This window comes from Blastococcus sp. LR1, from assembly GCF_020166105.1.
Lineage (GTDB): Bacteria > Actinomycetota > Actinomycetes > Mycobacteriales > Geodermatophilaceae > Blastococcus.
Window position 1 is genome coordinate 280,763 of the sequence record NZ_JAIUJY010000004.1, and the last position, 56,157, is coordinate 336,919.

57 protein-coding genes (2 of these 57 only partly in view) are annotated in these 56,157 nt (G+C 73.8%); 30 read left to right on the top strand and 27 right to left on the bottom strand.

The genetic code is table 11. The annotated features are described in order from the left end of the window. The 3 genes from LBW97_RS13260 to LBW97_RS13270 form a co-directional block, all read right to left on the bottom strand. A protein-coding gene (locus LBW97_RS13260) for an acyl-CoA dehydrogenase (RefSeq protein WP_224499838.1) crosses the window boundary here: on the bottom strand, positions 1–1,422 show its 5' portion. Its footprint begins 375 nt before the window's first position; the window shows 1,422 of its 1,797 coding nt (coding positions 1–1,422); it begins with the start codon at positions 1,420–1,422; the stop codon falls past the left edge of the window. A gap of 125 nt (positions 1,423–1,547) precedes the next feature. Then, complete coding sequence (locus LBW97_RS13265) at positions 1,548–3,329, bottom strand: MDR family MFS transporter (RefSeq protein WP_224499839.1); 1,782 nt, start codon at positions 3,327–3,329, stop codon at positions 1,548–1,550. Further along, positions 3,326–3,829, bottom strand: coding sequence for a MarR family winged helix-turn-helix transcriptional regulator (locus LBW97_RS13270; RefSeq protein ID WP_224499840.1), 504 nt, complete (start codon positions 3,827–3,829; stop codon positions 3,326–3,328). Before LBW97_RS13270 ends, LBW97_RS13265 begins: the two co-directional genes overlap by 4 nt. Before the next feature lie 181 nt (positions 3,830–4,010). Between LBW97_RS13270 and hrpA the strand changes: the two genes are divergently transcribed. Continuing rightward, positions 4,011–7,964, top strand: coding sequence for an ATP-dependent RNA helicase HrpA (gene hrpA, locus LBW97_RS13275; protein WP_224499841.1), 3,954 nt, complete (start codon positions 4,011–4,013; stop codon positions 7,962–7,964). A 4-nt stretch (positions 7,965–7,968) separates the two neighbouring features. Here the strand turns inward: hrpA and LBW97_RS13280 are convergent, their stop codons facing one another. Continuing rightward, positions 7,969–8,313 carry a hypothetical protein gene (locus LBW97_RS13280; protein WP_224499842.1) on the bottom strand — a complete coding sequence of 115 codons (345 nt, stop codon included), beginning with the start codon at positions 8,311–8,313 and terminating at the stop codon, positions 7,969–7,971. A 211-nt stretch (positions 8,314–8,524) separates the two neighbouring features. Here LBW97_RS13280 and LBW97_RS13285 point away from each other — a divergent pair, with 211 nt between their 5' ends. The 3 genes from LBW97_RS13285 (at position 8,525) to LBW97_RS13295 (ending at position 10,607) form a co-directional block, all read left to right on the top strand. Next, positions 8,525–8,914 (top strand): ATP-binding protein, encoded by a 390-nt coding sequence (locus LBW97_RS13285; protein ID WP_224499843.1) that lies wholly within the window; start codon positions 8,525–8,527, stop codon positions 8,912–8,914. A gap of 86 nt (positions 8,915–9,000) precedes the next feature. Next, on the top strand, positions 9,001–9,165 hold the full coding sequence (locus tag LBW97_RS13290; RefSeq protein WP_224499844.1) for a hypothetical protein: 165 nt from the start codon (positions 9,001–9,003) through the stop codon (positions 9,163–9,165). A 92-nt stretch (positions 9,166–9,257) separates the two neighbouring features. After that, entirely contained in the window at positions 9,258–10,607 is a 1,350-nt protein-coding gene (locus LBW97_RS13295; protein WP_224499845.1) for a cytochrome P450, read from the top strand. 97 nt (positions 10,608–10,704) lie between these two features. Here the strand turns inward: LBW97_RS13295 and LBW97_RS13300 are convergent, their stop codons facing one another. Beyond that, positions 10,705–12,042, bottom strand: a complete 1,338-nt coding sequence (locus LBW97_RS13300; RefSeq protein WP_224499846.1) for a sulfate adenylyltransferase subunit 1 — start codon at positions 12,040–12,042, stop codon at positions 10,705–10,707. 68 nt (positions 12,043–12,110) lie between these two features. Between LBW97_RS13300 and LBW97_RS13305 the strand changes: the two genes are divergently transcribed. Beyond that, positions 12,111–12,353 carry a hypothetical protein gene (locus LBW97_RS13305; protein ID WP_224499847.1) on the top strand — a complete coding sequence of 81 codons (243 nt, stop codon included), beginning with the start codon at positions 12,111–12,113 and terminating at the stop codon, positions 12,351–12,353. On the opposite strand, the gene cysD is transcribed toward LBW97_RS13305, so the two are convergent. The 6 genes from cysD to LBW97_RS13335 all read right to left on the bottom strand — a co-directional run bounded on the left by cysD (position 12,344) and on the right by LBW97_RS13335 (position 17,982). Beyond that, positions 12,344–13,252 (bottom strand): sulfate adenylyltransferase subunit CysD, encoded by a 909-nt coding sequence (gene cysD, locus LBW97_RS13310; RefSeq protein ID WP_224499848.1) that lies wholly within the window; start codon positions 13,250–13,252, stop codon positions 12,344–12,346. The genes LBW97_RS13305 and cysD overlap by 10 nt on opposite strands. Before the next feature lie 85 nt (positions 13,253–13,337). Continuing rightward, positions 13,338–14,096, bottom strand: coding sequence for an inositol monophosphatase family protein (locus LBW97_RS13315; RefSeq protein WP_224499849.1), 759 nt, complete (start codon positions 14,094–14,096; stop codon positions 13,338–13,340). Further along, complete coding sequence (locus LBW97_RS13320; protein ID WP_224499850.1) at positions 14,087–14,809, bottom strand: PaaI family thioesterase; 723 nt, start codon at positions 14,807–14,809, stop codon at positions 14,087–14,089. The genes LBW97_RS13315 and LBW97_RS13320 overlap by 10 nt, the downstream gene beginning before the upstream one ends. Before the next feature lie 22 nt (positions 14,810–14,831). Then, the gene (locus LBW97_RS13325; protein WP_224499851.1) at positions 14,832–16,340 is read right to left on the bottom strand and encodes a cell wall metabolism sensor histidine kinase WalK; all 1,509 of its coding nucleotides are present in this window, start codon (positions 16,338–16,340) and stop codon (positions 14,832–14,834) included. Next, positions 16,337–17,065 (bottom strand): response regulator transcription factor, encoded by a 729-nt coding sequence (locus LBW97_RS13330; RefSeq protein WP_224499852.1) that lies wholly within the window; start codon positions 17,063–17,065, stop codon positions 16,337–16,339. The genes LBW97_RS13325 and LBW97_RS13330 overlap by 4 nt, the downstream gene beginning before the upstream one ends. 128 nt (positions 17,066–17,193) lie before the next feature. Continuing rightward, positions 17,194–17,982 carry a siderophore-interacting protein gene (locus LBW97_RS13335; protein WP_224499853.1) on the bottom strand — a complete coding sequence of 263 codons (789 nt, stop codon included), beginning with the start codon at positions 17,980–17,982 and terminating at the stop codon, positions 17,194–17,196. Positions 17,983–18,088: 106 nt separating this feature from the next. Here LBW97_RS13335 and LBW97_RS13340 point away from each other — a divergent pair, with 106 nt between their 5' ends. Together LBW97_RS13340 and LBW97_RS20485 are read left to right on the top strand one after the other, a co-directional pair. Beyond that, positions 18,089–18,298, top strand: coding sequence for a DUF2945 domain-containing protein (locus LBW97_RS13340; protein ID WP_224499854.1), 210 nt, complete (start codon positions 18,089–18,091; stop codon positions 18,296–18,298). A gap of 42 nt (positions 18,299–18,340) precedes the next feature. Continuing rightward, positions 18,341–18,799: a DUF2795 domain-containing protein gene (locus LBW97_RS20485; RefSeq protein ID WP_224499855.1), complete on the top strand. Its 459-nt coding sequence runs from the start codon at positions 18,341–18,343 to the stop codon at positions 18,797–18,799. 60 nt (positions 18,800–18,859) lie between these two features. Here the strand turns inward: LBW97_RS20485 and LBW97_RS13350 are convergent, their stop codons facing one another. After that, entirely contained in the window at positions 18,860–19,702 is an 843-nt protein-coding gene (locus LBW97_RS13350) for a hypothetical protein (RefSeq protein ID WP_224499856.1), read from the bottom strand. A 250-nt stretch (positions 19,703–19,952) separates the two neighbouring features. Here LBW97_RS13350 and LBW97_RS13355 point away from each other — a divergent pair, with 250 nt between their 5' ends. Continuing rightward, a complete protein-coding gene (locus LBW97_RS13355; protein WP_224499857.1) occupies positions 19,953–21,896 on the top strand; it encodes an LCP family protein in 1,944 nt (647 codons plus the stop codon). 137 nt (positions 21,897–22,033) lie between these two features. Here the strand turns inward: LBW97_RS13355 and pstB are convergent, their stop codons facing one another. The 6 genes from pstB to LBW97_RS13385 form a co-directional block, all read right to left on the bottom strand. Further along, complete coding sequence (gene pstB, locus LBW97_RS13360) at positions 22,034–22,813, bottom strand: phosphate ABC transporter ATP-binding protein PstB (RefSeq protein WP_224499858.1); 780 nt, start codon at positions 22,811–22,813, stop codon at positions 22,034–22,036. Between the two features lie 25 nt (positions 22,814–22,838). After that, positions 22,839–23,915, bottom strand: a complete 1,077-nt coding sequence (gene pstA / locus LBW97_RS13365) for a phosphate ABC transporter permease PstA (protein ID WP_224499859.1) — start codon at positions 23,913–23,915, stop codon at positions 22,839–22,841. Next, a complete protein-coding gene (gene pstC, locus LBW97_RS13370; protein ID WP_224499860.1) occupies positions 23,915–24,859 on the bottom strand; it encodes a phosphate ABC transporter permease subunit PstC in 945 nt (314 codons plus the stop codon). The genes pstA and pstC overlap by 1 nt, the downstream gene beginning before the upstream one ends. Positions 24,860–24,996: 137 nt before the next feature. Then, positions 24,997–26,124, bottom strand: a complete 1,128-nt coding sequence (pstS, locus tag LBW97_RS13375) for a phosphate ABC transporter substrate-binding protein PstS (RefSeq protein ID WP_224499861.1) — start codon at positions 26,122–26,124, stop codon at positions 24,997–24,999. A 165-nt stretch (positions 26,125–26,289) separates the two neighbouring features. Continuing rightward, positions 26,290–27,198, bottom strand: coding sequence for a mycothiol synthase (mshD, locus tag LBW97_RS13380; protein WP_224499862.1), 909 nt, complete (start codon positions 27,196–27,198; stop codon positions 26,290–26,292). 7 nt (positions 27,199–27,205) lie between these two features. Then, the gene (locus LBW97_RS13385) at positions 27,206–27,952 is read right to left on the bottom strand and encodes a winged helix-turn-helix domain-containing protein (protein WP_224499863.1); all 747 of its coding nucleotides are present in this window, start codon (positions 27,950–27,952) and stop codon (positions 27,206–27,208) included. 221 nt (positions 27,953–28,173) lie between these two features. Here LBW97_RS13385 and LBW97_RS13390 point away from each other — a divergent pair, with 221 nt between their 5' ends. The 5 genes from LBW97_RS13390 to LBW97_RS13410 all read left to right on the top strand — a co-directional run bounded on the left by LBW97_RS13390 (position 28,174) and on the right by LBW97_RS13410 (position 31,443). Further along, positions 28,174–28,998, top strand: coding sequence for a hypothetical protein (locus LBW97_RS13390; protein ID WP_224499864.1), 825 nt, complete (start codon positions 28,174–28,176; stop codon positions 28,996–28,998). Then, positions 28,995–29,684, top strand: coding sequence for a DUF2993 domain-containing protein (locus LBW97_RS13395; RefSeq protein WP_224499865.1), 690 nt, complete (start codon positions 28,995–28,997; stop codon positions 29,682–29,684). The genes LBW97_RS13390 and LBW97_RS13395 overlap by 4 nt, the downstream gene beginning before the upstream one ends. A gap of 29 nt (positions 29,685–29,713) precedes the next feature. Beyond that, positions 29,714–30,082 (top strand): thioredoxin family protein, encoded by a 369-nt coding sequence (locus tag LBW97_RS13400; RefSeq protein WP_224499866.1) that lies wholly within the window; start codon positions 29,714–29,716, stop codon positions 30,080–30,082. Positions 30,083–30,315: 233 nt separating this feature from the next. After that, positions 30,316–31,143 carry a sulfurtransferase gene (locus tag LBW97_RS13405; RefSeq protein WP_224499867.1) on the top strand — a complete coding sequence of 276 codons (828 nt, stop codon included), beginning with the start codon at positions 30,316–30,318 and terminating at the stop codon, positions 31,141–31,143. A gap of 6 nt (positions 31,144–31,149) precedes the next feature. Further along, positions 31,150–31,443 carry a DUF1416 domain-containing protein gene (locus LBW97_RS13410; RefSeq protein WP_224499868.1) on the top strand — a complete coding sequence of 98 codons (294 nt, stop codon included), beginning with the start codon at positions 31,150–31,152 and terminating at the stop codon, positions 31,441–31,443. Between the two features lie 114 nt (positions 31,444–31,557). Here the strand turns inward: LBW97_RS13410 and LBW97_RS13415 are convergent, their stop codons facing one another. Both LBW97_RS13415 and LBW97_RS13420 read right to left on the bottom strand, forming a co-directional pair. Further along, positions 31,558–33,318, bottom strand: coding sequence for a SpoIIE family protein phosphatase (locus LBW97_RS13415; RefSeq protein ID WP_224499869.1), 1,761 nt, complete (start codon positions 33,316–33,318; stop codon positions 31,558–31,560). A 105-nt stretch (positions 33,319–33,423) separates the two neighbouring features. After that, complete coding sequence (locus tag LBW97_RS13420; RefSeq protein ID WP_224499870.1) at positions 33,424–33,702, bottom strand: DUF4184 family protein; 279 nt, start codon at positions 33,700–33,702, stop codon at positions 33,424–33,426. 173 nt (positions 33,703–33,875) lie between these two features. Between LBW97_RS13420 and LBW97_RS13425 the strand changes: the two genes are divergently transcribed. Next, positions 33,876–34,409 carry an FABP family protein gene (locus tag LBW97_RS13425; protein ID WP_224499871.1) on the top strand — a complete coding sequence of 178 codons (534 nt, stop codon included), beginning with the start codon at positions 33,876–33,878 and terminating at the stop codon, positions 34,407–34,409. Further along, positions 34,406–36,103, top strand: a complete 1,698-nt coding sequence (locus LBW97_RS13430) for a DUF885 domain-containing protein (RefSeq protein WP_224499872.1) — start codon at positions 34,406–34,408, stop codon at positions 36,101–36,103. The genes LBW97_RS13425 and LBW97_RS13430 overlap by 4 nt, the downstream gene beginning before the upstream one ends. Here LBW97_RS13430 and LBW97_RS13435 read toward each other — a convergent pair. From LBW97_RS13435 to LBW97_RS13445, 3 genes are all read right to left on the bottom strand, one after another. Continuing rightward, entirely contained in the window at positions 36,100–36,831 is a 732-nt protein-coding gene (locus LBW97_RS13435; protein ID WP_224499873.1) for a hypothetical protein, read from the bottom strand. The genes LBW97_RS13430 and LBW97_RS13435 overlap by 4 nt on opposite strands. 323 nt (positions 36,832–37,154) lie before the next feature. Beyond that, the gene (nhaA, locus tag LBW97_RS13440; RefSeq protein WP_224499874.1) at positions 37,155–38,531 is read right to left on the bottom strand and encodes a Na+/H+ antiporter NhaA; all 1,377 of its coding nucleotides are present in this window, start codon (positions 38,529–38,531) and stop codon (positions 37,155–37,157) included. A 70-nt stretch (positions 38,532–38,601) separates the two neighbouring features. Continuing rightward, entirely contained in the window at positions 38,602–39,450 is an 849-nt protein-coding gene (locus LBW97_RS13445) for an aminotransferase class IV (RefSeq protein WP_224499875.1), read from the bottom strand. Between the two features lie 38 nt (positions 39,451–39,488). Between LBW97_RS13445 and LBW97_RS13450 the strand changes: the two genes are divergently transcribed. From LBW97_RS13450 to LBW97_RS13480, 7 genes are all read left to right on the top strand, one after another. After that, the gene (locus LBW97_RS13450) at positions 39,489–39,944 is read left to right on the top strand and encodes a Fur family transcriptional regulator (protein WP_224499876.1); all 456 of its coding nucleotides are present in this window, start codon (positions 39,489–39,491) and stop codon (positions 39,942–39,944) included. Then, positions 39,941–41,041, top strand: a complete 1,101-nt coding sequence (locus tag LBW97_RS13455) for a folate-binding protein YgfZ (RefSeq protein ID WP_224499877.1) — start codon at positions 39,941–39,943, stop codon at positions 41,039–41,041. The genes LBW97_RS13450 and LBW97_RS13455 overlap by 4 nt, the downstream gene beginning before the upstream one ends. 132 nt (positions 41,042–41,173) lie before the next feature. Continuing rightward, complete coding sequence (locus tag LBW97_RS13460; protein WP_224499878.1) at positions 41,174–41,734, top strand: aerial mycelium formation protein; 561 nt, start codon at positions 41,174–41,176, stop codon at positions 41,732–41,734. Between the two features lie 110 nt (positions 41,735–41,844). Continuing rightward, complete coding sequence (locus LBW97_RS13465; RefSeq protein ID WP_224499879.1) at positions 41,845–42,783, top strand: asparaginase; 939 nt, start codon at positions 41,845–41,847, stop codon at positions 42,781–42,783. Positions 42,784–42,871: 88 nt separating this feature from the next. Next, entirely contained in the window at positions 42,872–43,336 is a 465-nt protein-coding gene (locus LBW97_RS13470) for a helix-turn-helix domain-containing protein (RefSeq protein WP_224499880.1), read from the top strand. A gap of 29 nt (positions 43,337–43,365) precedes the next feature. Then, positions 43,366–44,148 carry a hypothetical protein gene (locus LBW97_RS13475; protein ID WP_224499881.1) on the top strand — a complete coding sequence of 261 codons (783 nt, stop codon included), beginning with the start codon at positions 43,366–43,368 and terminating at the stop codon, positions 44,146–44,148. Between the two features lie 105 nt (positions 44,149–44,253). Beyond that, a complete protein-coding gene (locus LBW97_RS13480) occupies positions 44,254–44,538 on the top strand; it encodes a DUF2516 family protein (protein WP_224499882.1) in 285 nt (94 codons plus the stop codon). A 13-nt stretch (positions 44,539–44,551) separates the two neighbouring features. Here LBW97_RS13480 and LBW97_RS13485 read toward each other — a convergent pair whose 3' ends face one another. Further along, a complete protein-coding gene (locus tag LBW97_RS13485) occupies positions 44,552–44,746 on the bottom strand; it encodes a PspC domain-containing protein (protein ID WP_224499883.1) in 195 nt (64 codons plus the stop codon). Positions 44,747–44,778: 32 nt separating this feature from the next. Beyond that, positions 44,779–45,618, bottom strand: coding sequence for a spermidine synthase (locus LBW97_RS13490; RefSeq protein WP_224499884.1), 840 nt, complete (start codon positions 45,616–45,618; stop codon positions 44,779–44,781). A 127-nt stretch (positions 45,619–45,745) separates the two neighbouring features. On the opposite strand from LBW97_RS13490, the gene LBW97_RS13495 reads away from it, so the two are divergent. After that, positions 45,746–47,332: a gamma-glutamyltransferase family protein gene (locus tag LBW97_RS13495; protein ID WP_224499885.1), complete on the top strand. Its 1,587-nt coding sequence runs from the start codon at positions 45,746–45,748 to the stop codon at positions 47,330–47,332. Between the two features lie 2 nt (positions 47,333–47,334). On the opposite strand, the gene LBW97_RS13500 is transcribed toward LBW97_RS13495, so the two are convergent. Further along, the gene (locus tag LBW97_RS13500) at positions 47,335–48,198 is read right to left on the bottom strand and encodes a class I SAM-dependent methyltransferase (RefSeq protein ID WP_224499886.1); all 864 of its coding nucleotides are present in this window, start codon (positions 48,196–48,198) and stop codon (positions 47,335–47,337) included. 34 nt (positions 48,199–48,232) lie between these two features. On the opposite strand from LBW97_RS13500, the gene LBW97_RS13505 reads away from it, so the two are divergent. After that, on the top strand, positions 48,233–49,240 hold the full coding sequence (locus LBW97_RS13505) for a UDP-N-acetylmuramate dehydrogenase (RefSeq protein WP_308010470.1): 1,008 nt from the start codon (positions 48,233–48,235) through the stop codon (positions 49,238–49,240). Between the two features lies 1 nt (position 49,241). Then, positions 49,242–49,964, top strand: coding sequence for a hypothetical protein (locus LBW97_RS13510; protein WP_224499888.1), 723 nt, complete (start codon positions 49,242–49,244; stop codon positions 49,962–49,964). Positions 49,965–50,259: 295 nt separating this feature from the next. On the opposite strand, the gene LBW97_RS13515 is transcribed toward LBW97_RS13510, so the two are convergent. Further along, positions 50,260–51,045, bottom strand: a complete 786-nt coding sequence (locus tag LBW97_RS13515) for an SDR family oxidoreductase (RefSeq protein WP_224499889.1) — start codon at positions 51,043–51,045, stop codon at positions 50,260–50,262. An 85-nt stretch (positions 51,046–51,130) separates the two neighbouring features. Between LBW97_RS13515 and mshA the strand changes: the two genes are divergently transcribed. From mshA to LBW97_RS13540, 5 genes are all read left to right on the top strand, one after another. Further along, on the top strand, positions 51,131–52,465 hold the full coding sequence (mshA, locus tag LBW97_RS13520) for a D-inositol-3-phosphate glycosyltransferase (RefSeq protein WP_224499890.1): 1,335 nt from the start codon (positions 51,131–51,133) through the stop codon (positions 52,463–52,465). Then, complete coding sequence (locus tag LBW97_RS13525; protein ID WP_224499891.1) at positions 52,462–53,001, top strand: YbjN domain-containing protein; 540 nt, start codon at positions 52,462–52,464, stop codon at positions 52,999–53,001. Before mshA ends, LBW97_RS13525 begins: the two co-directional genes overlap by 4 nt. After that, complete coding sequence (locus tag LBW97_RS13530) at positions 52,998–54,587, top strand: MFS transporter (protein ID WP_224499892.1); 1,590 nt, start codon at positions 52,998–53,000, stop codon at positions 54,585–54,587. Before LBW97_RS13525 ends, LBW97_RS13530 begins: the two co-directional genes overlap by 4 nt. 108 nt (positions 54,588–54,695) lie before the next feature. Beyond that, positions 54,696–55,988: an aminotransferase class I/II-fold pyridoxal phosphate-dependent enzyme gene (locus tag LBW97_RS13535; RefSeq protein ID WP_224499893.1), complete on the top strand. Its 1,293-nt coding sequence runs from the start codon at positions 54,696–54,698 to the stop codon at positions 55,986–55,988. A 35-nt stretch (positions 55,989–56,023) separates the two neighbouring features. Continuing rightward, positions 56,024–56,157: the 5' portion of a phosphoglyceromutase gene (locus LBW97_RS13540; RefSeq protein WP_224499894.1), read on the top strand. It continues 634 nt past the right edge of the window; 134 of the gene's 768 nt are visible here — the first part of the coding sequence; it begins with the start codon at positions 56,024–56,026; its stop codon lies beyond the right edge, outside the window.

Genomic DNA, 56,157 nt, shown 5'->3' on the forward strand with positions numbered 1-56,157 from the left:
CAGCCCGGCGCCGCCCTGCATGACCACCTTGCGGCCGAGCAGGTCGAGGGACTGGATGCCCTGCGTGCCCTCGTGGATCGGGTTCAGCCGGTTGTCCCGGTAGAACTGCTCGACCGGGTAGTCGCGGGTGTAGCCGTAGCCGCCGTGCACCTGGATGGCGAGGTCGTTGGCGACCAGCCCCCACTGCGAGGGCCACGCCTTCGCCACCGGCGTCAGCATGTCCAGCAGCAGGTGGGCGCGCTCGCGGTCCGCCTGGTTCTCCGCGGTCTGCTCCTCGTCGACGAGCCGCGCGCAGTAGAGGCCCAGCGCCATGCCGCCCTCGGCGTAGGACTTCGCGGCCAGCAGCATCCGGCGGACGTCGGTGTGCTCGATGATCGGCACCATCGGCGAGGCAGGGTCCTTGCCCGCGGCCGGACGGCCCTGGGTGCGGGTGCGGGCGTACTCCAGCGCGTGCAGGTAGCCGGTGTAGGCCAGCACCGTCGCGCCCACGCCGACGCCGATCCGCGCCTCGTTCATCATGTGGAACATGTAGGTGAGGCCGCGGTGCGCCTCGCCGACGAGGTAGCCGACCGCGCCGGCCTGCCCGCCCGGCGTGTGCGCGCCCTCGCCGAAGTTGAGCAGGGTGTTCGTCGTGCCGCGGTAGCCCATCTTGTGGTTGAGCCCCGCCAGGACGACGTCGTTGCGCTCGCCCAGCGAGCCGTCGTCGTTCACCAGGAACTTGGGCACGATGAACAGCGAGATGCCCTTCACCCCGGGCGGTCCGCCGGGGATCTTGGCCAGCACCAGGTGCACGATGTTCTCGGTCAGCTCGTGGTCGCCGCCGGAGATCCACATCTTGTTGCCCGACAGCCGGTAGGTGCCGTCGTCCTGCGGCACGGCCTTGGTGGTGATGTCGGCCAGCGAGGACCCGGCCTGCGGCTCCGACAGCGCCATGGTGCCGAACCAGCGGCCCTCGAGCTCGGGCCGCACGAAGGTGTCGATCTGCTCCTTGCTGCCGTGGGCCAGCAGCAGGCGGGCGTTGCCCATGGTGAGGAACGGATAGGCCGACGTCCCGACGTTCGCGGCCTTGAACCAGGCGAACACGGCCTGCCCGACGGTGTGCGGCAGCTGCATGCCGCCGTACTCCTCGTCGAACGATCCGGCCATCAGCCCGGCGTCGGTGAAGACCTTGAGCGCCTTGGCCACCTCGGGGATGAGCACGGCCTTGCCGTCGACCATGTGCGGCTCGTTCTCGTCCGCCGTGCGGTTGTGCGGCGCGAAGTGGTCCGCGGCGATCTGCTCGGCGAGGTCCATGACCGCGTCGAAGGTCTCGCGCGAGTGCTCGGTGAAGCGGCTGCGCTTCGTCAGCGACTCGACGTCCAGCCACTCGTGCAGCAGGAAGTCCAGGTCGCGGCGGGACAGGATCAACGACGACGACGCCATGCCCCCGACTCTATGCCGAGCCCGTCCGGACAGTTGTGGCCCCCGACACAAGGCGCGGTCAGCCGTCCTGGCTCACCTGAGAGCGTCCTGGCTCAGCACCGACGGTGAGCCAGGACCCGGAACGATCAGGAGACCTGATCACCGGGCAGCGGTCGGGCGTCCCCGGGGCGGCCGACGGGCGGCGGGGTGGACGTCGGTGCCGCGGCGCCCACCGCCTCGGTCGCCTGCTCGGCGGGATCGTGGACGTCGTGCGTCGCCGTGGCGCTCTCCTGCCGCGCCTGGATGCCGGACTTGTTGCTCAGGGCCAGCTGCGGCAGGAACAGGAACACGAAGAACCCGACCGCCACCACGCAGGCGGCGATGAGGAACACCAGGTCGATCGAGTCGGAGAACCCGGCCTTGAACGGCTGGGCGAGGAAACCGGGCAGCTCCTGGATGAAGGAGGTGTCCGACAGGTCGGCGCCGGCGTCCAGCTGCCCGCTCTGCAGCGCCTCGGCCACCCGCGGGTCCTGCGCCGCCGCCGTCTCCACCCGGGCGCCGATGTCCTCCGGCAGCCGGGTGAACAGGATCGACAGGAAGGCAGCGGTGCCGATCGTGCCGCCCATCTGGCGGAAGAAGGTGACCGACGACGTCGCGACGCCCATCTCCCGCGGGGAGACGGCGTTCTGCACGGCGAGGATGACCGGCTGGAAGTTCAGGCCCAGGCCGAGGCCGAGCATCACCATGAACGGCACGATCGCCCAGATCGAGGTGTCGGCGCCGACGACGAACGACATCGACACGAGCGCGACGACCATCAGCGCGATGCCGACCAGCGGGAAGATCTTGTACTTGCCGGTCTTCGAGATCGCGATGCCCGAGCCCATCGCGCCGGTCATGATGCCGGCGACCAGCGGGATCATCTGCAGGCCGGCGACGGTGGCGCTGGAGCCGTGCACGATCTGCAGGTACTGCGGGAGCAGCAGCAGACCGCCGAACATGCCGGCGCCCATCACGATCGAGCCGACGCCGCTGACGGCGAAGCTGCGGTTCCGGAAGAGCCGCAGGGGCAGCAGGGCGTCGTCCCGGTAGGCGCGCTCGACGAGCACGAAGAGCACGAAGCCGAGCGCACCGATGGCGTAGCAGGCGATCGCGCGACCGGAGTCCCAGCCCCAGGTGCGGCCCTGCTCGGCGACGACCAGCAGCGGCACGAGGAACGTGATCAGCGCCAGCGCGCCGGGCCAGTCGATCCGGTGGTCGCGGCGCTCGTGGGGCAGGTGCAGCACGCGCCAGACGGCGGCGAACGCCAGCAGGCCCAGGGGCACGTTGATCCAGAAGATCCAGCGCCAGCCGTCGAGGCCGAGGATCGAGTCGTGGCCGGCGAAGAAGCCGCCGATGACCGGGCCCAGCACGCTCGAGGTGCCGAAGACGGCCATGAAGTAGCCCTGGTACTTCGAGCGCTCCCGCGGCGGCACGATGTCGCCGATGATCGCCAGGGCCAGGGACATGAGCCCGCCGGCGCCGATGCCCTGCACCGCGCGGTAGGCGGCCAGCTGGTACATCGTGTCGGCGATGCCGCACAGCGCCGAGCCGACGACGAAGACCGCGATGGCGAACAGGTAGAACGGCCGTCGCCCGTAGATGTCGGAGAGCTTCCCGTACAGCGGCGTGGAGATCGTCGAGGTGATGAGGAACGCCGTCGTCGCCCACGCCTGGAGGTCGTAGCCCTGCAGGTCGTCGGCGATCGTCCGGATCGCGGTCGCGACCACGGTCTGGTCCAGCGCCGCGAGGAACATCGCGACCATCAGGCCGACGAGGATCGTGACGATCTGGCGGTGGGAGAAGGCGCCGTCGGCGCCAGGCGCGGACGCGGCCGTGCGGGCGTCCCGTCGCCGAGCCGACTTCTCGCGGGCGGTGGTCTGGCTCATGCGTCGTCCTTCGGGGAACGGGTGTCCGTGCGGGGTGGGGTGGCGGCGGGCAGGCCGGCCGCGAGGCCGTCCAGGAGCCGGCCGAACAGGGTGGTGAGGGCGGTCAGGTCGGCCTCGGGCCAGTCGGCGGTGATCGAGCCGAGGTGCTTCTCCCGCTCGTGTCGCAGTCCCTCGAGCACCGCGTGCCCGGCGTCGGTGACGACCAGACGGGTGGCGCGGCCGTCGGACTCGTCGGCGGTCCGCCGGACCAGCCCCTGGTCGACGAGCGCGGAGACGTGCCGGCTGACGGTGGACGGGTCGGCGTGCACGAGGTCGGAGAGCGCGCTCTGCCGCAGGGGGCCGAGGCGGCTCAGGGGGAAGAGCAGGACCAGAGCGGCGCGGTCGCGACCATCGGCGCCCAGCTGGCTCTTGAGCCCGTGGAGCACCCGCATCATCCGCGGCAGGAGCTCAGCGAGGGCGGCGACGTCGGCGTCCCGTCCGGGCGAGCTGTTCGCGGACATGCGACCTCGGGACACTCGGGGGACGGGACTCGTGCACCGTACAAGCCGTTGCAGGGTGCATGCAACGAGTTGCAGGGCGCATCGAGTGTGAGCTGGGTGACGGTGCCCCGGGCCGCGAGGTGGGACCCTGGGAGCCTTGTCCCAGCTACCCGTCCCGCCCGAGAGGAACGCGAGTCCGCCGGTGAGTTCTCCGCACGACGACCTCCGCGCGCGGCTGGCGTCCCTCACGCTGGCCGACGAGCACCGGCTGCGCCGCCGGCTCGACGGTCTCCGGCGCACCCGCGACGCTGCCGCGCGCGAGCGGCAGCGGGAGCGGATCGCCGCCGACGTCGCCGTCGCCGAGGAACGGATGGCCCGCCGGCGGGCCGCCGTCCCGGTCATCAGCTATCCGGAGGAGCTGCCGGTCAGCGGCCGCCGGGACGACATCGCCGCGGCGCTGCGGGACGCTCAGGTCGTGGTGGTCGCCGGCGAGACCGGCTCGGGCAAGACCACGCAGCTGCCCAAGATCGCCCTCGAGCTGGGCCGCGGGGTGCGCGGTCGCATCGGGCACACCCAGCCGCGCCGGATCGCCGCGCGCAGCGTCGCCGAGCGGATCGCCGAGGAGCTCGAGACCCCGCTGGGCGAGGCGGTCGGCTACAAGATGCGCTTCAACGACCAGGTGTCGGACTCCACCCTGGTCAAGCTCATGACCGACGGCGTCCTGCTCGCCGAGATCGCGCACGACCGGCTGCTGCGCCAGTACGACACGATCATCCTCGACGAGGCGCACGAGCGGAGCCTCAACATCGACTTCCTGCTGGGCTACCTGGCCCAGCTGCTGCCTCGGCGCCCCGACCTGAAACTGGTCATCACCTCGGCGACGATCGACGTCGAGCGGGTGGCGAAGCACTTCGGCGACGCCCCGGTGATCGAGGTCAGCGGGCGGACCTATCCGGTGGAGGTGCGCTACCGGCCGGTCGTAGACCCGGACGATCCGGAAGCGGACGAGGAGCGGGACCAGGTCACCGCGATCGTGGACGCCGTCGACGAGCTGGTGGCCGAAGGGCCGGGCGACATCCTGGTCTTCCTGGCCGGCGAGCGGGACATCCGCGACACCCAGGACGCGCTGGCCGAGAGTGCGCTCCCGAACACCGAGATCGTGCCGCTCTACAGCCGGCTGTCGGCCGCCGACCAGCACAAGGTCTTCGCTCCGCACAGCGGACGGCGGATCGTGCTGGCCACGAACGTCGCCGAGACGTCTCTGACCGTCCCCGGCATCCGGTACGTCATCGACCCGGGGACGGCGCGGATCTCGCGCTACAGCCATCGCACCAAGGTGCAGCGGCTGCCGATCGAGCCGGTCAGCCAGGCCTCGGCCCGCCAGCGCTCCGGCCGCTGCGGGCGGCTGGGCCCCGGCATCGCGATCCGGCTCTACAGCGAGGACGACTTCGACGCGCGGCCGGAGTTCACCGACCCCGAGATCCTCCGCACCAACCTCGCCTCGGTGCTGCTGCAGATGGCCGCGCTCGACCTCGGCGACGTCGCGGAGTTCCCCTTCGTCGACCCGCCGGACCGGCGCGCGATCGCCGACGGCCTGGCTCTGCTCGAGGAGCTGGGCGCCCTCGATCCCAGCGAGGCGTCGGCCTCCCCGAAGCTGACCGAGACCGGCCGGGCGCTGGCCTCGCTGCCGCTGGACCCGCGGCTGGCCCGGATGGTGGTCGAGGCCGACCGCCGGGGCGTGCTGGAGGAGGTCCTGGTCATCGCGGCGGGACTGACCATCCAGGACCCGCGCGAGCGGCCCGCCGAGCACCAGCAGGCCGCCGACCAGTCGCACGCCCGGTTCGCCGACGACAACTCCGACTTCCTGGCCCTGCTCAACCTCTGGCGGTACCTGGAGGAGCAGGCCGACGCGCTCAGCGGCAACCAGTTCCGCCGCACGGTGAAGCGCGAGTTCCTGCACTACCTGCGCATCCGCGAGTGGCAGGACCTGCACGGCCAGCTGCGCGGGACGGCGCGGCGGCTGGGCATGAACCTGAAGGAGGCCGCGACTGAGCCCGACGAGCGCGGCATCTCCGCGGCCCTGCTGGCCGGCCTGCTGACGAACATCGGCCTCCAGGTGGAGCCGGTGAAGGGGCGCGACGGCAAGCCGGGCCGCCCGGGCCGCGAGTACCTGGGCACGCGGAACACCCGCTTCGTGATCGCCCCCGGCACCCCGCTGGCCAAGAAGCCGCCGCGCTGGGTGGTGGCCGCGGAGCTCGTCGAGACCAGCCGGCTGTTCGCCCGCACCGTCGCGCGGATCGATCCGGAGGACGTCGAGAAGCTCGCCGACCACCTGGTCAAGCGCCAGTACTCCGAGCCGCGGTGGGACGCCAAGCGCGGCAGCGTCGTCGCCACCGAGCGGGTCACCCTGCACGGGCTGCCGCTGGTCGTGGGCCGCCGCGTGCAGTACGGCTCCATCGACCCCGTCGTCTCCCGGGAGCTGTTCATCCGGCACGCGCTGGTGCAGGGGGAGTGGTCGACCCACCATCGGTTCTGGGCCGAGAACCAGCGGGCGGTCGAGCGGGTCGGCGAGCTGGAGGAGCGCGCCCGGCGGCGCGACATCGGCGTCGACGACGAGACGATCTTCGAGCTCTACGACGCCCGGGTCCCGGCCGACGTCGTCTCCACGCGGCACTTCGACAAGTGGTGGAAGGCAGCCCGGCACCGCACGCCGGACCTGCTCACCTTCACCCCGGAGATGCTCACCAACGCGGCGGTCGCCGCCGAGGTGCGGGTCGAGGACTATCCCGACGAGGTGCACCTGACGCAGGGGCTGACCCTGCCGCTGACCTACGCCTTCGAGCCCGGTGCGCCCACCGACGGCGTCACCGTCGACGTCCCGCTCGGCATGCTCGACGCGGTCGCCCAGCGGACGGCGGGGGAGTCGCTCGCCTTCACCGTGCCGGGGCTGCGCGCCGAGCTGGTGACCGAGCTGCTGCGCTCGCTGCCCAAGCAGCTGCGCCGCGCACTGGTCCCCATTCCGGACCGGGTGCGCGAGGTGCTGCCGAAGGTCGACGTCGCCGAGCCCCTGCTCCCGGCGCTGGAGCGAGAGCTGCGGCGCGCGGTCGGCACGGTGATCCCGCCCGACGCCTGGCATCCCGACCAGGTGCCCGGGCACCTGCGCGCGACGTTCCGCGTCCTCGACGACCAGCACCGTCCGCTCGCCACCGGCAAGGACCTGGCCGCGCTCAAGGCGCAGGTGGCGCCCCAGGCGCGGGCCAGCCTGGCCCGCGCGGCCTCTGACTCCGAGCGGACCGGCCAGACGGCGTGGACCTTCGGGGAGCTGCCGGAGACCGTGGAGGTGCAGCGGGGCGGCCACGTCGTCACCGCCTATCCGGCGCTGGTCGACGAGGGTGCCACGGTCGGCGTCCGCGTCGTCCCCACGGCCACCGAGGCGGCCCGGCTCACCCGGCTGGGCGCCCGGCGGCTGTTGGTCCTGGTCGCCGGCTCACCGGTCAAGTCGGTGGTCAAGGGGCTGGGCCCGCGGTCACGGCTGGCGCTCCAGTTCAACCCGGACGGCGAGATCCCGGACCTGGTCGCCGACTGCGTGGACGCCGCCGCGGACGAGCTGATCGCGGCGGCCGGTGGACCGCCGCGGGACGAGGCAGCCTTCGGCGCGCTCGTCGCCACGGCCAAGGGGCAGTTGCACCCGCTCACCACCGACACGGTGAAGCGGGTGGAGGCGGTTCTCACCCAGGCCCGGGAGGTCGCCGTGGCCATCGGCGCGGCGCCCGGACGCCGGGTGCCGGAAGCGGCGGTGGCCGACCTCCGCCGGCAGATGACCGGCCTGCTGCACCGCGGGTTCGTGGCCGCGACCGGCCGCCGTCGGCTGCCCGACCTGGTGCGCTACCTGACCGCGATGGCGCACCGGCTGGAGAAGCTGCCCGCCACCGCCGTGCGCGACCAGCTGGGGATGGCCTCGGTGACGGCGGTGACCGAGGACTACGAGCGCCTGCGGCGCGAGGTCCCCTCGGCCGGGGCGCCCGACGATCCGGTCGTGCGGGTGCGCTGGATGATCGAGGAGCTGCGCGTGGCGCTGTTCGCCCAGGTGGTCGGCACGCCGCGACCGGTCTCCGAGCAGCGCATCTACAAGGCGATCGACGCGATCCAGGGCTGACGCCTCACTCGCGCAGCAGCGCCGAGATCCGCTGCCGGGTGACGCCGAACAGGGCGGCGATCCGGTTGATGCTCACGTCCTCGCGCTGCAGTGCCGCGGCCTCCTCGCGGCGCCACTCGTGGCCCGCCGAGGCCAGAGACGACAGCACCGAGGAGACGCTCTCCACCACCAGCGGGCGGGCCTCGGCCGTGACCAGCTCGAGCCATGGCTCGCCCGCTGCCCGGGCGGCGACGAGCTCCACGGCCCGTTCCCGGGCGCGCTGGAGCTCCTCGACGGACAGGTCGATCTGCTCGATGAGCTGCTCGAGCGCCCGGACGGCGGAATCGCCGGTCGGCTGGGGGGCGCTCATGCGGCTCCTCGGGCTGGGGTGACCAGCACAGACTATCGCAATGCCCATTGCGTGCAACGGCAGTTACATGCAATAGGGGTTGCGTGCCGGGATGGATGCAGGCATGGTTGGGCGCAACCTAGTTACAGATCGGGCTCCGCCCTGCCGATAACGACTACGTCCGGGCAGCCAGGCCGCTTCCCAGCCCACCGGCAGAACGGAACCCACACCGATGTCGACCCACACCGCCAGTATCGATCTGCCGCCCACCGCCGCCAGCGTGCCGGTGGCCCGTCGGCTCGTCCGCGATCTGCTGCAGGCATGGGGGGCCCGCCAGGACCACGACGACGCGATGCTGCTGGTGACCGAGCTGGTGGCCAACGTGGTCGACCACGTGGGCGGCTCGGACTGCCTCACCCTGGAGGCGACGTACTCCGAGGACTGGCTCCGCCTGGGCGTCATCGACTGCTCGCCGACCCGGCCGGCCGTGCAGAACCTCGACCTGGACAGTCCCCGCGGCCGCGGCATGCGCATGGTGGAGGTGCTCGCCGACCGCTGGGGCTGCGAGGACCACCGCGGCGGCAAGCGCGTCTGGTTCGAGCTCCGCCCGCAGCGCCTCTGACCTCGACTGTGGTGCACGGCTGGTTTGCCGTGCTCCCTGAACGGGGAGGCTCCCCTGCAGGAGCGACCCACAGGAAGGGGACTGCGATGAGCGAGCCCAACACCCACGCCGCAGGCGAGGGAGTCTCCGACGAGGAGATGATCGAGACCGTCGCCGGTCAGACCGACAGCGCGTCGGAGAACGCCGACGTCGCCGGCAAGGACTGGGACGGCGATCCGGCCTCCGCGCCCGCGCCGACCGACCAGGCCTGAGCAGTTCGACGAACGCACCGCCCCCGTCCCGCACCGCGGGACGGGGGCGGTGTCACGTCCGGAGGCGATCTCGCTCCTGACAGACTGCGGTGATGAGCGCCACAGTCGAGACCGGGCAGGCACCTGCAGGAGCCGCACTCGAGCCGCTGGCGCGTCCCGCCCGGACCGCCGTGCGCTGGGCCGTCCGCCACGGCCTGCCCGCGCTCTTCCTCGCCCGCAGCGCGCGGAGCGGCGACCCGGTGAGCCGGCTGATGCGCGACCGCACGCTGCGCGAGCAGCCCTACGGGCTGTACGAGCAGATCCGCGCCCGCGGCCCGGTGAGCGGCAGCAGCCTCGGGTGGGTGACGCCCTCGCACGCGATCGCCCAGGACATCCTGCGCTCGGAGCGGTTCGGCGTGGGCTGGGACCGGGCGGACGCGCCGAAGCTCGTCCGGTGGGCCCTGGACTTCAGCGACGACCCGGGGTCGGCGGGGGTGGCCGAACCGCCGTCGATGCTCGTCGTCGACCCGCCGGACCACACCCGCTTCCGCCGGCTGGTCAGCCGGGCGTTCACCCCTCGGGCGACGGCGGCGTTCGAGCCGATGATCCGCCGCACCGCCGACTCGCTGCTGGACGAGCTGGAGCGGCGCAGCGGCACCGTGGACCTGATCGAGGACTACGCAGCCCAGTTGCCGGTGCTGGTGATCGCGGAGCTGCTCGGCGTGCCCACGGAGCGGCGGGAGGACTTCCTGCGCTGGGGCGCCGCGGCCGCCGCGACCCTGGACCCCGGGCTGCCGCTGCGCCGCTACCTCGCCGCGGACCGGGCGCTGCGCGCCATGCACGGTTTCCTCGACGAGCACTTCGCCCGGCTGCGCGTGAACCCCGGCGACGACCTGGTCAGCAGCCTGGTCGGCCTCCCGCCGGAGGAGGCGCTCACCGACCGCGAGCTGCACGCCGTCGTGCTCCTGCTGCTCGGCGCCGGCTTCGAGACGACGGTGAACCTGCTGGGGAACGCCGTCGTCCTGCTCGACGAGCACCGCGACCAGTGGGACGGCCTGCGGGCCGACCCTGCCGGCTGGGACGGAGCCGTGGAGGAGGTGCTGCGGCTGGACAGCCCGGTGCAGCTCACCGGCCGCACGGCGAAGGTCGACGTCGAACTCGGCGGGCGCCCCGTGCGCGCCGGCAACCGCGTGCTGGTGCTGCTCGGCGCGGCCAACCGGGACCCGGAGGTCTTCCCCGACCCGGCGCGCTTCGACGTCACCCGCGCCAACGTCCGCGAGCACCTGGCGTTCTCCGGGGGCATCCACTACTGCGTGGGTGCGGGCCTCGCGCGGCTCGAGGGCGCGATCGGTCTGCGGGCGCTCAGCGAGCGGTTCCCCGACCTGCGGGTCGCCGGTACGCCCGAGCGCCGCGACCTGCAGACCCTGCGCGGCTTCGAGCGCCTCCCGGTCACCCTCCGCTGATCTCCCTGATGATCAGCTGACCTGATCATCAGGCGTCCTGGCTCACGTCCGGTGGTGATCCAGGACGTCGAGTGGTGAGCCAGGACGCGGAGAACCGCTAGCTGCCGGGGACCAGCATCCCGGCGCCGACGGTGGCGTTGGTCGCCTCGTCGATGATGATGAAGCGGCCGGTCACCCGGTTCCGCGAGTAGTCGTCGGCGAACAGCGGCTGCGTGGTGCGGAGCTTGACCCGGCCGATGTCGTTGAGCCCGAGCTCGCCGGCCTCCTGGTCGCGGTGCAGCGTGTTCACGTCGAGCCGGTAGTGCAGCTCCTTGACGACGGCGCGCACCGAGCGGGTGGTGTGCTTGACGGCCAGCCGCTGCCGCGGGCGCAGCGGCTCGTCGGTCATCCAGCACACCAGGGCGTCGAGGTCCTGGGTCACGTGCGGGGCGTTCGCCGGCCGGCAGATCAGGTCGCCGCGGGAGACGTCGAGGTCGTCGGTGAGCCGCACGGTGACAGCCATCGGCGCGAACGCCTCCTCGACCGGGCCCCGCGGGCCGTCGATGCCGGCGATCGTCGTCGTCAGGCCGCTGGGCAGCACCTGGATCTCGTCGCCGGGGCGGAGCACGCCGCTGGCGACGGTGCCGGCGTAACCCCGGTAGTCGTGGTGGGCGTCGGACTGCGGGCGGATCACGTACTGGACCGGGAAGCGGACGTCGACGAGGTTGCGGTCGCTGGCCACGTGCACGTGCTCGAGGTGGTGCAGCAGCGAGGGGCCCTCGTACCAGGGCATGTGCTCCGAGCGGCGGACGACGTTGTCGCCGTTCAGCGCGGAGATGGGGACGACGGTGAGGTCAGGGATGTCCAGCTTGGCGGCGAAGACGCTGAACTCCTCGCGGATCGCCTCGAAGGTCTCCTCCGACCAGTCGACGAGGTCCATCTTGTTCACCGCGACGACCAGGTGCGGCACCCGAAGCAGCGAGGCGAGGAACGCGTGCCGGCGGCTCTGCTCGAGCATGCCCTTGCGTGCGTCGACGAGGACGATCGCCAGGTCCGCGGTCGAGGCGCCGGTGACCATGTTCCGGGTGTACTGCACGTGCCCGGGGGTGTCGGCGAGGATGAAGGTCCGCCGCGGGGTGGCGAAGTAGCGGTAGGCGACGTCGATGGTGATGCCCTGCTCGCGCTCGGCGCGCAGGCCGTCGGTGAGCAGCGCCAGGTCGACGTAATCGCCCTTGCTGGCCCGCTCGACCGCCTCGTACTGGTCCTCGAACACGGCCTTGCTGTCGTAGAGCAGCCGGCCGATGAGGGTGCTCTTGCCGTCGTCGACCGAGCCGGCGGTGGCGATCCGCAGGATGTCCTTGCGCGCGGTGGCGATCTCGGCGGCCTGCTCGGCGGCGCGCGAGTGGACGTCGACCGGCGCCTCGGGGTGGGTGCCGGTCTCGGGCTGGGCGGTCATCGAGAGCTCTCCTGGCAGAGGACGGCGAGACGGCGGACGCTGGGGGCCGACGCCCGGGGAGGCAGCGCATGTTCGTGTTCGCCGCGGCGGTTCCGGTGCTGCTGGTGGTCGTCGTGGGCTACGTCGCCGGCTACGCGGTGGCCGCGTGGATCTGCGGCGTGCTGGGCGTGGAGGGCCAGCGGACGCCGGAGGTGGCCGGCTGGCTGACCGGGCTGGTGCTGCTCGCCGTCGTGGCGCGGATGCTGCTGCAGAAGTGGCGACGTCGTTCCGCGAAGCGCCGCGCCCATGAGGAGTGGGGCCATCAGAAGTAGCCCTCCTTCTTCCGGTCCTCCATGGCCGCGTCGCTGACCTTGTCGTCACCCCGGGTGGCGCCGCGCTCGGTCATCCGCGTCACCGCGATCTCGGCGATGACCTCGGCGACCGTGGTCGCCTCCGAGAGCACGGCGGCGGTCAGGTTGGCGTCACCCACCGTCCGGTAACGGACGCTCTCGCGGCGCACCTGCTCGCCCTCGCGGGGGGTGATGAACTCGTTGACCGCGTAGAGCATCCCCTGGCGCTCCACGACCTCCCGCTCCTCGGCGAGGTACAGCGGCGGGATCGCGATCTGCTCCCGGGCGATGTACTGCCAGATGTCGAGCTCGGTCCAGTTCGACAGCGGGAAGACGCGGATCGACTCGCCCAGGTGAATCCGGCCGTTGTAGAGGTCCCAGATCTCCGGGCGCTGGTTCTTGGGGTCCCACTGCCCGAACTCGTCGCGGAAGGAGAACATCCGCTCCTTGGCTCGGGCCTTGTCCTCGTCGCGGCGGGCGCCACCGAAGAGGGCGGTGAAGCCGTGCTCCTCGACCGCGTCGAGCAGCACCGGCGTCTGGATCCGGTTGCGGGAGCCGTTGGGCTCCTCCTTCACGGTTCCGGCGGCGATCGCGTCCGGCACGGAGGCGACGACGAGCTGGATGCCGAGCTCGGCGACCCGCTTGTCCCGGAACTCCAGGACCTCGGGGAAGTTCAGGCCGGTGTCCACGTGCATGACGGGGAAGGGGATGCGGGCCGGCGCGAACGCCTTGCGGGCGAGCTCCAGCATCACGATCGAGTCCTTGCCGCCGGAGAACAGCAGCACCGGCCGCTCGAGCTCGGCGACGACCTCGCGGATCACGTGGATGGACTCGGCCTCCAGCGTCTCCAACTGGCTGAGCCGGTAGTCGGGCGTGGTCACGAGGTGATGCTCCGGGGGCTAGAGGGCGGGTGCAGCACAGTGCGCCAACCCCATCGGATCGGTGCGGATTCCCGCCCAGTGTCCGCTATCGCCGCGCGCGGGCCGCAGCCAGCACCCGGTCGGCGAGCTCCGGCCGGGCGACGACGAGGTCGGGCAGGGACGGATCGGGGGCGTTGTAGACCAGCGGCGAGCCGTCCAGCCGGCAGGTCACCAGGCCGGTCGCGCGGGCGATGGCGACCGGCGCGGCGGAGTCCCACTGGTACATGCCGCCGGAGTGCACGTAGGCGTCCACCTCGCCGCGCACCACGGCCAGCGTCTTGTAACCGGCCGAGCCCAGCGGCACCAGCTCGCCGTCCAGCGCGGCGGCGACCGCCTCGGCCTCGGCCGGCGGGCGGGTGCGGCTGACCGCGATCCGGACCGGTCCGTCCGGGCGGGCGGGGAGCGCCGGCGCCGGGTCGGTGACGTGCACCTCGCCCAGGGCGGGCAGCGCGACCGCTCCGCTCGCCAGACCCCCGCCCGCCCCCAGCTCGCCCGCGGCCCACAGCGCCACGTGCACGGCCCAGTCGGAGCGCTCCGGATCGGAGTACTCCCGGGTGCCGTCGAGCGGGTCCACGATCCACACCCGGTCGGCGGCCAGGCGGCGCGCGTCGTCCGCGGCCTCCTCGCTGAAGACGACGTCGTCCGGGCGCTCGGCGGTGAGCACGGCCAGGATCGCGCGCTGCGCGGCCGCGTCACCCGCGTCGCCCAGCGGGCGGCCGGTCAGGCCGCTGGTGCGGAGCGGGAGCAGCACCTCGGCCGCCGCCCGGGCGGCCCGGACGGCGACGTCGACGTCGGTCAGCTCCACTGCACCGACGTGGCGTCACCCGGCCGGCGCGGCGGGGTGTGCTTGCCGGCGGCGTCGGTGATCGCGCCGAAGTAGGCCTGGGCCTTCTCCGGGCGCGGCATGACGAAGATGCCCCGGGCCTCCACGAGCGGCTTCTCCGGCGCGGAGGCGAGCGCGATGCTGCCGGCGATCACGGACTTGCGGCCCTCGTTGCTCTCGACCCAGGCCCGCAGCACCAGCGGCGTCTCCAGCGGCAGCGGGCCGCGGTAGTCCAGCTCCAGGTGCGCGGTCATGCCCCACAGGCCCGCGGCGCCGGCCGCGCTGCCGAGCAGCTGGTCCATGAACAGCGCGCTCATCCCGCCGTGCACGTAGCTCGGCGGGCCCTCGTAAGCCACGCCGAGGGTGACCTCGGCGACGACGCCGCGCTCGTCCTGGCGCACGAGCAGCGGCGGGGCCAGGGCGTTGCCGATGCCGACGACGGGGTTGAACACGCGGCGGCCGGTGAAGGGGTCGTCGAGCTCGGGCAGCTGCGCGGCCGTGCGCCGGGACGCGCCGATCCGCGCGGTGGCCCGGCGGACCAGGTCGGCGGCGGCGGCGATCTCGTCCGCCGGCACCGTGCTGACCACCGACGCCTCGATCAGCTCGCGCAGTGCGGCACCGAGATCCGTGGACGCCGTCATGAGCTCGGCGTCGTAGGGGGCCCCGGCCTCGGGGGAGTCGTCGTTCGTCGTCACCGTCAGATGGTCGCAAGCGCGCTCAGGCCGGCGTCGCGGCACCCCCGCCGGGGCCGCCGCGGGGCAGCCGCACGGTGACGGCGAGCCCCGCGCCGGGCGCGGTCTCCAGTGCTGCCGAGCCCCCGTGGGCCGAGGCGAGCGACGCCACGATGGCCAGCCCGAGCCCGGTGCCGCCGGCGGCCCGGGTGCGGGAGGTGTCGGCCCGGTAGAAGCGCTCGAACGCCCGGGCGGCGTCGGCGTCGTCCATGCCGGGCCCCTCGTCTGCGACCCGCAGCAGGAGGACGCCGGGATCGTCGGGGGCCTGGGCCACCGAGACCAGCACGCGGACGTCGACCGGGGTGTGCGTCAGCGCGTTGGTGACCAGGTTGCCGACGACCTGGCGCAGCCGGCTCTCGTCGCCGAGGACCACGGGGACGTCGGTCAGGGACTCGTCCAGGTGCAGGCTGATCGGCCGGTCGGGCTGGACGGCCCGGGCGTCGTGCACCGCGTCACCGGCGACTGCGGCGAGGTCGACGGGGGCCATGGTCAGCGGCCGCTGCTGGTCCATGCGGGCCAGCAGCAGGAGGTCCTCGACCAGCAGGCCCATCCGCCCGCCCTCGGCCTCGATCCGCTGCATCAGCCGGGCCACGTCCTCCTCGGAGCTGACCGCGCCCTGGCGGTACAGCTCGGCGAACCCGCGGATCGACGTCAGCGGCGTGCGCAGCTCGTGGCTGGCGTCGGCGACGAACCGCCGCATCCGCTGCTCGGAGCCACGGGCCTGCTCCTCGGAGGACTGCTGGGCCTGGAAGGCGCTCTCGATGCGGGCGAGCATCCCGTTCAGCGCCGTCGACAGCCGGCCGACCTCGGTCCGCTCGTCGCCGGTGGGCACGCGCCGGGAGAGGTCGCCGGCGGCGATGGCCCGCGCGGTGTCCTCGACCTCGGTCAGCGGCCGGAGGCGGTTGCCCACGAGGACGTAGGCCGCGGCACCCAGGACCGTCAGGACCAGCAGACCGACGACCACCTCGATCGCGACCAGTCGGCCGATCACCTTCTCGTCGGCGCGCAGGTCGCGGGCGAGAAGCGCGGTGTACCCCTCCGGCAGCTCGACGGCGGCCACCCGCCAGGAGGTGGTGCGGTCCTCCGAGGGGACGGTGAACATGCGCGTCGGTCGCAGCCCGCCGCGGTCGTCGTCTCCGATGCGGGCGGCCAGCCGGCCGAGGTCGGGGCGCAGCTCCGCGTCGGCGGTCGGCCCGGCGAGGACGACCAGCTCCTCGCGGCCGGGCGTCAGGCAGGCGAGGTAGTCGCTGGCCGGGAACGCGCGCGCGCCGAGCGTGCACTGCTGCAGGATCACGCCCCGCTGCTCGGACAGGCGGTCGGCGGTGACCTGCAGCTGGGCGTCCTGCTGCTCGGTCAGGTATCCGCGCAGCAACGAGGTGGCGGCGAGGCCGGTGGCGAGGAGGGCGACCGAGACGAGCGCGACGACGAGGGCGACGAGCGTGACCCGCAGCGGGAACCGGGAGCCCCGCCGGCCGGCCGGGAGGCTGCTGCTCACGAGCCCCGCGGCAGCCGGAGGGTGTAGCCCACCCCGCGGATGGTGTGCAGCAGCCGGGGCTCGGTGGTGTCGATCTTGCGGCGCAGGTAGGAGATGTAGGACTCGACGACGTTCGCCTCGCCGTTGAAGTCGTAGTTCCACACGTGGTCCAGGATCTGCGCCTTCGACAGCACCCGGCCGGCGTTGGCCATGAGGTAGCGCAGCAGCTTGAACTCGGTGGGGGAGAGGCCGATGACCTCGCCGGCCTTGATGACCTCGTGCGTCTCCTGGTCCAGCTCGATGTCGGCGAAGGTCAGCCGGGGCGTCTCGACCGCGCGCTGCGTTCCGGTCGTCCGGCGCAGCACGGCACGGATGCGGGCGACGACCTCGTCCAGGCTGAACGGCTTGGTGACGTAGTCGTCCCCGCCCAGGGTGAGGCCGGAGATCTTGTCCTCCGCTGCGTCGCGCGCGGTCAGGAACAGGACCGGGGTGTGCCGGCCGGACTCCCGGAGCCGGCGGACGACGCCGAAGCCGTCCAGGCCCGGCATCATCACGTCGAGCACCAGCAGGTCCGGGCGGAACGACGAGGCCAGGGCCAGCGCCTGCTGCCCGTCGGCGGCCGTGGCCACCTCGAAACCGGCGTAGCGCAGGCTGGCCGACAGCAGCTCGCGGATGTTCGGCTCGTCGTCCACCACGAGCAGGCGGGCCTCGGGGGGCGTGTTCCCGGGAGGTTGGTTACCCGACACGGTTCCTCCGGTCGCGTGCGCCGATGCGGTCGTCATGGGCCGAGCGTGGCCCCCCGGGCTGCGGTCCGTCTGGACGCTACCTGTGAATCCCCTGGAGGCTCGGACCTCAGCCGCCCACGGCCCGGACCTCAGGCGCCCATGGCCCGACCCAGCCGCCAGTAGCCGATCGCGTGGTGCTGCGCGCGGCCCAGCCCCCAGCGCCCGCGCAGGTCGGCCCGGATGGCCCGCACCGTGGCGGACTCCGCACCGACCCAGGCGAAGACGTCGTCGCCGGGCGGGCGCTCGAGCGCGGCGACGGCGTCGACCAGCAGCGTGCTCTCGCCCGGCGCCGTGCCTCCCCGGTGCAGCCAGCGGAGCTCGATCCCCGGAGGCGCGCCCAGCGACTGCTCCTCCTCCGGGCCGGCGACCTCGAGCAGGGCGATCCCGGTCGTCGTGGCGGGCGCCGCGGCGAGCAGCCGGCTGATCGCCGGCAGCGACGTCTCGTCGCCGGCCAGCAGCAGCCAGCCGGCGGGGCGCTCGGCCAGGGAGGCGGCGCCGGCCACGGCGGACAGCGCGCCCGGCCGGGCCGCGGCGGCCCAGGCGGCCGCCGGCCCGTCGCCGTGCAGGACGAAGTCGATGTCCACCTCACCCGCGGCCGGGTCCTGGCGGCGGGCGGTGTAGCTGCGCAGCGCGACGCCGTGGCTGCCCTGCGGCCACACGATCCGCCCGTCCCGCTGGATCTGCGGCCAGATCGGCTCGGGGTCGTCGACGCGGGGGACGAGGAGGTTCACCGTCGGCCCCGCGGCGGCGATCGCGGCCGGCGCTCCGGAGAGGGTCACCCGGCGCACCGAGGGGGTCACGTCGGTGACCGCGACGACGGTGAGGACGTCGACCGGTCGCAGGCCGTCGGTGAAGACGGCGCCATCAGAGGGGGTCACGTCGCTCCAGCCTAGGTGTCCGCCCGGTCGCGGATCGCGGATGTGTGCCTGTCAGCCCTCGCGGGCACGGGATGCGGCAGCACTGTCCGCGAGCGGAGGAGACCCGATGTCCGGTGCGCCGAAGAAGGGCGACCACGTCACCTGGAGCAGCCATGGCCACAAGGTCAAGGGCACCGTCAAACGGAAGATCACCTCCGACACCAAGACCTCGGGTCGCACCGTGCGTGCCAGCAAGGACGAGCCGCAGTACGAGGTCGAGAGCGACAAGACCGGCAAGACCGCCGTGCACAAGCCCGACGCCCTGCACGAGGACTGAACCACCGGCCCGGCGATCCGGGCCAGAGACGAGGGAGACACCGTGAGCGAGTCCGCAGACCAGTTCGCCGGGACGGCGCAGCGCAGCACCAAGCACAACCCCCGCCTCGACGAGGAGCTCGAGCACGAGATCCAGGGCATGCTCAAGTCCGAGCACGCGACCCGCTCGCACGAGTGGCGCGAGGTGGAGCCGATCGCCGAGGGCGATCCGGACATCACGGCCAACCCGGCGGGCACGCTCGTCGGAGGGATGCCGGTCGGAATGACCGAGGACGCCGTCGTCGCCCGGGCCGAGCTGGCCCGCTGGCTCGACCGCGCGGACTTCCCGAGCACCGGCCCGAACCTGGTCGAGGCGGCGCTAGACCACCGCGCACCCGACGCCGTGGTGAACGAGCTGCAGAAGCTGCCCGACGACGGCGCGACCTACGAGCGCATCGGCGACGTCGTCCGCGCTCTGGGCTACCCCACCGAGACGGGCCCCGGCGCAGGCGCCTCGGACTAGAAGGACCCCGTTCTCCTCACCCCTCGCAGCCTCGGGGTGAGCCTCCGAACGGGCCCCTCACTACTCGTCGTCGGCTTCCCGGGCCTCGTCCTGTGCGATCTCCTCCGCTCCACGGCGGCGGAACAGGCGGGAGCCCGGGAAGCCCTTCACGATCTGGCGCATGTCCTGGACGGTGTCGACCAGGTCGTGGACGTCGGTGCCCACGGTCCCGAGCGTCTGCAGCACCGGCAGGATGTCCTCGTCCAGGTGCGTGACCAGCTGGGGCAGCTGGTCGATCAGCTTGATCATCGCGTCGACCTCGGACGGGTCGAGCGACGCCGCCAGGCGGCGGAGCGAGGGCGCGAGGGCCGTGAGCATCGGCTCGTAGTCGCCGATCAGCGGCTCGACCCGGCCGACCATGCCCTCGGCCTGCCCGACCAGTGCGTCGGCGCGTCCGGCCGTGCCGCGGACCCCCTCGATCGCGTCGTCGGCCTTCTGCTGGGTCTCGCCGACCCGTCCGATGGCGTCGTCGGCCTTCTTCTGGGTCTCGCCGACCCGCTCGATGGCGTCGTCGGCCTTCTGCTGGGTCTGGCCGACCCGTCCGATGGCGTCGTCGGCCTTCTGCTGGGTCTGGCCCACCCGCTCGATGGCGTCGTCGGCCTTCGCCTGGATCTCCCCGACACCCGCGATGGCCTCGTCGGCCCGGGCGCGGGTCTCCTCCACGCGGTCGATCGCGCCGTCCGCACGGTCGAGGAGGCTCTCGACGCGGTCGACGACCCCCGACACCCGGCCGAGCAGGACCTCGACGGTGCCGAGGATCCCGGCAGCCCGGGGGACGAGCGCGAGGGCGTCGCTCACTCCGTCACGGACCCCGTCCACGAGGGCGACGACGTCGGAGGGACCTGGCACGAAGGGGAGGCGCACGGGTCGAACGCTACGCATGCGGCACATGGCCCACCATCCGGTTGTCCACGTCCCGTCGGTCGCCGTGCCGCGCGTCGGCCTGGTAATGGCCGCGACGCCCGTATCGTGGGTCGACGGACACGTACGTGCGGACGATGAGAAGGTGTCGACACCTGTGGGGGATCAGCCGACGCGGGACGGTGGGGGCGCGCGCGGCGCCGCCGGCCGGACTCGTCGTGGGCACTCCGTGGAGGCCGGCACCGTCGAACCGGTGACCGTGGAGCAGCTCCTGGCCCGTCAGGGCGACGCGGTCGGACGCCGCCGCGCGACCCGCCGCGCCGCGGAACCCCGGCCCGAGCCGGAGGTGCGCGACCGCCGGGTCCCGGTCGCCTCGGCGCTCGGAGCCACCCGTCGCGACAGCCGCCCCGACGAGGTTCCCGCCGTGCGCGCCGGACTGCCGCCGGTTCCCGGCGCCGCCCGTCCGGCCCCCGAGGTGGGTGCCCGGCCCGGGCCGCCGCCGGTGCCCGCCGCCCAGGCAGGGCTGCCGCCGGTCCCTGCAGCCCCGGCCGCGCCGCCGGTCGCCCAGCCCTCGGTCCAACCCGCCCCGCCCACCGTCCAGCCGGGCCTTCCTCCCGTGCCGGGCAGCGGCGCCTCGCTCTGGGCCCCCGCCGAGCGCCCGACGCGCCGCAGCGGCCCCATCCCGCCGCTCCCGGGTCTGGCGGTTCCGCCGGCCCCGCCGGTCGAGCGTCCCCGGCGGGCGAAGGACCGGCCGCCGCCCAGCCCGGGCCGTCGCCGCGCGATGCGGGTGGCGACCGCGCTGGTCGCCCTGCTGGGCGTCGTCGTCCTCTACCACCTGGCGCTGTACTTCTACGTCGACCAGCGCATCGACCGCGTCGACGCACTGGCGACCGACGGACCCGAGGTGCTGGCGGCCGAGCTCCAGGACGCCGCCGACACTTATCTCGTGGTCGGCAGCGGCGTACCGGGGCAGACCGGTGCGGCATCGGTGGCCACCCTCGTGGCCTCGGTCTCGCCCGACGGCGACCGTGCGGTGCTGATCAGCGTGCCGCCGACGGCCATGGTCGACACCCCCGTGTGCCGCACGCCCGACGGCGACCTGCGCAACCCGGTGACCGAGGCGTTCGCCAGTTCCCTGCTCGACGGCGGACCGGCGTGCATGGTGCGGGCGGTCCAGCAGCTGTCCGGGCTGCGGATCGACCACTACCTCGGCGTGGACCTCGCCGGGCTGCCTCCGATGGTGGACGCGCTGGGCGGCATCCCGGTCTGCATCATCCCGTCGCAGGCCACGGCCGCCGCCGCGGAGCCGCCGCCCGCCGGGCCGTCGGAGCTCTCCGGCGAGGCCGCTGCGGGATTCCTCGCCCCGGGGGACGCCGGAACCGACGTCACCGGCGCAGCGGTCGCCGAGCGGGCGCAGCGGCTGCTCACCTCGACCCTGCGCGGGGCGCTGTCGACCGACACCCTGCTGAACCCCGTCGCGCTCGCCACGTTCCTCAACCGGGCGTCGAACAGCCTGACCGTCGACGAGCAGACCACCCTCGGGGACCTCCGGGTCCTGGCCAGCACGCTGGGTGACCTCTCCGGGGACGCGGTCCAGCGGGCCGGGCTCCCCGTCGCGCAGGTCGGCTACGTCCCGGTCGGCACCGACGAGGCCTACGTCGTGCTGGACCGTCAGGCGACGCGGTCGCTCTTCGACGAGGTCATCGACGGCACCCGGCTGCCCGCCGACGTGGTCGAGGCGCAGCGCGCCGCCCAGGTCGCCGCCTCCCAGGCCGCCGAGGCGCCGGAGCCGGCCGCCGAGGAGGCCGCCGGGCCCGCGCCCCTGGTCACGGCCCCCGGGGAGGTCACCGTCGACGTGCTCAACGGCACCGCGACGACCGGCCTGGCGAGCACTGTCGCCGACGCCCTGCGTGCCCAGGGCTTCGGCGTCGGAACCGTCGGCAACGAGGCGGGCACGGTGAACGAGACGGTGGTCCGCTTCGGCCCGGGCGCCGAGGAGCAGGCGCGCACGCTGGCCGCCGCGGTGCCGAACTCGGTGCTGCGCCCCAGCGACGCGATCGGCGCCGCGGTGCAGCTGGTGATCGGCCCCGGGTACTCGACGGTGGTCCCGGTCCAGGTCGGCGCCCCGGCCGGGGCCGAGGTCGCGCCCGAGCCCGCTGCCGTCGAGCCGGAGCCCGCCGAACCCGTCAGCTGCTGACGCCGTCCTGATCCCTGCGGGACGACGCCGGGCGTCGTCCCGCAGCGCGACGTGGCGCGCCGTCGACAGTCAGGTGCAGGCCCCGTCCAGAGGCACGCCCCGAGCGGAGCGAGGGGTGCGGAGGACGGGGTGGTTCCTCAGCCGAAGCGGCCGGAGATGTAGTCCTCGGTCGCCTTCTCGTCGGGGTTGCTGAAGATCTTCTCGGTCGGGTTGAACTCGATCAGTCGTCCCGGCTGGCCGACGCCGTTGAGGTTGAAGAAGCCGGTGGACTCGCTGACGCGGGCGGCCTGCTGCATGTTGTGCGTGACGATGACGATCGTGAAGCGCTCCTTCAGCTCCGTCATCAGGTCCTCGATCGCCAGGGTCGAGATGGGGTCGAGCGCCGAGCACGGCTCGTCCATGAGGAGCACGTCGGGCTCGACGGCGATGGCGCGGGCGATGCACAGTCGCTGCTGCTGACCACCGGAGAGGCCGGAGCCGGGGCGGTCGAGGCGGTCCTTGACCTCGGTCCACAGGTTCGCGCCGCGCAGCGACTTCTCGACGATGTCGTCGGCCTCGGACTTCTTCATCCGCTTGCTGTTCAGCCGGTTGCCGGCCAGCACGTTCTCGTAGATCGACATCGTCGGGAACGGGTTGGGGCGCTGGAAGACCATGCCGATCTGCCGGCGCACGTCCACCGGGTCGACGTCGGCGCCGTAGAGGTCCTGGCCGTCCATCGCGACCTTGCCCTCCACACGGGCGCCGGGCAGCACCTCGTGCATGCGGTTCAGCGAACGGAGGAAGGTCGACTTCCCGCAGCCCGACGGGCCGATCAGGGCGGTGATGCTGCGCGGCTCGATGGCGACGTTGACGCCCTCCACCGCCAGGAAGCTGCCGTAGTAGATGTCGAGGTCGGAGACCTCGATGCGCTTTGCCACGTGGATGTCCTCCGGATCGGACCGGTCAGCGACCGGTCGAGGGGGCGAAGAAGCGGCTGATCAGGCGGGCGACGATGTTGAGCGCCATGACCAGGATGATGAGGACCAGCGCCGCCGTCCAGGCGCGGTCGAGGAACGCCTGGGTCAGCGTTCCCGGCTGGGTGAGCTGGTAGAAGGCGAACACCGGGAGGGTCGCCATTCGTCCGTCGAACGGATTGAGGTTGGTGCCGGTGATCAGGCCGACGGTCACCAGCAGTGGCGCCGTCTCGCCGACGACGCGGGCCACGGCCAGCGTGATGCCGGTGCCCAGGCCCGCGATGGCGGTGGGCAGGACGACCTTCACGACCGTCCGCCACTTCGGGACGCCCAGGGCGTAGCTGGCCTCGCGCAGCTCGTTCGGCACGAGCTTGAGGACCTCTTCGCAGGACCGGACGACCACCGGGATCATCAGCACCGACAGCGCCACGGCGCCCATGACGCCGAGCCGGACGTCGTTGCCGAACATCAGCGTGAACAGCGCGAAGGCGAAGAGCCCGGCCACGATCGACGGGATGCCGGTCATGACGTCGACGAAGAAGGTGATGGCCTTCTTGAGCCGGCCGGAGCCGTACTCCACCAGGTAGATGGCGGTCATCAGGCCGATCGGCACCGAGATGACCGTGGCCAGCGCCGTGATGATCAGCGTGCCGAGGATGGCGTGGTAGGCGCCGCCGCCCTCACCGACCACCCGGAACATCGAGTTGGTGAAGAACTGGGCGTCGAACCGCGGCAGCCCGTTGTCCAGCACCGTCCAGACCAGCGAGACCAGAGGGATCATCGCGATCCCGAAGGCGGTCGTCACCAGGCAGGTCACCAGCCGGTCGGTGGCCTTGCGCCGGCCCTCGACCGTGCGCGAGGCGACGTACACGGCCAGGGTGCCGAGGAGGACGCCGTAGATCACCGTCGAGGCGACGCTGAACGACGTGAGCGCGGAGAGCCCGGCGCCGACGACGATCCCCGCGAGGTAGAGACCCAGCGGCGCGAACCGGGGGAGCCGGGAGCGGGAGCGGACCGGCGGCTGCGCGTCGGTGCCGGTGGGGGCGGGACGGATCGCGGTGCTCATCAGTTGGCTCCGGAGAAGTCGGCGCGCCGGTTGACCACCCAGCGGGCGAGCATGTTGACGACCAGCGTGATGAGGAAGAGCACCAGGCCGCTGGCGATCAGCGTGCTCACGTCCAGGCCGCTGGCCTCGGGGAACTTCAGCGCGATGTTCGAGGCGATCGTGGAGGGGTTCGAACTGCCGATCAGGTTCAGCGTCGCCCCGGCCCCGCCGGAGAGGACGATCGCCACGGCCATGGTCTCGCCGAGCGCGCGGCCCAGGCCCAGCATCGCGCCGCCGATGACGCCGGACTTGCCGTACGGGAGGACCGCCATCCGGATCATCTCCCAGCGGGTCGCGCCCAGTGCGAGCGCCGCCTCGCGGTGCAGCGCCGGGGCCTGGCTGAACACCTCGCGGGAGATGGCCGAGATGATCGGCAGGATCATGATCCCCAGGACGATGCCGACGGTGAGCATCGTGCGGCCGCTGGCGGAGGCTGGCCCGGCGAACAGCGGGATCCAGCTCAGGTTCTCGGCCGCCCACTCGTGGAACGGGACCAGGGTCGGCGCCAGCACCGCCAGGCCCCAGAAGCCGTAGACGACGCTCGGGATCGCCGCCAGCAGGTCGATCACGTAGCCCATGGCCGCGGCGATCCGCTTGGGGGCGTAGTAGGTGATGTACAGGGCGATCCCCACCGCGAGCGGCGTCGCGATCAGCAGCGCCAGGACGGCGCCGAGCAGGGTGCCGACGATCAGCGGCCAGACGTAGCTGCCCAGGCCCTCGCCGCCCGGGATGTCCTCGGCCGGCGCGGTCAGCGCCGGGACGGCCTCGCTGATCAGGAAGGTGGCGACACCGGCCAGCACGATCAGGATGAGGATGCCGGAGCCCTTGGCGGTCCCGGCGAAGACGCGGTCGCCCGCGCGCCGCTTGGGCCGCGGTGGGGCCGGGGGTGCGCTGATCGTCGTCACCGGGTTCTCTCCATCGGGTTCGTGCGTCGCGTCGTCATCAGGGCTCGGTCCTCGGGGTCGGGGGCCCGGTCACGCGGCTCGGCGGCCCGGGGTGTCCAGGACACCCCGAGCCGCCGCACCGCGCTCGTCGCTCGGAATCAGCCGGCCGACGTGATCGCGTCGACCGCGCTCTGCGCCTGCTCGCGCAGCGAGGCGGAGATCGGGGCGTTGCCGGCGTTGTCCGCCGCCGCCTGCTGACCGTCCTCGCTGATCACGTACTCCATGAAGGCCTTGACGTTGTCGGCGTCGGCCTGGTCCTCGTACTCGATGCAGCCCAGGTGGTAGCTCACCAGGACGACCGGGTACTCGCCCGAGCCCTCGGTCTCCCGGTTGAGCTCGATGGCGAAGTCGTAGTCGCCGCGGCCCTCGACCCGCTCGGAGTTCTCGACGACCGCGGAGGCGGCCTCGGGGGAGGGGGCCACGAACTCCTCGCCGACGCCGACGTTCACGACGCCGAGGTCACCGGCGCGGCTGGCGTCGGCGTAGGTGATGGCGCCGACGGTGCTCTCGACGACGCCCACGACGCCGGAGGTGCCGTTGGCGGCCTCCCCGCCGTCCAGCGGCCAGACGCCGTCGGGCTCGGCGGTCCACACGTCCCCGGCCACCGCGTGCAGGTACTCGAGGAAGTTCTCGGTGGTGCCCGAGTCGTCGGCGCGGTGCACCGGCGTGATCGGCGAGGCGGGCAGCGTGGCGTCCGGGTTGTCCGCGGCGATCGCCGGGTCGTTCCAGGTGGTGATCGCACCGGTGAAGATGCCCGCGATGGTGGCCGGCGCCAGGTTCAGCTCGTCGACGCCCTCGAGGTTGAAGATGACGGCGATCGGCGAGATGTAGTTGGGCAGCTCGAAGATCTCGCCCCCGGCGCAGCGCTCCTGCGCGGCGGCCAGCTCGTCCTCGTCCAGCGCGGCGTCGGAGCCGGCAAACATGGTGGAGCCGTCGATGAACTGCTCGCGGCCGCCGCCCGACCCGACCGGGTCGTAGCTGAACTGGATGTCGGGGTACTCGCCCTGGAAGCCGGCCTGCCACGCCTCCATGGCGGCCTGCTGGCTGCTGGCGCCGGCGCCGACGAGGTCGCCGCTGAGCTGGCCGCCGTCGGTCGAGCCGCCCTCGGGCGAGCCGCCCTCGTTGGACGCGCCGCAGGCGCTGAGGGTCAGGGTGGCGGCGATCGCCACGGACAGGGTGGTGGCGCGGGTCGTGCTGCTGAGCTTCAACTCAGTGCCTCTCGACATGGGCCCGGACGATTTCCGGGCAGCAATGGACCGTCGAGAGGGACGCTAGGGAGCGGAGGTGGCGCGTTCCCCGGCCTTCGGTGAACGGACGGTGAACGACCGCTGAGGTCTTCGGGGAGGAGCGGTGGCGCCGGTCACGCGGGGGCAGAATCCCCTGTCGGACGGTCAGCGGGCGGCCGGATCCCGGTGCCAGGAGACGTCGACGGCGAAGCGGGCGAACCCGCGCCCCTCGTACAGGCCGACGGCCGCCGCGTTGTCCTCCTCCACGTACAGGAGGACCTCCCCGAGCCCGAGCCCCCGCAGGTGCGCCAGTCCCAGGTCGGTCAGCGCGCGGCCCAGTCGCATGCCCTGCGCGGCCGGGTCGACGCCGAGCACGTAGATCTCGCCGACCGGTTCGGGACCGGCGTCGCCGGCGGGGTGCACCTTGGTCCAGTGCGAGCCGAGCAGCTCGCCGCCGTCGGCCGGGTCACCGCGCCACGCCATCAGGAAGCCGGCCGGGTCGAACCACGGCTCGGCCTCGCGCAGCTCCAGGTCCGCCCGGGTCATCCGCCCCTGCTCGGGGTGCCAGGAGAAGGCGCGCGCATTGACCCGCAGCCAGGCCTCCTCGTCGCGGCCGGGGACGAACGGCAGCACCTGCACGCCGGCCGGCAGCTCGGGCCGCGGGTCGGCGTCGACGCCGGCGAGGTCGCGCCGCATCTGCAGCAGCACGCGGGCGCGCTCGAAGCCGGAGGGGGCGAGGAGCTCCGCCGACCCGGGGAGGTCGCCGTGCGCCCAGATGCTCAGCGGTCCGCTGCCGGCCAGCTCCAGGAGCTGCCCCAGCAGTGCGCGGCCGAAGCCCCGACGCCGGAGATCCGGGTGCACGGCCAGCTCCGCGACGCCCTCGTCGACCCGCGCGTAACCGGCCAGCACGCCGTCGTCGGCCCGGACGACGAGGTCGGAGCCGTCAGGAGAGCGGTGCTGGAGTCGCAGCTCGGCGTCCTCGGAGAGGGGGCGCACGCCGTCGGCGGCGGCGGCAGCGCGCAGCAGCGCCAGCACCTCGGGAACGTCGACGCCGGCCTGAGCGGGGGAGGTCACCCGGTCATCAGACCAGTTCGGCGTCCGACCGCTCCGCGGAGGTGGTGGCCCGGGCGGCCTTGGCGGTGGCGTCGGCCACCTGCTGGTCGAGCTTGTAGCCGACGTTGCGCACGGTGCCGATCAGCGCCTCGTGCTCGATGCCCAGCTTGGCCCGCAGCCGGCGCACGTGGACGTCGACGGTGCGGGTGCCACCGAAGTAGTCGTAGCCCCAGATCTCCTGCAGCAGCTGCGCGCGGGAGAACACCCGGCCCGGGTGCTGGGCCAGGTACTTGAGGAGCTCGAACTCCTTGTAGGTGAGGTCCAGCGAGCGCCCGCGCAGCTTGGCCGAGTAGCTGTGCTCGTCGATGACGAGCTCGCCGGCCTGGGTGAGCCCGCCCTCGGCGCCGTCGGCAGGGGTGGCGGCGGCCAGCCGGCGGGCCGTGGCCCACTTGAGGCGGGCGTCGACCTCGGCGGGGCCGGCGGTGTCGAGCAGCACGTCGTCGACCCCCCAGTCGGCCGACAGCGCGACGAGCCCACCCTCGGCGAGGACCGCGACGAGGGCGGCGGCCACCCCGGTCGAGGAGAGGAGGCCGCAGAGGGTCCGGGCCCGGATGAGGTCGTGGCGCGCGTCGACCAGGACGACGTCCCCGGCGTCACCGTCCAGGAGGCTGGACAGCTCGGGCGCGACCACGCGGACCTGGTGGGGGAGCAGACCCAGCGCAGGCAGCACCTCGGTCGTGGCCTGGCGAGCGGCGGTCATGAGCACGAGTCGCATGGCGTCTCCTCAGGGGTCCAGGGCCGGCGCGGGTGCCGATCGGACCTGCGACAACGCTGTCGAGGTGAGAGGGCAGGATAGCGGACGGCGCGCCCGGGTGGGTGGAGGTCGGGTCGGTCGCCGCCGCCGACAGCCCCCTCCGGGTCCCCTGAGGCCGCGAACGGAGTCCCGATCCCGCTCGTCGGAGGGACCGGACGCCGGACGTCTGAGACGATCGGGGGGTGAGCCCCGCCGCCGTCCTCCCTGCGACGCCGGACCGGGCGCACCACCTGCCCGCCGCGGGGCTGGCAGTGGTCGTCACCGCCGCCGCGGCCGGTCTTCCGGCGCTGCTGGACGGGGTCGGCGCGCTGGCCGCGGTGCTGGTGCTCCAGCTCGCGCTGGTGCTGTCCTGGGTCATGGTGGCGCGCATGCGTGGGGCCACCGCCTCGCTGGTGGTCGGCACGGGTGCCGCCGTCGCCGCGGACCTGGTGCTCGTCCTGCCCGAGCGACCGGAGCTGGGCGGTCTGCTCGGGGTGCTGGCCGTGGGCTTCCTGGTCTCGGTGGCCCAGCAGATGCTGCGCACCCCCCGGACCCACCTGGTCGCCTCGCTGGCCGGCGCGGCGCTGCTGCTGACCGCTGTCGCCGCGCTCGCCGCGCTGCTGCTGCTCGGCCGCTCCGACGAGGGGCGGCTCGTGCTCACCGCTCTGGTCGCCGGCTCGGCGCTGGTGGTGGGCCACCTCGTGGACCAGGTGCTGCCGCGGCCGGTCGTCGCGGAGGGCGTGCCGCGCGGGCTGGCCGGCGTCGTCCTGGCGGTCCTGGCCGGCGCGGGGGTGGCCTGGGTGGCGCGGGGAACGGCCGACCTCGGCTCCCTCCGCTCGCTGCTCCTCGGTGCGGTGGTCGCGGGCGTGGTCGCGCTGGGAGCCGTCGCCGTGAGCTTCCTCGTGGTCGAGGCCGCCGACGAGGGGAGTGCCGAGGACACCTCACCCTGGGCCCTGACCGTGGTCCAGGTCGTCCTCCCGCTGGCCGCGGCGGCCCCGGTGGCGCTCGGGCTGCTGACGGTGCTGTGAAGGTCCTCGTCGTCCTGCTGGTCCTGCTGATCGGGCTCGGGCTGCTGCTCGACCGTCTGGCCCTGAACGCGGCCGAGGGCCAGGTCGCTGCGCAGCTCGCCGCCGAGGGCGATCTGGCCGGTCCGCCGGACGTCGACATCCGCGGGTTCCCGTTCCTCACCCAGGCGCTCGGCGGCCGGTACGACGAGGTCCGGATCTCGCTGACCGCCGACCAGCTGGGCCGGCCCGCGGGCACCGAGGCGGACGTCGTCCTGCGCGGGGTGCGCCTCCCGTTGTCCGAGCTGCTCGGCGGAACGGTGCGGTCCCTCCCCGTCGAGCGCATCGACGGCCGGGCCACCCTCTCCTACGACCTGCTGGAACAGGAGCTGGGCGGCGACACGACGCTGCAGCCCGAGGGCGACGGACTGCGGATCACCCGGACGGTCGAGCTCTTCGGCTACACGCTGCCGCTGACGGCTGTCGGCACCGTGGCCCTGGACGGGAACACCGTCGTCGTCGACGTGCAGCAGGCCTCCGGAGCCGGCGTGTCGATCCCCGGGTTCCTGGTCGACCGGGCCACCGACCTGCTGGACCTGCGCTATCCCGTCGAGCTCCCCTTCGGCCTGCAGGTCACGGGGGTCTCGCCCGCCGCCGACGGCGTCCACGTGCGGGTGGAGGCACGCGACGCCGTGCTCCAGGCGGAATAGGTCGCCAGCCGGGGCCGGTTGTGCCCGTCGTGACAGGGACCACGGCGACGCGGGACGACGGGCGGATCTCCGCCGTGTTCGAGCGCCTCGGGGTCCAGGCAGCCGGGGCCGACCTCACCGTCGTCCAGTTCTCCACCGCGTTCTGCGGGCCGTGCCGCGCGACGAAGGCCCGGCTCCGACAGCTGCAGACGACCCGGCCGGGGCTGGCCGCCGTGTTCGTGGACGCGGAGAGCCATCTGGCGGAGGTGCGCGAGCTCGACGTGCGCGTCACGCCGACGCTCTTCTTCCTGGACCGGTCGGGTGCCGTCGTCCGGCGGAGCTCCGGGGCGCCGCGTCCCGACGAGCTGACGGCGGTCGTGGACGCCCACGTCGGGGCCGGGACCGGCGGCGTGTCGTGATCCGTTACCCTCGCGCCGTGGGCATCCTGCTGACCTCGCGCCGCACAGTCGACCTGTGCCGCGTCGGCAGCTGCCTGTGTCCGGCCCTCTGAGGGCGGCACTGCGCCGTCCGGACGCGCTCTCCGCGCCGCCGGGATGCCCCGTTTCCCCGTGAGTCCCGCGCTCGAGCGATCCGCGTCCTTCCGCACCGCCGAACCGACCGACCGCACACCGACATTCGGAGGATCACCCCTATGAGCCGCAATGACGTGCTCGTGAACGTCGACTGGGTCCAGGAGCACCTGGGCCAGCCCGGCATCGTCTTCGTCGAGGTCGACGAGGACGCCAGCGCCTACGACGGCGGCCACATCGAGGGCGCCGTCAAGTTCGACTGGAAGAAGGACCTGCAGGACCCGCTGCGCCGCGACTACCTCGACAAGACCGCCTTCGAGGCGCTCCTCTCGAGCCGGGGCATCGCCAACGACGACACCGTCGTCCTGTACGGCGGCAACAACAACTGGTTCGCCGCCTACGCCTACTGGTACTTCAAGATCTACGGCCACCGCGACGTGAAGCTCATGGACGGCGGCCGCAAGAAGTGGGAGCTCGACGGCCGTCCGCTGTCCACGGACCTGCCCGAGCGTCCGGCCACCCAGTACCAGGCGTCGGAGCCCGACCTGTCGATCCGCGCCTTCCGCGACGAGGTCGTCGCCGCGATCGGCTCGAAGAACCTGGTCGACGTCCGCTCGCCCGACGAGTTCTCCGGCAAGATCCTCGCCCCCGCCCACCTGCCGCAGGAGCAGTCGCAGCGGGCCGGCCACGTCCCGAGCGCGATCAACATCCCGTGGAGCAAGGCGGCCAACGAGGACGGCACCTTCAAGTCCGACGAGCAGCTGGCGGCGCTCTACGCCGAGCAGGGCTTCGACGACAGCAAGGAGACCATCGCCTACTGCCGGATCGGCGAGCGCTCCAGCCACACCTGGTTCGTGCTCCAGGAGCTGCTCGGCAAGAAGAACGTGAAGAACTACGACGGCAGCTGGGTCGAGTACGGCTCGCTGGTCGGCGTCCCGATCGAGAAGTGAGCTGACATGTGCGGAGCTCCGAAGCAGGGCGGAACCCTGGCGGGGATCGACCTGGGCACGCAGACGGTGATCCAGGGCTCGGTGTGGCACGACGGCGCCCCGGTGGCCGGTGCCTACGTCCGGCTGCTCGACGGGACCGACGAGTTCACCGCCGAGGTGGTCACCAGCCCCGAGGGTGAGTTCCGGTTCTTCGCCGCTCCGGGCGAGTGGACGCTGCGCGCGCTGGCCCCGGTCGGCAAGGGCCAGCAGGCCATCTCGGCCGAGACCGGCCTGAACGAGACGACCGTCGTCATCGAATAAGGACCCCTCTTCCCCCCACCCTTCGCAGGCTCAGGGTGGGTCCCTGAAGAGGGGCCGTCCACCCGGGCGGCAGTGCGCCCGTCTCCCTCCCGGGAGGCGGGCGCTGTCACGTCCTCAGTCCATGCCCGGCGGCAGCCGGTTGGGTCCCGCCTCGGTCGGCCGTGGGCGGTCCTCCGGAAAGGTGCGGACGGCGACGATGGCGACGTCGTCGGCGCCGGCGTCGGGCACCAGCCGGGCCAGCACCTCGTCCAGCAGATCCTCCAGCGGTCGCCGGCCGAGGTCGCGCAGCGCCTCGCGCAGCCGGTCGGTGCCCTCGTCGAGGTCGACGTCGCGACGCTCGACCAGCCCGTCGGTGAACAGCAGCAGGGTGTGGTCGTCCGGCAGGTCCACGACGTGGTCGGTGCGGGGCGCGTCGGGGTCGATGCCGAACATGAGCTCGGGGCGCCCGGCCAGCTCGGTCACCGTGCCGTCGGGCGCGAGCAGGATCGGCGGCGGGTGGCCGGCGTTGCTCCAGCGCAGCAGGCGCGTGCCTGTGGCGGGGATGTCGGGGTGGCGCTCGATGCGGGCCAGGATGCCGGTGGCCATCGTCGTCACCGCCAGCCCCCGGGCGGCGTGCTCCACCCGGGTGAGGACGGCGGCGGGCGCGGCGTCGGAGTCGTAGGCCAGGGCCCGCAGCAGGCCGCGGAGCTGGCCCATCGCGGCCGCGGCGTTGCTGTCGTGGCCGACGACGTCGCCGATGGCCAGCATCGTGGCGCCGTCGGGCTGGAGGAAGGCGTCGTACCAGTCCCCGCCGACCTGTGCCTCGTGCGCGGCCGGCCGGTAGCGGACCCCGATCTGGAGGTGGTCGGGCTCCGGCGGGGGCGTGAGCAGGGACTGCTGCAGGCGGTCGGACAGCGCGCGCTCGTTGGCTGCCCGGGCGGCCAGGGCCGTCAGCTCGGCCGCCTGCGCCTGGGCGGCCATCCGCTCGCTGAGGTCGCGGAAGGAGACGACGACGCCGGTGAGCGCGCCGTCCTCGAGGGTCGGGACCACGACCATCTCCACCGGGATGGGGGACCCGTCCCTGCGCCAGAACGTCTCGTCGTCGGCGACGACCGTGCGCGCGGTGCGCAGCGCCCGCCAGACCGGGCACTCCTCGCGGGGGTAGGGGGAGCCGTCCCGGCGGTGGGCGTGGATCAGCTCGTGCTGGTCGTTGCCCAGCTGCTCCGCGGCGGAGAAGCCGGTGAGCCGGACGCCCGCGGGGTTGACGAACTCGACCCGGCCCGAGGCGTCCAGGCCGTAGATCCCGTCGGCGACGTTGGCCAGGACGCGGTCGCTGATCGCCAGCGCCCTCGTGAGCTTCGTCTCGGTCTCGCGGAGCGACTCCAGGTCCCGCGCCCGGTTGGCGGCGACCTGGCGCAGGGTGGAGGCCTCGGCGCCGGCCGCCCGCGCCTCGGCGACCGTGCGCTCGGCCTCCAGCCGGTCGGTGATGTCCATGCCGGTGGCCAGCAGGTACTGCGGCTTCTCGCCCTCCCGTACCAGCTGCAGCGTGAAGTCGGCGACCCGCCGGGTGCCGTCGGCCAGGAAGTACGCGGTGCTGGCGCGCATCGGCTCGCCACCGGTGGCCACGCCGCGGAACCAGCCCTCGATCTGCTGCTGGACGGCGAGGCTGCCCGCCCACCAGCCGGTGTCCCAGAACAGGCGGCCCAGCTGCTCGTGCCGGTCGAACCCGCAGCCCTCCACGGCGAGCAGGTTGCTGGTCAGCAGTCGCCCTTCGAGGTCGCAGACCGAGGCGAACATGAAGGCGGAGTCGTGCAGCACGGAGTACCAGGACGGCGTCCCGGGGAGGGCTTCGTCCTCCGTGATCGGCACCGTCGCGCCCGGGCCGGCCTCCGCCATCTCGATGACTGCTCCTCGCGCTCGCGTCCTGGGGTCCTAGGGTCCTGGGGTCCTCCCAGCCTGCCGCACAACGTCCCGGGCCGCCGGGAACGTTCCCCGTCGGGTTCACCGCACGGTTCCGACGGCGGCGAGCACGAGGAGGACGGCGCGCGCGGACCGGAGCCGGGCACGGAGCCCGACCCGCACCGGAGCGAGCCGGGCGCGCAGTCCGAGGACCACGTCGGTGGTGACCACCGCGAGGGCGGTGTGCGTGCGCCAGGGCAGGTCCAGTGGCACGTAGTACGGGATGTCGGGGGCGAGGCTGCCCGCCACCAGTGCGGAGGCGGACGGCGGCGTCCGCAGGAACGGCAGGACGGCTGCGGGGTGGCTCCCGGAGAACGGCATCGCTCCTCCGCCCGGCTGCCCCGGTCGACCACCGGTCGGCCGTCCGACCCGGCCGTCACTACGGTGGTTCCCATGGTTTCTGCCTGGGTCCTGGTCTCCCTGACCGTGATGACGGCGCTGGGCTTCGGCTACGGCGCCGTGCGGCTGGCGCGTCGTCCGACGGCGGCCCGGCGATGAGCGAGGAGACCGAACTGCCGGTCCCCGACACCGCCGACGTCCGCAGCGGCGTCGAGGTCTCCGAGGAGATCCTCTCGGTGCTGCCGCTGCTGGGCGAGTGGCACGGCGAGGGCCAGGCGGCCGGCACCGGCGGCGACCACCGCTTCGGCCAGTGGGTGCGCTTCGCCCACGACGGCCGCGGGTTCCTCGCCTACGAGTCGCGGACGTGGCGGCTGACCGACGACGGGAAGATCGTCGGCCCCGACGTGCGGGAGTCCGGCTTCTGGCGCCCGCGCGGCAGCGACGACGTCGAGCTGCTGGTGGTCGGCCCGGACGGGCTGGTGGAGATCTACGTCGGCACCGCCCGGACGACGACGAGCTGGGAGCTGACCACCGACGTCGTCGCCCGCACGCCCGACGCCCCGGAGGTGACCCGCTCGGTGCGGCTCTACGGGATCGTCGAGGGTGCGCTCATGTACGCCATCGACCGCGCCGTCGGCGAGGGCGAGTTGCGCCCCACGATGTCCGCCCGGCTGGAGCGGATCCGATGAGCGCCCCCACCACCCCGAGGCAGGTCGCCGACGCCTACGTCGAGGCCGCCACCGAGCTCGATCCCACCCTCGGCACGGCGCTGGGCACCCGGCCCCGCGAGGACCGGCTGCCCGACACGAGCCCGGCCGGGCTCGAGGCCGAGGCGCAGCTGGCCCGCGAGACGCTCGCCGAGCTGGACCGGGTGCTGGCCGCCGACCCGTCGCTGGACGACGACCCGGTGGAGCGCCGGTGCGCCCGGCTGCTGCGCGAACGACTGGAGGCCGAGCTCGCCGGCCACGAGGCGGGTGAGGGCTTCCGGTCGCTGAACATCCTGTTCACGCCGATCCACTCCATCCGCCAGGTGTTCTCGATGATGCCCGCGGTGACCGAGGAGGACTGGTCCGTCCTGGCCCGCCGTCTGGCGCGGGTGCCGGAGGCCTACCGCGGTTACCGCGGGACGCTCGCCGAGGGCGTCCGACGCGGCCTGCTGGTGGCCCCGCGGCAGGTGCGCACCGTCGTCGTCCAGCTGGACGAGTGGCTCGCCGGCCCGTACTTCGCCGGCTTCGCCGCCGCCGGACCCGAGGCGCTGCGGGGCGAGCTGGACGCCGCGGCCTCGGCCGCCGACGCCGCCGTCGCCGAGCTGCGGAACTACCTGCGCGACGAGTACGCCGCCGCGGCCGAGGGGACGCCGGACGCGGTGGGCCGCGAGCGCTACGCCGTCCACGCACGGCGATGGACCGGCTCGGACCTGGGCGTCGGTACCGGGCTCGAGGAGGCCTACGCCTGGGGCTGGGCCGAGCACCGGCGGATCCTCACCGAGCAGCGGGCCGAGGCGGAGAAGGTGCTGCCGGGCGCGACTCCGCTGGAGGCGATGCGCTGGCTGTCCGCCAACGGTCCCGCCGTCGAGGGCGAGGAGGCGATCCGCGAGCGCCTCCAGCAGATGATGGACGACGCGATCGTCGCGCTGGACGGCACGCACTTCGACCTCGCCGAGCCGGTGAAGCAGGTCGAGGCGATGATCGCGCCGCCCGGCAGCGCCGCGGCGCCGTACTACACCCGCCCGGCGCAGGACTTCTCCCGCCCGGGCCGCACCTGGCTGCCGACGCTGGGCCGCACCCGGTTCCCGCTCTGGGACCTGGTGTCGATCTGGTACCACGAGGGCGTTCCGGGCCACCACCTCCAGCTGGCCCAGTGGGCGCTGGTCTCCGGCGAGCTCTCGACCTATCAGACGTCGGTGGGCTCGGTGGGCGCGAACGTGGAGGGCTGGGCCCTCTACTCCGAGCGGTTCATGGACGAGCTCGGGTACTTCAGCGACCCCGGCGAGCGGCTGGGCTTCCTCGACGCCCAGCAGCTGCGCTCGGTCCGGGTGGTCATCGACATCGGCATGCACCTGGAGCTGCCGGTCCCCGACGACGCCGACGGAGTGCTCGCCGAGCACCGCGGCCGGCCGTGGACGCCGGAGCTGGCCCGGGCGTTCCTGGGCGAGCACTGCGGCGCCGAGCCGGCCTTCCTGGACAGCGAGCTGGTGCGCTACCTGGGCATGCCCGGGCAGGCGATCAGCTACAAGCTGGGGGAGCGGGCCTGGCGGCAGGGGCGGGAGGCGGCGCAGCGGGCGCGCGGCGCGTCGTTCGACCTCAAGGCGTGGCACATGGCGGCGCTGTCGCAGGGCTCGCTCGGGCTGGACGACCTCGAAGCCGAGCTCGCGCAGCTCTAGCGAGGTGGCACCGGGTTGACCGGGTCGTCGGCGTGGCCGACCCGGTCGTCCGGCGCCGTCCGCACGGCCTCGAGCCCGGGCGTGGCCAGCAGCGCGGCGACGCAGGCCTCGGAGCCGCCGACGTAGGTGCTCATCAGGTCGATGTCGGTCGCCACGACCCAGGCCCGGTCGGCCGGCCACCACAGGTTGGCGCTCTGCTCCGACGGCTCCGGCGCGAGGTTGCGCACGGCGTCGGCCACCCCGCCCCGCACCAGGACGACGTCACGGGCGCGGGGGAGCGGCAGGCGGGGGACGTTGCGCAGCTCCTCGGCGTCGTAGCCGAAGCCGGTCCACCGGCCGAAGAGGCAGTCCTGCGGCGTGCCGGTGTGCCGGGCGAGGACGGCGGCCATCCGCGCGGCGACGGTGCACGGCAGGTGCCCCTCGGCGGGCGTGCCGTCCCAGGTGGGCGGCTGGCTGTCCTCGCTGATGTACTCCCAGCCGCCGGTGACGGCGGGCCACTGCATCCGCGGGTGGGACGTGGTGCCGTTCAGCCGCGCGACCGCGGCCCAGGCGATCTCGACGTCGTCGTCACCGTCGTAGCGGTAGGCGGGGTGCAGCACCCGCGCGTAGGCGGGGAAGAGCCGGGGCACGAGCGACCCGACGGTGCTCCAGTGCGCGCCGCTCACGGCGTCGGAGATCCACGAGCCCAGCGCGACGTCGTGCTCGACCGGCAGCCCGCCGAGCTGCACCTGACCTCCCCCGGAGAACGGACAACCCCCGGGCTGTTCCGCGGCGCCCGGCCCTCCGGAGGAGGGGGAGCAGCACGCGGGCCGACTGGACAATGGTCGGCGGCCCGGGGGTCGGGTGACTGTCCGGTTCTCGCTCGCCGCCGTGCGACGGACGGGCGATTCGTGCCTCTCGTCCGGCTTTCCTACCGGACGGGCGGCCCATCTGGACGGCGGCTAGCGGACAGCCACCTCACGAGTCCTGTAGCTCAGCAAGTTACGGACCACCTCCTCTCTCGTGTACGTCGAAAATACGACTCGGAGAGCGGCCCCTGCAACCGAATTCGTCAGCTGTCCGCGAACGGCCTGGCAGGGCGTCCGGGCGGCGTGTCGCTCGGGTTGTCGATCTCGTGCTGGGCCCGGTCGTCGACGGTGTCCCAGGCGTCCGGGATGCCGTCGCTGTCGATGTCCGAGGTCTCCTCGAGCGAGATCCGCTTGTAGATCCGGTTGCGCGCCCGCAGCACGATCGTCGCCAGCAGCGCGGCGGTCAGCGTGCCCACCAAGACGCCGACCTTCACGTGCTCGTCACGCTCGCTGCCCTGCCCGAAGGCCAGTTCGCCGATGAGCAGCGAGACGGTGAAACCGATGCCACCCAGCAGCGCCAGGCCGATCACGTCCCACCAGCTGAGGTCGTCGGCCAGCTCGGCGCGGGTGAAGCGGGAGACCAGCCAGGTGGCCAGCGTGATGCCGACGGCCTTGCCGGCCACCAGGGCGACGACGATGCCGAGCGCGACCCGGTCGGTGAGGGATTCGGTGAGCCCGGAGAGGCCGCCGATCGTCACGCCCGCGGCGAAGAAGGCGAACACCGGGACGGCGATGCCGGCGGAGAGGGGGCGGATCCGGTGCTCGAAGTGCTCGGCCAGGCCCGGGCCGGCCTCGGGGCCGCCCGCCGCCTTGCTGCGGAGGACCGGCACGGTGAAGGCCAGCAGCACGCCGGCGACCGTCGCGTGCACCCCGGACTCGTGCACCAGCACCCAGGTGACGACGGCGAGCGGGATCAGCAGCCACCACGACCGGATCCGCTTCTGCACCAGGAACCCGAACAGGGCCAGCGGGATGAGCGCCAGCAGCAGCGGCGTCACCGCCAGGGACGACGTGTAGAAGATCGCGATGATCGTGATCGCCAGCAGGTCGTCGACCACGGCGAGAGTGAGCAGGAACGTGCGCAGCGCGCTGGGCAGGTGGGTGCTGATGACGGCGAGGACGGCGAGCGCGAAGGCGATGTCGGTGGCGGTCGGGATGGCCCAGCCCTCGAGCGCGCCGTCGCCACCGAGGTTCAGCAGCACGTAGAAGACGCCCGGGACGACCATGCCGCCGACGGCGGCGGCGACCGGGAGCGAGGCCCGGCGGACGTCGCGGAGGTCGCCGGCGACGAACTCCCGCTTCAGCTCCAGCCCCGCCACGAAGAAGAAGATCGCGAGCAGGCCGTCGGCGGCCCAGGTGCCCAGCGGCAGGTCCAGGTGCAGGGAGGCCGGGCCCACGCGGAAGTCGCGCAGCCCCTCGTAGGACTCCGCCCACGGCGAGTTGGCCCAGACCAGCGCGAGGACGGTGCCGATCAGCAGCAGCACGCCACCGACGGTCTCCTTGCGGAGCACCGAGGCGACGCGGCTGGCCTCGGTCCAGGAGCCACGCCCGAAGAGGCGGTTGGAGGCGGTGGAAGTCATGCGGGCGGCTCCGGAGGAAGGGTCGACGAAAAGACTGCCGACCAGACTTCCCGGCGCACCGGGTGCCAGGCTACCGGGCGAGGAGTTCGCGGACCCGGGCGGACAGTCCCGCGTCGCCTCGCCGGCTCCCGTCGAGGGTGTGCACGGTCGCCGCGCCGCGCACGCCGGAGAGCAGCCAGACGGCGTCGGCGGCGTGCAGGTCCGCGACGGTGCCCGCCGTGACCGACGTCGGCCAGCCCTCGGCTGCCGCCTGCGCGAACAGCCGCGCCTGGGTGGTGCCGGCGAGGATGCCGGTCTCCACCGGCGGGGTGTGCAGGGCGCCACCGGCGGCCCACACCACCGTCGACGTCGGGCCCTCGAGCAGCTGCCCCTCCAGGCTGGTGAGGACGACGTCGTCCGCGCCGACCGCGTGGGCGTGCCGCTGGGCGGCCATGTTCACCGCGTAGGACAGGGTCTTCGCGCCGCCGAGCAGCCACGGGGCGCCGGCGCGGAAGTCCGCGGGGATGCCCAGGCCCAGGCTCACCACGGAGATCCCAGCGGTGCGCTGGCGGAGGGTCTCCTCCGGAACGGCCGCGAGCAGGGCCAGCGCGGTCGGCGGGGCGCCGTCGCCGGGGCCGCGGGTGAGGAACAGCCGGCAGATGCCCTCGACCTCCGACGGCCAGTCGGCGGTGACGGCGGCGACCAGTGCACGCCAGGCGCCGTCTCCCGGGGCGGGGAGATCGAGCAGGGCGGCCGAACGGGTGAGCCGCGCCAGGTGGGCGTCCAGGCGCGGTGTGCCGCGCTCGACGACGGCCACGGACTCGAAGACGCCGTCGCCGCGGGCCAGGCCCTGGTCGAACGCGGTCACCACCGGCTGACCGGCGGGGACCTGGACCGCCGTGCCGTCGCGCCAGACCGCCACCCTGCGCTGCTCGCTCACGCCCCCAGCCTGCCGCACCCGCGGCATAGGCTCACGCCATGGGTCAGGAGGACGTCGCCGCGCCGCTCGCCGAGCAGTTGCGGGCGCGCGGCCTGCGCCTGACCCCGCAGCGGGCCCGGGTCCTCGCCGCCGTCAGCAGCCTGGCGCACGCGACGCCCGAGGCCATCGGTGCGCGGCTGCGCGAGGAGGTCGGCCCCGGGGGCAGCGCGCCGGACACCTCGACGATCTACCGGACGCTGGAGCTGCTGGAGAGCCTCGGGCTGGTCTGGCACACCCACCTGGGCCGCGGGGCGCCGGTCTACCACGCGGCGGAGCGCCCCCACCTGCACGTCGTCTGCGCCTCCTGCGGCGAGATCTCCTCCGCCGCGCCGGACCTGCTGGACGAGGCGGCGGAACGTCTGGCGGCCGAACTGGGTTTCACAGTCGACGTCGGTCACGTCGCCCTGTCGGGCACGTGCCGCGACTGCCGTGAACGAGCCCAGGAGAAACCGTGACCCCCTCGCCCCTGCTGTCCCGCCCCGGCGCCGTCCAGGAGGAGGGCGGCTCGGTCGCCGTCCACTACGGCGACCCCCTGCGGGAGCAGCGCACCCTGGCCGAGGGCGCCGGCCTCGTCGACCGCAGCGACCGCGACGTCCTCATGGTCCCCGGCGCCGACCGGCTCTCCTGGTTGCACAGCATCACCAGCCAGCACTTCGAGCAGCTCGGCGACGGCGCCGGCAGCGAGGCGCTGGTCCTCTCGCCGAACGGCCACGTCGAGCACCACCTCGTCGTCGCGGAGCTGGCCGGCACCACCTGGGCCGACGTCGAGACGGGCACGGGCGCGGCGCTGCTGGGCTACCTCGAGCGGATGCGGTTCATGCTGCGTGTCGAGCCGGCGCTCGTCACCGACGCGTGGGCGCTGCTGAGCGTGGTCGGGCCGCAGGGGCCCGCCGTGCTGGCCGCGGCCGGGCTGCCCGTGCCGGAGGCGGAGTACGCCGTCGTGCCGAGCGGGGCGGGGTTCGTCCGCCGGATGCCCGCGATTGGCGACGGCTCCGTGGTGTTCGACGTCCTCGTGGCCCGGGCCGAGCTCGGCGCGACCGCCGACCGGCTGCTGGCGGCCGGGGCGACGCCGGCCGGTTCGTCGGCGTACGAGGCGCTGCGCGTGGAGGCCCGGCGGCCGCGGTTCGGCGTCGACAGCGACCACCGCACCATTCCCAACGAGCTGCAGTGGCTGACGACCGCCGTCCACCTGGAGAAGGGCTGCTACCGCGGCCAGGAGACCGTCGCCCGGGTGCACAACCTGGGCCGGCCGCCCCGCCGGCTGGTGCTGCTGCACCTGGACGGGATCAGCGAGGACCTGCCGGCACCGGGTGCCGACGTCCTCGCCGCGACGCGGACCGTGGGCCGCGTGGGCACCGTGGTCCGCCACCACGAGCTCGGCGTCATCGCCCTGGCGCTGGTCAAGCAGTCGGTCACGCCGGAGACGGCCCTGACCGTGGCCGGTTCGAGCGCCGCGATGGACCCCGACGACGCCCCGGCCGGAGTGGACGACACCCGGGCCGCGGCGCGCGACCGCGTGCGGGCCGTCCGGTCTGCGACGATCGGGCGATGAGGGCGAGCGCCCGTCCGGAGGCGACCTCCGGGTGGGCGTGCGTGCTCCGCTGACCTACGCTCCGCCCAGCCCGCCGATGACCACCGCCGATCCCCGGACCATGCCGGGGATTCCGCACCTGGAGGCCACCTCGTGAGTCCGAAGCCGTCCCCCGCCGGGGGTGCCGCCGTCGATGCGCTGCTGGACCCGACGTTCCTCGAGAACGCCACGCAGCTGCAGATGAGCGAGGTGCGGCGGCTGCGCCGCGCGGCGGAGCAGGAGGAGGTCAACCTCTCCTACACGCGGCGTCTGCTGCAGGGGCGGCTGGACATCGTGCGCCGTGAGCTGCAGCGCCGCGCCGAGGACGACGGCCGGTCCCTGGTCGACCTGCTGCCGGAGATCCTCGCCGAGAAGGGCCGCGGCCCCGCGCACGGCCTGGGCCGGCACCAGACGGTGCAGCCGGCCAGCCCCGAGGAGTACGAGTCCTGGGTGAACTCGCTGACCCCGGGTGCCGACCTCTCGGCGATCGCCGACCTGTCGGACAAGAAGCTGGAGACCGCCGCGCGCTCGCTGGCCGAGGCCGAGAAGGGCCTGTCGGAGCGCCGGCGCGGGGTCCAGCAGGTGATGGACGGCCTGGCCGGCGAGCTCGGCCGCCGGTACCGGGACGGGGAGGCCGACGTCGCCGCCCTGCTCGCCGACGAAGGCCGTCATTGATGAAGGACCCCCTTGCCCCCCTTCGCTCGCAAGCTCGCGACGGGGCCCTGCAAGGGGGCCGTTCCGACACGAAGTCAGCTGATCCCGACTGGCCGCTGAACCCCGTTCTCGTGGAGGTCCGGCGGTCGGGGTTCTTCGAGTCCGCGCACCGCGGCTCGCTGGTCGTCCTGGACGCCGCGGGAGAGGTGAGCTTCGCCGTCGGCGCGGTCGACCGGCCCACGCTGCCGCGGTCGTCGAACAAGCCCGTGCAGGCGACGACCATGCTCGCTGCCGGCTGGACCCCGGCCTCCGACGAGGAGCTGGCCATCGCGGCCGGCTCGCACAACGGCGAGGACGCCCACCGGGACACCGCCGCCGCGATCCTGGCGGCGGCCGGTCTCGGGCCCGAGGCGCTGGGCTGCCCGCCCGCCCTGCCGCAGCACGAGACGACGAAGGCCACCTGGATCGCTGCCGGGCGGGCACCCGAGCGGCTGGCCATGAACTGCTCGGGCAAGCACGCGGCGATGCTGGCCGCCTGCGTCGCCGCCGGCTGGCCGACCGAGGGCTATCTGTCCCGTGAGCACCCGCTGCAGCAGGCGATCGAAGTGCGGCTGGCCGAGGCGGCCGGTGAGCCGGTGACGGCGGTCGTCGTCGACGGGTGCGGAGCGCCGCAGCACGCGCTGTCGGTGACCGGCCTGGCCCGCGGCGTGCTGTCCCTGGTCCAGGCGGCCGAGGGCTCGCGGGAACGTGCCGTGGCCGATGCGATGCGGGCCGCCCCCTGGTTCGTGGCCGGGACCGGCCGTGAGGACACCGACCTCATGCGGGCCGTTCCGGGACTGCTCGTCAAGGGCGGTGCCGACGGCGTGCACGTGGCGGCGGTGCCCGGCGCCGGGGCCGTGGCGTTGAAGCTGGACGACGGCGGTGACCGCGGGCGCACGCCGGCGCTGGCCGCCGGGCTGCGCCGCCTCGGCGTCCCCGCCGAGGTGCTTGCTCCGTGGGCGCGGACCCCGGTGTCCGGTGGGACCGGGGTCGTCGGCGACGTCCGGGAATCCCCGGAACTAAACGCCTGAGCGCTCCTTTTCCCGTGTGAGGGTGTTCACCCCGGTCTGCTAACTCCTCCGCTTGCAACTGCTAGCACCCGGGGTTAGCGTCGTTGACGTGCAGACCCCCGGTGAGTTCGTCCGCGAGCAGGTGACGACGGTCCGGTCCACGGTGGACCGGGTCGCCGGAAGCGTCGCGGAGACGGTGGCGGAGGCGCCCAGCGTCTCGGCCGTCAGCTCGACGGTAGGTGACTTCATCCGTGAGCAGCGCAGCGCTGCCCGGGTGTCGCTGCGCGAACTGGCCCGCAGCGCGGGGGTCAGCAACCCGTACCTGTCCCAGGTGGAGCGGGGTCTCCGGAAGCCGTCAGCGGAGATCCTCGCCTCGATCGCCCGGGGCCTGAAGATCTCGGCCGAGACGCTCTACGAGCAGGCAGGGATCCTCGACCGGCGTACCGGGAATCCGGACACCGTGGCGGCGATCCGCTCGGACGACGCGCTGTCCGAACGGCACAAGGCCGTCCTGCTCGAGCTCTACGAGACCTACGTCCGAGAGCACCGGGCTTCCGCCCCGGCCGCCAGCTGAACCCCCACCCCAGATCCCAAGGAGTCGACATGACCCCCACCCAGACCGTGAAGCAGTACAGCGAGCTCGCCGTGGCCCAGGGCCGCACCTTCGCCGAGCAGGCCCGCACCCCGCTGCTGGCCGTCGTCGGCGCCGGTGACCTCGCCGTCGAGCGCGCCCGCACCGTGATCGCCTCGTTCCGCTCGCAGGCCGAGGCGCTGCCCGGCGAGGCGCAGGTCCAGGCCGACCTGGCCGTCAAGGAGGCCCGCACCCGGGCCACCGAGGCCGCCGGCACCGCCCGTACCACCGCGCAGCAGCTGGCCACCGCCGTCCGTCCGGAGGCGCTGCGCAGCACCGTCACCGGCCTGGTCGAGGTCGCCCGCACCCAGGCCGCCAGCACCGTCGAGACGCTCGCCGAGCGCGGCGCCGAGGTCGTCGAGGAGCTGCGTCGTCAGCCCGCCGTCCGTCGCGTCATCCGCCGCGCCGAGGCCGCCGTCGACACCGTCGAGGACACCCTCGAGGAGGCTCTCGAGGAGACCGCCGAGGCCGTGAGCGAGGCTTCCAACGAGGTCACCTCGATCGTCCAGAAGACGTCCGGCAAGGTCGCCAAGGCCGCGCACAAGGCCGAGGAGACGGTGCACGAGACCGCCGAGTCGACCAAGGCCTCCGTGGCAGAGGTCGCCGAGGAGGCGCCCGCGCCCAAGGCGAAGCCGGTTGCGAAGAAGAACAGCCCGGCCGCCGGCAAGAAGGCCTCGGCCACCACGGCTCCCGTGACCCGCGCCCGCACCGCCCGCCGGAGCGACCCGACCGCCGTGCCGGCCAAGAAGAACTGACCTACCCGGTCCCGTGACCAGGGCCCCGGAGCTGCTACGGCGCTCCGGGGCCCTGTCGCGTCCGTGGGCCCTGGCCGCGGTCGGTACTCCGAGTAGCCTTGCCCCATGCTCATGTTCGATCAGCTGCTGATGGACGCCCTGATGTGGGGCGCGCTCGCGCTGGCCGGATGGGCCTTCGTGGACGCTCTCACCCGGCCCGCGGACGCGTTCGTCGCCACCGGCAAGCTGACGAAGCCGGCCTGGCTGGGGATCATCCTGCTGGCCGGGCTGTTCCTCTTCGTCTTCGGGCTGGTGAGCATCCTGGGCCTGCCCGCGGTCATCGCCTCCGTCGTCTACCTGGTCGACGTGCGGCCCGCTGTGCGCGGTCTGCCCCGCGGCAACAGCTGGTAGACCGCCTGCCGGCTCAGGCCGCGGGGATGAGCATCCAGAGCAGCACGTAGGCCACGATCTGCGGCCCGGGCAGCACGCACGAGATCACGAACGCCAGGCGCAGCGCGCTGGTGGACAGCCCGAATCTGTGGGCGAGCCCGGAGCAGACGCCGCCGAGCACCTTGTGGCGGGTGTCGCGGTACAGCCGGTTCGGAGCGGGTGTCGTCATCTCCCCACTCTACGGTCGGCCGCGATCCCCGCTCACCGGCCGAACACGCCCTCGGGTGGCTCGGGGGAGGGCTGCGCCTCGGCGTCGGGCACCGGCGGGACCTTGCCCACGAAGCGGTCGAGGTCCTCGCCCTCCACGACGCGTGACGGCATGGGGTCGCGGGCGCAGGCCCGGGTGAGCGCTCCGATGGGCAGCTCGACGTCGGAGGCGACGGCGACGAGGTTGCCGAACCGGCGGCCCCGCAGGGTGGCCGGCTCGGCCAGCAGGCAGACGTGCCGGAACGCCGTGCGGAGCGTGGCGACCTGGGCGCGGGCGAACCGCAGCGGCGGGCCGTCGGCGACGTTGGCCGCGTAGACGCCGCCCGGCCGCAGCACCCGGGCCACCTCCGCGGCGAACTCGGCGGTGGTCAGGTGCGCCGGCGTGCGGGCGCCGGCGAAGACGTCGGTGACCACGACGTCGGCGCTGTCGGGGTGCATCGTCTGCAGCGCCTCGCGCGCGTCGGCGGCGCGCACGCGGACCCGGGCGTTGCGGGGGAGCGGGAGGTACTCGCGGACCAGGTCGGTGAGCGGCTGGTCGATCTCCACGACGCGCTGGCGCGACCCCGGCCGGGTGACGGCGACGTAGCGGGGCAGCGTGAGCGCGCCGCCGCCCAGGTGGACGACGTCGAGCGGGGCGCCGGGGTCCGCGGCGAGGTCGAGGACGTGCCCCATGCGGCGGACGTACTCGAACTCCAGGTGCTCCGGCTCGTCGAGGTCCACGTGCGACTGCGGGGTGCCGTCGAGCATCAGCACCCATGCGCCGTCGCGGTCGGCGTCGCCCAGCAGCTCCGCCGTGCCGCCGTCGACCGGCGTGGGTCCGGGGACCGGCCTCATGCCGGCCGGACGATCGTCGAGCTCCGTGCGGCGGTCACCGCGTCATCGTCCCCCTGGCCGTCCTCCGGGACCGGCAGCGGGTCGGGTGGACCCTGCGGGAGCGGTGGTGCTGGTGGATCATCTGCCGATGACCTGGACGACCGACACGGTCACCGGCCCCGACGGACTGGTGTGCAGCGTGGACCGGCTGGCCTCGGAGGCCGGCGCGGCGGTGCTGCGCGCCGGCGGCAACGCGGTGGACGCCGCGATCGCGACCAGCGCCGCGCTGACGGTGACGACCCCGCACATGTGCGGGATGGGCGGGGATCTCTTCGCGCTCGTCGGCGGTCCGGGCACGGGATCCGCGGAGCCGCTGGTGCTGAACGCATCCGGGCGGGCCGGGAGCGGGGCCGATCCGGACCGGCTGCGCGCCGAGGGGCACCGCGCCATGCCGATGCGGGGCGACGTGCGGAGCGCTCCGGTGCCGGGGTGCGTGGACGGGTGGCTGACCCTGCACGGCCGATCGGGGCGGCTGCTCCTCGCCGACGTGCTGGCGCCGGCGATCGAGCTGGCCGAGGGTGGGTTCCCGGCCTCTCCGCTGCTCGCCTCCGCCCTGCCGAGGCTCGACGGACTCGTCGGCTGCGACGAGCTCGTGGGCTCCGGGGTGGCCGAGGGCGAACGCCTCGTGCGGCCGGGGCCGGCGCGGATGCTGCGCGCGATCGCCGCCGAGGGGCGCGACGGCTTCTACGGCGGCGAGTTCGGTGAACGGCTGCTGGAGGTGGGCGCGGGGGAGTACGCCGCCGAGGACCTCGAGCGATCACTCGCCGACTGGGTGGACGGACTGTTCCTGGACGTCTGGGGCCACCGGGTCTGGACCGTGCCGCCGAACTCCCAGGGATACCTCGGGCTGGCCGGCGCCGGCATCGCCGAACGGGTCGGGCTCTCCGCCCAGCCCGACGACGCCGCGTGGGCCCACCTGACCGTGGAGGCCGCGCGGCTGGCCGGGTTCGACCGCCCGTCGTCGCTCTCCGACGGGGCGGACGGCGCCCGGCTGATCGCGCCGGACCGCCTGGACGAACGTGCCGCGATGTTCGACCCGCAGCGGCCGGCGCAGCTGGGCGACCGGTACCGCGGCGGCGGCACGATCTATCTCTGCGCCTCCGACGGCGACGGCATGGGCGTGAGCCTCATCCAGTCCAACGCCAGCGGGTTCGGGGCCCACGTGGCGGTGCCCGGCACCGGGATCCTCCTGCACAACCGGGGGATCGGCTTCAGCCTCGAGCAGGGCCACCCCGCCGAGTACGGGCCGGGCCGGCGGCCGCCGCACACGCTGGCCCCGGCGCTGGTGACCCGCCCCGACGGTTCCCTCCGCGCGGTGCTCGGCACGATGGGCGGCGACGCCCAGCCCCAGGTGGTGCTGCAGATGCTGGCCCGACTCCTCGTCGCCGGGCAGGACCCGGGCAGCCTGCTCAGCGCGCCCCGGTGGGTGCTCGGGGTCGAGGGCGGCACCGGCTTCGACGTGTGGGAGCGGCCCGACGCCCACCTGGTCCGCATCGAGCAGCACGCGCCGGAGTCCTGGCGCACCGGTCTCCAGGAGCGCGGGCACGTGGTCGAGACGGCCGGCCGGGATATCGGCGGCTTCGGGCACGCGCACCTCGTCGAGTTCCCGCTCGACGGCCCGGCCCGGGGAGCGGCGGACCCGCGCTCGCTGATCGGCGCCGCGGTCGCGGGCTGAGTTCAGACGGGGGCGACGGCGGACCAGCGCACGGTGACCTCGCCGTGCCGCCAGCGCCGGCTGGAGCCGACCAGCGGCCAGCCCTGCGCGCCGAGCGTCTCGACGGCGGCGACCCAGCGCTGCCGCGGCCCGAACGTGGACATGCCCGCGGCCGCGGCCCAGGCGGCGTCGAAGGCGCGCAGGAACTCGTGCACCGGCTGGCCGGGGACGTTGTGGTGGATCAGCGCCTTGGGCAGCCGCTCGGCGAGGTCCGACGGCGTCGCGATGTCGGAGACCCGGGCCGCCAGCGTGAGGGTGAGCGGGCCGTCGGCGTCCAGCGCCACCCAGGCCGAGCGGCGTCCCCACTCGTCGCAGGTGCCCTCGACGAGCAGCCCGCCGGGGGCCAGCGCGGCGCACATCGTGGCCCAGGCGCGCCCCGCCGACTCCTCGTCGTACTGCCGGAGCACGTTGAACGCCCGCACGATCACCGGCTGCAGCCCGGCCAGTTCGAACCCGCCGACCCGGAAGTCCACCCGCGGCGGATCGCGGTCGGCGGCCACGGCGGTCACCCGCTCCGGGTCGATCTCCAGGCCCACGACCTCCAGGCCCTCGACCTCGGGCGCCAGCCGGCCGACGAGCTCCAGCGTGGTCACCGCCGAGGAGCCGTAGCCCAGGTCCACCACCAGTGGGCGGGTCGAGTCGCGCATCCGCGGGACCTGGGTGGCCAGCAGCCAGCGGTCGACCCTTCGAAGCCGGTTGGCGTTGGTGGTGCCACGGGTGGGGAGGCCGAGTGCCCGGGCGCGGCCCGCGGCGAGCCGGGGGGCCTTGCGCTGCGGCTGCGGGGACAGCGAGGCCCGCTTCTTGTGGTCGTTGCCCGCCTCGCTCACCGGGATGGAGGGTAGTCCCGGCTACCGTCGTGCCGTGCAGGTGCGATCGGACGTCCGGCTGGCGGAGCTCACCACCCTCGCCGTCGGTGGACCCGCGGAGCGGCTGGTCGAGGTCGAGACGGCGGCCGAGCTGGTGGACGCAGTGCGCGAGGCCGACGAGTCGGGGCGCCCGCTGCTGCTGATCGGCGGCGGCTCCAACCTCATCGCGCCCGACGAGGGCTGGCCCGGTGATGTCGTCGTCGTGCGGTCCCGGGGGATCGAGCGCTCCGGCGACCGGCTCACCGTGCAGGCGGGCGAGAACTGGGACGCCCTGGTCGCCCACACGGTGGAGAACCGGCTGGCGGGCATGGAGGCGCTCTCGGGCATCCCCGGGTCCACGGGCGCGACGCCGGTGCAGAACGTCGGCGCCTACGGCCAGGAGGTCGCGCAGACGATCACCGCCGTCCGGGTCTACGACCGCGCCGACAAGACCGAGAGCACCCTGACGCCGGCCGAGTGCCGCTTCGCCTACCGCGACAGCCGGCTCAAGCGCGAGCCCGGCCGGTTCGTGGTCCTCGAGGTCGAGTTCGCCCTCGAGTCCGCCGAACTGTCCAAGCCGGTCGGGTACGCGGAGCTGGCCCGCACGCTCGGGGTCGAGATCGGCGAGCGCGCGCCGCTGGCCGACGTCCGCGAGGCGGTCCTGGGCCTCCGCCGCGGCAAGGGCATGGTCTGGGACCCGGCCGACCCCGACTCCCGCAGCGCGGGCTCCTTCTTCACCAACCCGATCGTGCCCGCCGAGCGCGCGGTCGAGGGCTGCCCGAGCTGGCCGGCCGGCGAGGGGATGGTCAAGCTCAGCGCCGCCTGGCTGGTGCAGCACGCAGGGTTCGGCCGCGGCACCCGGGACGGGCACGTCGGGACGTCGTCCCGGCACAGCCTGGCGCTCACCACCGAGGACGGCGCCACCGCCGCCGAGCTGCTCGCCTTCGCCGACCGGATCATCGCGACCGCGCAGGAGAAGTTCGGCGTCACCCTCGAGCGCGAGCCCACCGCCGTCCGCCCCTGACGTGGCAGGGCACCAGGCGTGGCCGGTCTGGCCGGCTGTGCTGGTCGACGACGACGGATGGGTCGACGTCCTCCCCGGGCCGGATGCGTTCGACATCGAGCCGGGGTACGCGGGCGAGGTCGTGGCCGTGTTCGACCGCCGGGGCCACCGATTCCGCGCCGAGGACCGCGCCGGCGCGATCGTCCTCGTGGCCGACTCGGACGGCCCGGATGTCGAAGGCCTCACCGATCACCTCAACGCCGCCACCGCTCGCTGGGCGCCGGACCTCCCGCCGCTGCGCGGTGCCTCCCTGGAGGCGGCGCTCGACCGCGCCCGGGTGTTCGACCGCCGCACGCGCCGGCGGCCGCGGCCCCTGGCCTCGTTCAGCGCCCGGCTGAAGGACCGCGCCGTTCCGCGCGAGGAAAGGCGGTCCGCGGAGCAGCGACTGTGGGACGCCGTCCTGCAGCAGGCGGTCGAGGAGGCCGAGGCGATGGTGTCCCGGTACGAGGCGGCGCTGCCGGGCCTGGACATCGGCGTCACCCGCGGACTCGACGACCGCGGGGTCTGGAGCTGGGGCGTGCACGCGTTCCTGCTCGACGGGACCCGCGTCTGCGAGAGCTGGGAGCTGCTCGCCGTCCGCGTGGCCGGCGAGCGGGACTGGACCACCGTGCAGAATTCGGAGTCCGCACTCGCCCGGACGGAGGCTGCCCTGCGTGCGTGGGCGCGCCGGCCGTCGGGGCGGTGATGCGTCCGCTCAGGCGTCAGGGCCGGTGAGGCTGCTCGGCGGATATCGCGGCGTTTCCGTCGTAGGCCCGGCGAGCATCAGGACCTCCACCCCCACGCCTCGGACGAGGAGGAGCACTCCGACCACGGTGCCGGTCAGGGCCAGGCGCGGTGTGTGCGCCCCACGACACAGCCCCGACGCGCCTCCGCCAGCTCGGTGCCCGCTGTGCGGCCGCCGTGCGACGACGGTGTGCGCTGATGTGCAGGTTGCGGCGTCGGAACGGCACAACCGTGCACACGGTCGGGCCGCGGCGAGGTCAGGACTCCCGGGCGACCTTGTAGTTGCTCGCCTGCGCCAGGGGGCGGACCACCAGCAGGTCGATGTTCACGTGGTGCGGCCGCGTGACGGCCCAGGCGATGCAGTCAGCGACGTCCTCGGCCGTCAGCGGTTCCCGCACGCCGCGGTAGACGGCGTCCGCCTTCTCCTGCGACTGCAGCCGGTTCAGCGAGAACTCCTCGGTGCGCACCATCCCGGGCGCGATCTCCAGCACCCGGACCGGCTCGCCGTTCAGCTCCAGCCGCAGCGTCTCCGCCAGCGTGTGCACGCCGTGCTTGGCCGACGTGTACGACGCCCCGCCCTCGTAGCTGGCGAGCGCGGCGGTCGAGCTCACGAACAGCACGTCGCCGGCCCCGGATGCGCGCAGCGCCGGCAGCAGGGCCTTGGTCAGCCGCACCGTGCCCAGCACGTTCACGTCGTAGGTGCGCGCCCAGGAGTCGAGGTCGGCGTCGGCGACGCGGTTGGCGTCGAAGGCCCCACCGGCGTTGTTGACCAGCACGTCGACCCGGTCCAGCGACGCGGCGAAGGCAGCGACCGAGTCGGCGTCGGTGATGTCCAGCGCCACGGCCCGCGCCCCGATCGAGGACGCCAGCTCCTCGAGCCGGTCGACCCGGCGGGCGGCCACGACGACGTCGAAGCCCTCCGCGACCAGACGGGCGGCGGTCGCGGCGCCGATGCCGCTCGAGGCGCCGGTGACGACGGCGGTGCGCCCCCGGCCGGGCTGCGAGCGGTAGTCGGACCGGGTGGAGTCTGCGGGGTCGGGCATGCGGGCCATCCTCCCGCTGTTGCAGGATGGACAGGAGACAGGGGTGCGTCCTCGCACCGGAACAGCACAGAGCGGGAGGTCGTAGGTGCCCGCTCGCCGCACCCCCGGCTCCGGCCTGCCCCGGCGCGTGGCGACGCTCTCGGTGCACACCAGCCCGCTCGACCAGCCCGGCGCGGGCGACGCCGGCGGCATGAACGTCTACATCGTCGAGGTCTCCCGCCGGCTGGCCGCGCGCGGCATCGCCGTCGACGTCTTCACCCGCGCCACCTCCAGCGATCTCCCGCCGGTCGTCGAGATGAGCCCCGGCGTCACCGTGCGGCACGTCAGCGCCGGCCCGTTCGAGGGCCTGGGCAAGGAGGAGCTCCCCGCCCAGCTGTGCGCCTTCACGGCGGCGGTGCTGCGCGAGGAGGCCCAGCACGAGCCGGGCTACTACGACGTCGTGCACTCCCACTACTGGCTGTCGGGCCAGGTCGGCTGGCTGGCCCGTGACCGGTGGAGCGTGCCGCTGATCCACACCGCGCACACCCTGGCCAAGGTCAAGAACGAGGCGCTGGCGGTCGGTGACCGCCCCGAGCCGCGCTCCCGCGTGATCGGCGAGCAGCAGGTCGTGGCCGAGGCCGACCGGCTGATCGCCAACACCGACGAGGAGGCGCGCCAGCTCGTCCGCCTCTACGGCGCCGACCCCGCGCGCACGCTCGTCGTCCCGCCGGGGGTCGACCTGGACCGGTTCGCCCCGGGCAGCCGGACGGCGTCCCGCCGTGAGGTCGGCGTTCCCGACGACGCCGTCGTGCTGCTGTTCGTCGGCCGCATCCAGCCGCTCAAGGCCCCCGACGTCCTGCTGCACACCGCCGCCCGGCTGCTCGCCGACGACCCGGCGCTGCGGACCCGGCTCCAGGTGCACGTGGTCGGCGCCCCCAGCGGCAGCGGCCTGGACGCCCCGCGCCAGCTCGAGCAGCTGGCCGCCGGCCTCGGGATCACCGACGTCGTCCGCTTCCACCCACCGCAGCCGCCCGAGCTCCTGGCGCACTTCTACCGCGCCGCAGACGTGACCGTCGTGCCCAGCCACAACGAGTCCTTCGGGCTGGTCGCCCTGGAGTCGCAGGCCTGCGGGACCCCCGTGGTCGCCGCCGCCGTGGGCGGGCTGCCGACGGCGGTGCGCGACGGCGTCTCCGGCGTCCTGGTCCCCGGCCACGACCCGGCCGACTACGCCGTCGCGGTGCGGGCCGTGCTGGCCCGCCGGGAGCTGCTGGCCGCGGGCGCCCGCCGGCACGCCGGCCTGTTCTCCTGGGAGCGCACCGTGGACGCCCTGGTCGACGCCTACGCCTCGGCCGCCGTCGACATGGCCGCGGCACCGGCTCGTCCGGCTCGGCGTGCGGGCGGGCCGCTGCGCGCGCTGCCGGGCCTGGAGGTCGCCCGATGAACCGATCCGCCGGGGCGCGGAGCACAGCCGAGCTCGACGCCGTCATCGACCAGACGCTGCGCGACAGCGAGCTGGTGCACGAGCACCCCAGCCCCGGCACCTGGCTGGTCGACCTGCCGGGCACCAAGAAGCTCAAGACGGTCTGCGGCCTGATCGTGGGGGAGCACTCGCTGCGGCTGGAGGCCTTCGTCTGCCGTCAGCCCGACGAGAACCGCGAGCAGCTGTGGACCTACCTGCTGCAGCACAACGCCCGCATGTACGGCGTCTCCTACTCCATCGACGCCGTCGGGGACGTCTACCTGACCGGCCGGCTGCCGCACGCCGCCGTCACCCCCGAGGAGCTCGACCGGTTGCTCGGCGCGGTGCTGAGCTACGCCGACGACCACTTCAACACCATGCTGGAGATCGGCTTCGGCACCTCGATCCGCCGCGAGTGGGACTGGCGGGTCAAGCGCGGGGAGTCGCTGCGCAACCTGGAGGCGTTCGCCGCCTTCGCCGACCCCGCCCACCGCCAGACCGACCAGCCCGAGGCGTGACGGCGACGGAGAAGTCGCAGCCGGGCGCGGTGCCGCCCGGCCAGGACGAGCGCCCCGGCTACGCCCGGCGGTGGTGGGTGCTGGCCACGATGACGGTCTGCCTGCTCGTCGTGATCATGGGCAACACGATCCTCAACGTCGCCATCCCCACGCTGCAGCGCGAGCTGGGTGCCACCCAGGGCGAGCTGCAGTGGGTCGTGGACGCCTACATCCTGGTGTTCGCCGGCCTGCTGTTCTCGTGGGGCGTCATCGGCGACCGGATCGGCCGCCGCCGGGTCCTGCTCATCGGGCTGAGCATCTTCGCCGTGGCGTCGGTGATGGCCGCGCTGAGCGACAGCGCGCTGGAGCTGATCGCCTGGCGCGCGGCCATGGGCATCGGCGGAGCCGCCGTCCAGCCGACGACGCTCGCCGTCATCACCAACGTCTTCCCGCCCGGTGAGCGGGGCCGCGCGATCGGCGTCTGGGCCGGCACCGCGGGGATCGCCGTCGCCGGCGGGCCGCTGGCCGGGGGTGCGGTGCTCGAGCACTTCTGGTGGGGGGCGGTCTTCCTCGTCGGCGTCCCCGTCGCGCTGCTCGGGATCGTCGCGGTGTCCACGCTCGTCCCCGAGTCCCGCGATCCCGACCCCGGCCGGCTGGACATCCCGGGCGTCCTGCTGTCGATCGCGGCGCTCGCCGGGCTGGTCTACGGGATCATCCGCGGCGGCGGGGGAGAGGGCTGGACGACGCCGGGCGTGCTGGTGCCGCTGCTCGGTGGGCTCGCGCTGCTGGCGCTGTTCGTCTGGCTGCAGCGCCGTTCGGCGCACCCGGCCCTCGACGTCTCGCTGTTCCGCAATCCGGCCTTCTCCGCGGCCGCCGGGGCACTGGGGCTGAACTTCTTCGCGCTGCTGGGTGCGACCTTCTACCTGGTGTTCTACCTGCAGGGGGTGCGCGGCTTCAGCCCGCTGGAGAGCGGTGCGGTGCTGATCCCGGTGGCGCTGGGGATGGCGGTCATGGCGCCGCTGAGCTCCGGGCTCGCCGAGCGCTTCGGGGCCAAGGCGGTCTGCGCCTTCGGGTTCCTGCTCATCGCGCTCTCGTTCGCCGGTGTGCAGCTGTTCCAGCTGTCGACGCCGGTGTGGGTGCTGCTCGCCGTCCTCGCTGTGCAGGGGGTCGGCATGGGCAGCGTCATGGCGCCGGCCACCGAGTCGATCATGTCCGTCGTGCCGCGCGAGAAGGCCGGCGCGGGCGCGGCGGTGAACAACTCCGTGCGCCAGGTCGGCGGGGCGCTCGGCGTCGCCATCCTCGGCTCGCTGCTCTCCGGCGTGTACGCGGCGCGGTTGGGCAGCACGGCCGAGGCACTGCCCGCGGACGTCCGGGAGGAGGCGAACGAGTCGATCGTCGCGACCCTGGAGGTCGTCCGGCGGGTGCAGGCCGAGGGCGGGTCCGAGGCCGCGGCCGCCGCGGCCTCGGTGATCGAGCCGGCGCGCGACGCGTTCGTCTCCGCCATGCACGTCACCGCCATCGGGACCGCCGCCGCGGCGGTGCTCGCCGCCGTCGTGGTCCTGATCTGGCGCCCAGGCCGCGAACGGGTGACGTCGAGCACCCATTGAGGTGAAGCGATCCCGCAGTGTTGACGCTCGGTCACCATCCGCACAGGCTGGCCGGGTCACCGTGCGGGGTAGGGGAACCCGGGCGGGCGCAAGCGTGGGAGAAGAGCTGTGACCGAGGGCCTGACCGCCGCCCGAGTCGATGCGACCGAAGGCCTGCGGGGACGCCGCGATCCGTTCGCGCCGCTGCACGACAACCCGCTCGCGGCGATGAACCGCGACCCGGAGCACCCGGGTCGAGGCGCCCTCGCCGTCCCGACCGACGGCGCGCCGCTGCCGGTCACCCGCTACGCCGACGGTCGGGAGCGGATCAACCTCGGCACCGGCAACTACCTCGGCCTCGCGGGGGACCCGCGGGTCGTCGAGGCGGCCGGGGCCGCGCTGCGCCGGTTCGGCACCAGCACCTCCGGCAGCCGGGTGCTCAACGGCACCACGAAGCTGCACCTGGAGCTGGAGGCGGAGCTCGCCGACTTCTACGGCACCGAGGACGCCGTCCTCACATCCTCGGGCGTCAACGCCAACGTCGCGCTGCTCTCCAGCATCTGCACCGCCGACGACGTCCTGCTCGTCGACTCGCACGTGCACGCGAGCCTGCACGCGGCGGCGGCGGCCAGCCGGGGCTCCGTCTCGCGCTGGGGGCACAACGACGTGAGCTCCCTGGCCCGGCGGCTGGAGCGGCTGGACCCGCGGGCGGGCGTCGTCGTCGTGGTGGACGGCGTCTACTCGATGACCGGCGAGCTCGCGCCGCTGGTCGAGATCACCGAACTCTGCGCGCGCTACGGCGCCCGGTTGATCGTCGACGAGGCGCACGGGTTGGGCGTGCTGGGCGAGACGGGCCTCGGCACCGCAGAGGCGCTGGACGTCCTGGACCGGGTGGACGCCGTGACGATCGCGCTGAGCAAGTCACTGGCCAGCGTCGGCGGCGCGATCATGACGACGCGTGCGGCGGCGGACGGCATCCGCGCCGGCGCCATGCCCTACGTCTTCAGCGCGGCCAACGACCCGTCCTCCGTCGCCGCCGCGCTGACCTCGGTGCGCATCCTGCGCGCGGAGCCCGAGCGGGTCGTGCGGCTGCAGGAGAACTGCGCGCTGCTGCGCCGGGTGCTGGCCGACTCCGGCACGCCCTCGATCGTCGGCGGGGGCGCGGTGGTCGCGGTCCCGACCGGCAACGCTGAGGTGAGTGGTGACGCGGAGGTGACCGGCGCCGCCTGGCGCCTGGCCTTCGACGACGGCGTCTACACCAACGCGGTGGGGGGCTATCCCGCCGTGCCGCGGGGGAAGGGGATCCTCCGGCTGGCCGTCATGGCGACCCACACCGAGGAGCAGCTCCACCGGGCCGGCGAGATCGTCGCGGCCGCGGTGCACCGCGCGCGGCGGGAGGTCGGCGGCCGGCCGGTCGCCTGACACCCGGCCTGCCTGCGGCGGAGCGGTCGGGCAGGATGATCGCCGTGACGACCTCGACGGGAACGCTGGTGCTGCTCCGCCACGGCGAGAGCGAGTGGAACAAGGCCAACCTCTTCACCGGCTGGGTGGACGTGTCGCTCACGGAGAAGGGGCGCGCCGAGGCCGCGCG

Coding starts and splice junctions, on each gene's coding strand:
- LBW97_RS13300 (WP_224499846.1), bottom strand. CDS start 12,042: ATGACCGCCCAGCCCGAGACCGGCACCCACCCCGAGGCGCCGGTCGAC.
- LBW97_RS13420 (WP_224499870.1), bottom strand. CDS start 33,702: ATGCCGTTCTCCGGGAGCCACCCCGCAGCCGTCCTGCCGTTCCTGCGG.
- LBW97_RS13295 (WP_224499845.1), top strand. CDS start 9,258: ATGAGCGCCACAGTCGAGACCGGGCAGGCACCTGCAGGAGCCGCACTC.
- LBW97_RS13270 (WP_224499840.1), bottom strand. CDS start 3,829: ATGTCCGCGAACAGCTCGCCCGGACGGGACGCCGACGTCGCCGCCCTC.
- LBW97_RS13410 (WP_224499868.1), top strand. CDS start 31,150: ATGTGCGGAGCTCCGAAGCAGGGCGGAACCCTGGCGGGGATCGACCTG.
- LBW97_RS13480 (WP_224499882.1), top strand. CDS start 44,254: ATGCTCATGTTCGATCAGCTGCTGATGGACGCCCTGATGTGGGGCGCG.
- pstS (WP_224499861.1), bottom strand. CDS start 26,124: ATGTCGAGAGGCACTGAGTTGAAGCTCAGCAGCACGACCCGCGCCACC.
- LBW97_RS13475 (WP_224499881.1), top strand. CDS start 43,366: ATGACCCCCACCCAGACCGTGAAGCAGTACAGCGAGCTCGCCGTGGCC.
- LBW97_RS13525 (WP_224499891.1), top strand. CDS start 52,462: ATGAACCGATCCGCCGGGGCGCGGAGCACAGCCGAGCTCGACGCCGTC.
- pstA (WP_224499859.1), bottom strand. CDS start 23,915: ATGAGCACCGCGATCCGTCCCGCCCCCACCGGCACCGACGCGCAGCCG.
- LBW97_RS13305 (WP_224499847.1), top strand. CDS start 12,111: ATGTTCGTGTTCGCCGCGGCGGTTCCGGTGCTGCTGGTGGTCGTCGTG.
- LBW97_RS13280 (WP_224499842.1), bottom strand. CDS start 8,313: ATGAGCGCCCCCCAGCCGACCGGCGATTCCGCCGTCCGGGCGCTCGAG.
- LBW97_RS13385 (WP_224499863.1), bottom strand. CDS start 27,952: ATGCGACTCGTGCTCATGACCGCCGCTCGCCAGGCCACGACCGAGGTG.
- LBW97_RS13515 (WP_224499889.1), bottom strand. CDS start 51,045: ATGCCCGACCCCGCAGACTCCACCCGGTCCGACTACCGCTCGCAGCCC.
- LBW97_RS13340 (WP_224499854.1), top strand. CDS start 18,089: ATGTCCGGTGCGCCGAAGAAGGGCGACCACGTCACCTGGAGCAGCCAT.
- LBW97_RS13425 (WP_224499871.1), top strand. CDS start 33,876: ATGAGCGAGGAGACCGAACTGCCGGTCCCCGACACCGCCGACGTCCGC.
- LBW97_RS13485 (WP_224499883.1), bottom strand. CDS start 44,746: ATGACGACACCCGCTCCGAACCGGCTGTACCGCGACACCCGCCACAAG.
- LBW97_RS13495 (WP_224499885.1), top strand. CDS start 45,746: ATGACCTGGACGACCGACACGGTCACCGGCCCCGACGGACTGGTGTGC.
- LBW97_RS13430 (WP_224499872.1), top strand. CDS start 34,406: ATGAGCGCCCCCACCACCCCGAGGCAGGTCGCCGACGCCTACGTCGAG.
- LBW97_RS13415 (WP_224499869.1), bottom strand. CDS start 33,318: ATGGCGGAGGCCGGCCCGGGCGCGACGGTGCCGATCACGGAGGACGAA.
- LBW97_RS13490 (WP_224499884.1), bottom strand. CDS start 45,618: ATGAGGCCGGTCCCCGGACCCACGCCGGTCGACGGCGGCACGGCGGAG.
- LBW97_RS13265 (WP_224499839.1), bottom strand. CDS start 3,329: ATGAGCCAGACCACCGCCCGCGAGAAGTCGGCTCGGCGACGGGACGCC.
- nhaA (WP_224499874.1), bottom strand. CDS start 38,531: ATGACTTCCACCGCCTCCAACCGCCTCTTCGGGCGTGGCTCCTGGACC.
- LBW97_RS13450 (WP_224499876.1), top strand. CDS start 39,489: ATGGGTCAGGAGGACGTCGCCGCGCCGCTCGCCGAGCAGTTGCGGGCG.
- LBW97_RS13290 (WP_224499844.1), top strand. CDS start 9,001: ATGAGCGAGCCCAACACCCACGCCGCAGGCGAGGGAGTCTCCGACGAG.
- LBW97_RS13405 (WP_224499867.1), top strand. CDS start 30,316: ATGAGCCGCAATGACGTGCTCGTGAACGTCGACTGGGTCCAGGAGCAC.
- LBW97_RS13285 (WP_224499843.1), top strand. CDS start 8,525: ATGTCGACCCACACCGCCAGTATCGATCTGCCGCCCACCGCCGCCAGC.